The organism is Streptomyces sp. MUM 2J (assembly GCF_022414535.1).
Lineage (GTDB): Bacteria > Actinomycetota > Actinomycetes > Streptomycetales > Streptomycetaceae > Streptomyces.
Map to the genome: position 1 here is coordinate 1 of NZ_JADWYM010000048.1, position 48,914 is coordinate 48,914.

Here is a 48,914-nt window from a genome sequence, read left to right on the forward strand (position 1 = left end):
GGCGTGGGCCCGGCGCCTGGCGGGCGGGCGCGGTGCCGTGGAGGCGTCCGCGCCACAGCCGCCCGGCGCCGGACCGACCGACCCCGTGGCGCTCCGGCCGGCCGCGCCGGGCGTACCGGAGGTGTGGCCGGACCCGGCGGCCCTGCTGCTCACGGCCCTGGGGCCGGGCCCGCGGCTGTGGGAACGCGGGCCGGGACACCCGGAGGCCCTGACGGTGCGGCTCGGCACCACCGACCGCACGGCGCCCGACGGCTCGGGCCTGCTGCCCGCCGTGCCGGTGACCGCCGGGCTGCGCGAGGCGGGTGCCCTGGGCCTGGCCGGGCCGCGTCCACGACTGTCCGGGCTGGCCCGCGCGGTGGTGGCCCAGCTGGCCGCGCTGCACTCGCCGGACGTCCTGGAGATCGTCCTGATCAGCGTGGACCGGTCCCGGTCCCTGCAGGAGCGCACCGCCGAGTGGTCGTGGCTCGGCTGGCTTCCCCATCTCCGGCCCGGACACGGCCAGGACTGCCGTCTGCTGCTCGCCCACGACCGCGAACAGGCCGCCGCCCGGACCGACGAACTGCTGCACCGCCTCGCCGAGGTCACCGAGCGGGGCATGACAGGAGCGGTACCCTCCGTCCCCCGGCAGGCGGACGCCCCCGGCCCGGCCACCGGGGCCTCCCCCGAGTCGTCAGCGGCCGCACGTCGCCCGTCCTGGGCCCACGCCGGCTACGGCGCCGACCCGGCGGCCGCCGCCTTCCCCGGCCCGTACACCGTGGTCGTCGTGGACGGCGATCCCGGTGGCCCGGGGCTGCACGAGGCCGTGGCGCGGCTGGCGGCCGACGGCCCGCGCGCCGGGATCCACGTGGTGTGCCTGGCGGAGACGGACCCGGCGTCCCCCACGTTCCCCGTGGCCGAGACGTACCGGGCGGCGTGCGAGGCGTCCCCGACCTTCGGCGAGTGCGGTGCCGTCGCACTGCTCAGCGGCGACGTGGCCACGACGCTGCGGCTGCTGCGCGTCGCCCGCGGTGCGCCGGCCCCGGCCGGCAACGGCACCCTCGCCACCGTCGACGCGGTCTCACCGGCCTGGGCGGAGCGCTTCGCCCGCGCCCTGGCACCCCTGAGGCCCGACGGCCCCACCGAGCGGCACGCGCGGGTGGCGGCGCCGCTGCCGCAGTCGGCGCGGCTGCTGGACGAGCTCGGGCTGGCCCGGGCAACACCGTCGTCCCTGATGGCCCGGTGGGCGGACGCGGCCGACGACACCGACGCGCTCGGCGGCCGGGCCCGCGCCGTGCTGGGCGCCGGCCCGCGCGGCCCGGTCGGTGCCGACCTGGCCGCCGACGGCCCGCACCTGCTGGTCGAGGGGCCGCAGGGCAGCGGGCGGACGGAGCTGCTGCGGTCCGTGGTCGCGTCGCTGGCCGCCGCCGAGCGGCCGGACCGACTCGCCGTCGTGCTGCTGGACGGCCGGGACCGGGTCGGCGACCCGGGCGAGGGGCTGCGGGTGTGCACGGACGTACCGCACGTGACCACCCACCTCATCGCCAGCGACCCCGTGCGGATGCGGGAGTTCGCCCAGGCTCTGAGCGCCGAGCTGAAGCGCCGGGCGGAGCTGCTGGGCCGCTCTGGGTTCACCGAGTGGCACCGGCACCGCGAGGTGTCCGGGCGGATCGTCGCCCAACGCGCTCCGGAGACCTCGCGCACGGCGTCCCCCGCCCGGACCGCCGGCACCACGACCGCCACGGCCGCCCCCTCCGGTGGCACGCCCGTCACCCCGGCCGCCGCCTCCGGCGACATAGAGACCCCGCCCACCTCCACACTCCGCCTGCGCCCCTCCGCCGCGCGGCGACAGCCGGAGACGGCACCGCCGCTGCCGCGGCTGGTGGTGGTCGTGGACGATCTGGACGCCCTGGCCGCGCCCGCCCTGGGCTCGCCCGGACGGCCCGCCGCCGGTTCGGTGATGCGGGCGCTGGAGGCGGTGGCCCGGGAGGGCGAGCGGCTCGGCGTGCACCTGGTGGCCGCCACCGGCCCGGGCGGCCGTACGGCGGAGACGGAACCGGCCCGGCGGGCCACCCTGCGGGTCGTCCTCGACGCCCCCGGCTCCGGCCCCGACGACCCCGCACCAGGGCGCGGGCGGCTGACCGGCGCGGACGGCCGGGCCACCCCGTTCCAGGCCGGGCGCGTGACGGGCCGTATCCCGCGTACGGCGACGCTGCGCCCGACGGTCGTCGCGCTGGAGTGGCACCGGATGGGCGATCCGCCCGCCCGCCGCCCCGTCCGGGAACTCGGCAACGGCCCCACCGACCTCGCCCTGCTCGCCAGCGCTCTGGAGCGGGCGGCACGCGAGGTGTCCGCGGCACGGGTGCCGTCACTGCTGTAGGGCGCGGCCAGGGTCCGGCCACCCGGCAGTCCGAGCCAGGACGTGGGGACTTCGGCCACCGCAGCTCACCCTGCCCCGGTCCCACCGCACCCGCCCACTGGTGTGCCGGCGCACCGGGCACGACGGCGGCGCACCAGCGCAACGGACCTCCACGGCGGTCCCCGCCCCTCCCCCGGCCCCGGCGACCGCGGGGAGGGGCCGTTCCCGTGCGCCCGACGCCTCGTCACGAGGCGGTCACGATCGCCCACTTGACACCGTATGCGCTCTTGCCGACCCCCGTGCCCGGGCGTAGACCGGAGCGCACGGGACAGCGCTCGACGTTCGACGAGATCGAAGAACGGGGCAGTCATGCGCAGCACGAGCAGCACATACCGGACAAGCAGGGCAGGGCGCAGGGTCGCGAGGACCGCCGCAGCCGTGGCGGCGGGCGCCCTGGCCCTCTCGCTCACCGCCTGCGGGGGCGGCGACGACAAGAGCGACGGCAGCGGCGGCAAGGGCACGCAGGGCGGCGGCTCCCTCACCCTCCCCCGGCTCGACGGCACGACCCTGGAGGTCGCCGCCGTCTGGACGGGCGACGAGCAGAAGAACTTCAAGAAGGTCCTGGCGGAGTTCACCGCCCGCACCGGCGCGAAGGTGACCTTCGTGCCCGCGCAGGACCCGATCGTCAACTTCCTCGGTTCGAAGATCGCGGGCGGTCAACCGCCGGACGTGGCCCTGCTCCCACAGCCCGGGGCCATCAAGCAGGCCGTGGACAAGGGCTGGGCCCAGCCGCTCGGCCCCGACGTCCGCTCCGAGCTGGCCAAGAACTACTCGCAGGGCTGGCAGGACATCGGCAAGGTCGGCGGCAAGCAGTACGGCGCCTACTACAAGGCCGCGAACAAGTCCCTGATCTGGTACAACGCCAAGGTCTTCGAGAACGCGGGCGCGAGCGAGCCGACGACGTGGCAGGAACTGCTGACGACCGCGCAGACGGTGTACGACTCCGGTGTCACCCCGTTCTCCGTGGCGGGCGCCGACGGCTGGCCGCTGACGGACTGGTTCGAGAACGTCTACCTCTCCCAGGCGGGCCCGGAGAAGTACGACCAGTTGGCCCGGCACGAGATCAAGTGGACGGACCCCTCCGTGCGGGACGCGCTGACCGCGCTCGCCCAGGTCTGGGGGAAGAAGGGCTGGGTGGCGGGCGGCAGCACGGGCGCCCTGCAGACGTCGTTCACCGACTCCGTGGAGCAGACCTTCACCGGCGGCGACCAGCCGAAGTCGGCGATGGTGTACGAGGGCGACTTCGTGCAGGTGAACATCGGGCAGACCAAGGCCCGGGTGGGCACGGACGCCAAGGTGTTCCCGTTCCCGGCCGCCGGGGACACCGCGCCCGTGGTGACCGGTGGCGACGCGGCGGTGATCCTGAAGGACTCACCGGGCGCGCAGGCGCTGGTGAAGTTCCTGGCCTCGCCCGACGCGGCGACGATCCAGGCGAAGCTCGGCGGCTATCTCTCCCCCAACAGGAACGTGCCGAACTCCGCCTACCCGAACGAGGTACAGCGGCGGATCGCCAAGGCCCTGATCGACTCGGGCGACGACTTCCGCTTCGACATGTCCGACCAGGCGCCGCAGTCCTTCGGCGGCACACCGGGCAAGGGCGAGTGGAAGGACCTGCAGGACTTCCTGGCGAACCCGTCCGATGTCGCGGGCGCGCAGCGCAAGCTGGAGGCCGACGCGGCCGCCGCCTACGGGAGCTGACGCCGTGGCGCAGGCAGCGGCGGGTGGGGCCGCGGACACCGCGGCCCCACCCCCTGCACCCCGTACGCGCAAGAGCGTGACCGGCACCCGCAGAACCGCGGCGGCGCTCTTCCTGCTGCCCGCGCTCGTGCTGCTGGGAGCGCTCGTGGTGTACCCGATCGGGTACTCGGTCGTGCGCAGCCTCTACGACCGGTCCGGCGACTCCTTCGCCGGTGTCGACAACTACCGGGCGCTCTTCACCGACGACGGCATCCGCACGGCGCTGCGGAACAACGTCGTCTGGGTGGTGTTCGCCCCGACGATCGCCACCGCGCTCGGGCTGGTCTTCGCGGTACTGACCGAACGGGTGCGCTGGGGCACCGCGTTCAAGCTGATCGTCTTCATGCCGATGGCGATCTCCATGCTCGCCGCCGGCATCATCTTCCGGCTGGTGTACGACCAGGATCCCGACAAGGGCGTCGCGAACGCGGTGTGGGTCGGCGTGCACGACACGTTCGCCGAGTCGTCCGCCTTCCCCAGGGCGCACCCGGGCCGCGATTCACCGCTGCAGCCCGCCGGCGGCGGGGCCTTCGTCACCCGGGCGGCCGTGCACACCGGGGAGACGGTCGTGCTGCCGCTGGTGGGCGTCGCACCCGACCGAATGCCAAGCAGCGCGAAGAACGCGGTCCCGCCGGCTCCACAGCCGGGGAAGATCACCGGTACCACCTGGCAGGACTTCACCCGCGGCAGGGGTGTCGGCACGCTCGCCGGGGTCGACCCCGGCGAGCTGGGCTATGCCGGCATGCGGATCGAGGCGGTCCGGGACGGCACGGTGGTCGCCTCGGCGACGGCGGCCCCGGACGGCACGTTCACGCTGCCGTCCGCCGCGGACGGGGCGCACCTGCGCCTGCCGGCGAGCAACTTCAAGGAGCCGTACAACGGGCTGGACTGGCTCGGGCCGTCCCTGGTGACGCCGGCGATCATCGGGTCGTACATCTGGATGTGGGCGGGCTTCGCGATGGTGCTGATCGCGGCGGGGCTCGCGGGCATCCCGCGCGACCTGCTGGAGGCGGCGCGGGTCGACGGGGCCAACGAGTGGCAGGTGTTCCGCCGGATCACGGTGCCGCTGCTGGCTCCGGTCCTGGGGGTCGTGACCGTCACCCTGATGATCAACGTGCTGAAGATCTTCGACCTGGTCTTCATCATCGCCCCCGGTTCCTCCCAGGACGACGCCGACGTGCTCGCCCTGGAGCTGTACCGCAAGGGCTTCTCAGAGGACGAACCGGGCATCGCGAGCGCCATCGCGGTGTTCCTGCTCCTCCTCGTGATCCCGGTGATGTGGTTCAACATCCGGCGGCTCAGGCGGGAGGTGCGGCGATGACCGCGGAAGCCGGACGTCTCGGCAGGGCGGCACCCGAGCCGGCACCCGCAGCCGGGGCGCGGCGGTCCCTCGCCGCGCGGCTGACCGCGGCGGCCGGCGGCGGGGCGGTGCGGGCCGTCCTGATCGTCGTCGCGCTGTTCTGGCTGGTGCCGACCGTCGGCCTGCTGGTCTCCTCGCTGCGCGCGCCCGCGGACATGAGCGCGAGCGGCTGGTGGACGGTGCTCGGCGAACCGTCCCGGCTCACCTTCGGCAGCTACCGTCACCTGCTGGAGAACCCCGACATCACCGACGCGCTCCTCAACACGGTGCTGATCACGGTCCCGGCGACGGTCCTGGTGGTGGCCATCGGCTCCCTCGCCGGCTACGCGTTCGCGTGGATGGAGTTCCCCGGCCGCGACTGGTGGTTCCTGATCGTGGTGGGTCTGCTGGTGGTGCCCGTGCAGGTGGCCCTGATCCCGATCGCCGAACTCTTCGGCACGCTGGGCCTGTTCGGCACGGTGTCCGGGGTCGTGCTGTTCCATGTCGGCTTCGGCCTGCCGTTCGCGGTGTTCCTGCTGCGGAACTTCTTCGCGGAGATCCCGCGCGAGCTGCTGGAGGCGGCCCGCCTGGACGGCGCGGGCGAACTGCGTTTGTTCGCACGGGTCGTGATGCCGCTGGCCGGTCCCGCGGTCGCCTCGCTCGGCATCTTCCAGTTCCTGTGGGTGTGGAACGACATGCTGGTCGCGCTGGTGTTCACCAAGGCGGGTACGCAGCCGATCACGGTCGCCCTGCAGACGCAGGTACGGCAGTTCGGCAACAACGTCGACGTCCTCGCGCCCGGCGCGTTCATCTCGATGGTGATCCCGCTGGTCGTGTTCTTCGCGTTCCAGCGGCAGTTCGTGTCCGGCGTGATGGCTGGCGCCGTCAAGTAGCCGCGCACATACGGGAGATCGAGTGCGGGGGCGGCCGGACACCGGTCCGCCCCCGCACCGCTGCGGCGCGGTCCCCCGGATGCCGCAGGGCCCGTAACCAAGTCGTTCCGGCCGCCGTTGCCGGGCACGGCCGCGCCGTGACGGCGGGGCCGACCGCCCGCGCCGACCCATGGATGTCCCGTTGCCCAGGTTCAGTGTCATCGTCCCCGCCCACCAGGCCCAGGCGTACCTTCCCGGGTGCCTGGAATCGGTGCTGTCGCAGTCGTACGACGACATCGAGGTGATCGCGGTCGACGACGGCTCGCCGGACGCGTGCGGCGCGCTCATCGACGAGTGCGCGGCCCGGGACCCGCGGGTGAAGGCCGTGCACCTGCCGGAGCGTGCCGGCCCGGGCGGGGCCCGCACCGCGGGGGCGGCCCGGGCGGGCGGCGACTACCTGCTCTTCCTGGACGCGGACGACACGCTCACCCCACACGCGCTGCGCGCGATCGCGGACCGCCTGAAGGAGACCGGCGACCCCGACGTGCTCGTCCACGGCTCGGAGTGGGTGCGCCGGGACGGCCGGGTGGAGTCCGGGACGGCCCCGCTCCGGCTGACCGAGCAGGGCCCGGCCCCGTTCCGGCTGGAGGACCGGCCGGGGCTGCTGCGCGGGCCGGGGGCCGCCCGGGACACGGTCTGCCGACGGGAGTTCGCCGAGCGGGAGGGGCTCTCCTTCCCGGCCGGCCGCCACGCGGAGACCGCCTGGACCTGTCCGCTGCTGATGGCAGCCGAGTCGATCGCCACCCTGGACCGGGTGTGCGTGCACCACCGCCGGCACCGGCCGGGCAGCGCCCCCGGTCCGCTCGGCCGGGGCGACTTCGACGTCTTCGCGCAGTACGACCGGGTCTTCGCGTTCATCGGGCAGCGCCCGGAACTGGCGGTGTGGCGGCCGGTGCTGTTCCGCCGCATGGTGGACCACGTCTCGGCCCTCTTCACCGGGCCCGGCCGCCTGCCGCGCGGCACCCATGCCGAGTTCCTGCTCCTGGCCCGCGCCCACTACCGCCGCCACCGCACCCCGGGCACCCCGGTCCCGCTCGCGTCCCGGCTGCGCCACACCCTGGTCCGGTTCGGGCTGCACCGCACCTTCCGGCTGCTGCGCCTGGGCACGGCCGTGCACGCCCGCCTCGGCAAGGCCGCCACCAGGACCGCCCGCACCGTGCGGGCCGGACTGCTCCGCCTGCACTACCGCGTCCAGCTGCGCCTGCCGCTCCGCGCCGACCTGGCCGTCTTCGCCGCGCACGGGGGCCGCGGGTACGGCTGCAACCCGGGCGCGCTGGAACGGGCGTTCCGCACGTTCGCCCCGCACATCCGCACGGCGGTGGTCGCGGACCCCGCGCACCACCACACCGTGCCGCCGGGTCCGCGCCGCCTCACCCCCGGTACCGCCGCCTACTGGACGGCGCTGGCCCGCTCCGCCTATCTGGTCCACAACGCGGACCCGGCCGACAACACGGGCCCGGACCGCCGGCTGGTCAAGCGGCGCGGCCAGGTGGTGGTGCAGACCCAGCAGGGCACCCCGCTCAAGCACATGGGGCTCGACCTGCTGGAGCGTCCGGCCGCGGCCGGCGGCACCGGCGTCGACGAGTTGCTCGCCCGCGTCGGCACCTGGGACTACGTGCTGTCCGCCAACCGGCACGCCACGCTCACCTGGGAACGCGTCCATCCGGGCCGGTACACCACGCTGGAGTACGGCCAGCCGCGCAACGACGCCTTCCAGACGGCCACCGCCCAGGACGTGGCCCGCCTGCGGGCCTGCCTCGGCGTCCCCGAGGGCTCGGTGGCGATCCTTTACGCGCCCACGTACCGCGACTACCGCCGCACCCAGCGCCCGCACCTGGACCTGGAGCGCCTCGTGCACAGCCTCGGGCCCCGCTTCGTGGTACTGGCCCGCGCCCACCACCGGCAGGGCGGCCCGCTCGCCCCGGCGGCCGAACGGATCATCGACGTCTCCGGCCACCCGGGCGTGGAGGAGCTGTGCCTCGCCTCGGACGCCCTGGTCACCGACTACTCGTCGATCATGTTCGACTACGCCAACCTGGACCGCCCGATCGTCGTGTACGCCGACGACTGGGAGGTGTACCGGGAGACCCGGGGCGTCTACTTCGGCCTCCGGTCGTTCCCGCCCGGCGCGGTGGCGCGCAGCGAGGACGAACTGATCGACATCTTCGCCACCGGCCACTGGCGCGGCTCACGCTCGGCGCAGCTGCGAGCCCGGTTCCGGGAGCGGTTCTGCCCGTGGGACGACGGGCGGGCCGCCGAGCGGGTCGTACGCCGCGTGGTGCTGGGCCAGACGGAGCCGCTGCCCGTCGTCCCGCCCGGGGAGCGGCGTCCGGTGCCGTCGGCGGCGTCCTCGCTCGTACGTTCCCCGCTGGCCACCGTCCCGCAACCCGCCGGCTCCCCGACCGTCACCGAGAGCCACTGACAGCCGTTTCCCCTACGGGAGTTCCCAGTCCCCCAGTCCGTCGCGGCCCAGGCCGAGCGGGCCGCCCACCGGGCGACCCGCCGGACGACCGGGCCGTCCTCGCGCGGTCCGGGAACCGCGCGCCACGGCCTGAGCACCAGGACGACAACAGGAAGAGAAGCATGCAACCCCGCTTCAGCATCATCGTCCCGTCCCATGGGGTGGCGGGCCGGCTGTCCCAGGCGCTGGACTCCGTCCTCGCCCAGTCCTTCGGCGACTTCGAGCTGATCCCGGTCTGCGACGCCCCCGACGCACCGGCCGCCGACGTGGCCGCCGGCTACGTCGAGCGGGACTCGCGCGTGGCACCGGTGCACTCGCCGCCGTCGGCCTCGCTGGCCGGGGCGCGCACCACCGGGATGCGGGCGGCGACCGGCGCGTACGTGCTGTTCCTCGACGGTGACGACGTGCTGGCGCCGGGCGCGCTGGACGCGCTGGACGCCCGCCTCGCCGCGACCGGCGACGTCGACGTGCTGTACTTCGAGCACGAGCGGATGCCCTGGTGGGAGGGTGAGCCGGTCAACCCGGCCGCACCGCTGCTGGCCAGGGCCCCGGACGGCGCCTTCGCCCCGGAGCGGGCACCGCGGCTGACCGGGGTGGAGCTCCCGGCGTGGAGCGCGGCCTACCGCCGGACCTTCCTGACCGAGCGGCGGCTCGCCTTCCCCGCCGGCCACTTCACCGACGTCGGGTTCGGTGGCCTGGTCGCCCTGCACGCGACGCGGATGGCGGTGGCGCGCACGGTCGTCGTACGGCATATGCGGCGGCGGCAGGGCAGCCGGCTCAACCTGCCCGGCGAGCACCACTTCGACCTTCTCGACCAGGTCGGGCTCGTCCTCGGCACGGCGGCGGAACTCGGCCTGCCCCCCGAGCGGACGGCTCCCCTGTTCGAGCAGCTCTTCGCGGCCGTGCTGCGGACGGCGGCGCAGCCGGGCCGGCTGCCCGGGCGGCGCCGCGCCTTCTTCCGCCGGGCGAGCCGGCTCTACCGCCGCCACCGCCCCGCCGGGTTCCGCAGGCCGGGCGGCAGCCTCGGCGTCCAGCACCGGCTGCTGGCGGCGGGCACCTGCACGGCGTTCCGGGCGCTGCGCGCCGCCAACCGGTGGGCCGCGCAGGCCGCGGGCCGCCTGCCGCGCCCCCGGGGGCTGCGCACCCGCCTGCGCTACCGGTGGTTCCTGCGCCGCCGTATCGATCCCGGCCTCGCGGTGTACTGCGCCTACTGGGGCCGGGGGTACGCCTGCAATCCGGCCGCGATCCACGCCAAGGCCCGCGAACTGGCCCCGCACATCCGGTCGGTGTTCCTCGTCGAGCCCGACCAGGCGCACACCGTGCCGGAGGGCGTCGACCACGCGCTGCTCGGCAGCCACCGCTCCTGGGAGGTGCTGGCCCGCGCCAAGTACCTGATCAACAACGCCAACTTCGCCGAGGGCGTCGTCAAACGGCCGGGCAGCGTGCACCTGCAGACGCAGCACGGCACGCCGCTGAAGAAGATGGGCGTCGACCAGTCGACGTACCCGGTGGTGGCGGCGGCCGGCGGCAGCTTCACCAGGCTGCTGGGCCGGGTCGACCGCTGGGACTTCAACCTCTCCGCCAACCGGCACTCCACGCAGATGTGGGAGCGCGCCTTCCCCGGCTCCTACGAGCATCTGGAGTACGGCTATCCGCGCAACGACGTGTACTACACGGCGACCGCGGACGACGTGGCCCGCGTGCGCCGGGAGCTCGGCGTGCCGGAGGGCAGCACGGCGGTGCTGTACGCGCCCACGCACCGGGACTGGCGGACCGGCTTCGACGCCGGCCTGGACCTGGAGGCGTTCTGCGCCGCGGCCGGCGAGGACGTGGTCGTACTGCTGCGCGCCCACTACTTCTACGACCGGGGCCGGGCCGCCGCCTCGGGCCGGGTCGTCGACGTGACCGCGCACCGCTCCTCGGAGGACGTGTGCCTGGCCGCGGACGCCCTGGTCACCGACTACTCGTCGATCATGTTCGACTACGCCAACCTGGACCGCCCGATCGTCGTGTACGCCGACGACTGGGAGGTGTACCGGGAGACCCGGGGCGTCTACTTCGACCTGCTGCGGACCCCGCCGGGGCCGGTGGCGCGCACCCCGCAGGAGCTGGCGCGGATCTTCCGGGAGGGCGAGCACTGCGGGGCCCGCTCGGCACGGCAGCGGGCCGCCTTCCGGGAGCGGTTCTGCGAGTTCGACGACGGGCGCGCCGCCGAGCGGGTCGTACGCCGGGTCCTGCTCGGCGAGCCGGCGGAGTCGATCCCGCCGGTCCGGCCGCTCGCCGAGCGCGTTCCCGCCCCCGCCGCGACGACCCTGGTCAGGAGTTGACATGCCCCGCTTCAGCATCATCGTGCCCTGTTTCAAGGTCCAGGGCTTCCTGCGTGAGTGCCTCGACTCGGTCCTGGAGCAGTCCTACCGCGACCTGGAGGTGATCGCGGTCGACGACTGCTCGCCCGACGGCTGCGGCGCGATCCTCGACGAGTACGCCGCGCGCGACACGCGGGTCAGGGCGCTGCACCTGCCGGAGAACGTGGGCCTGGGTCGCGCCCGCAACGCGGGCATGCCGTACGCCACCGGCGACTACGTGTTCTTCCTCGACAGCGACGACACCCTGACGCCGGGGGCGCTGCGCGCGATGGCCGACCGGCTGGCCGAGGCCGACGACCCGGACGTACTGGTCTTCGACTACGCCCGCACCTACTGGTGGGGCGGCACCCGCCGCAACGCCCTGGCCCGGGTGCTCGCGGAGGCAGGGGACGCGGCCTTCACCGCGGCCGAGCGGCCGGAGATCCTCGACCTGCTGATGGTGGTGTGGAACAAGGTCTACCGCCGCGACTTCGTCGACGCGAACGGCTTCGAGTTCCCGCCGGGCTACTACGAGGACACCCCGTGGACGTTCCCGGTGATGCTCAGCGCCGAACGGATCGTCACGCTGGACCGGATCTGCCTGCACTACCGGCAGCGCCGCCAGGGCAACATCCTGTCCACCACCAGCCGCAAGCACTTCGACGTCCACGACCAGTACGAGCGGGTGTTCGCGTTCGTCGGCTCCCGCCCCGGCCTGGCGTCCTGGCGGCCGTACCTGCACCGCAAGATGGGCGAGCACTGCCTGGACATCCTCGCCAAGCCGGACCGGCTGCCGCCCGCGGACAGGGCCGAGTTCTTCCGGCGCACGGCGCGGATGTTCCGCGCGCACCGGCCCGAGGGGGCCGAGATCCCGGCGGGACTGAAGGTACTTCAGGGCGGGTATGCCGCGTACCTGGTGCAGCGGCAGGCGGAGCGGGCCGGGCGGGGGCTGGGGCGGCGTGCGCTGGCCGTCAGGCGTGTGGCGGCCCGCCGGGTCAAACGGGGCTGGACGTCGCTGCACGCCCGCCGCCCGCTGGACCCGTGCCTCGCCGTGTACTCGGCGTTCTCGCACCGCGGCATGCTCGGCGATCCCGCGGCCGTCTACCGCAAGGCCCGGGAGATCGCCCCGCATCTGCGGGGGGTGTGGGTGGTGCGCGACGCGGAGACGGCCGCGCAGTTGCCCGACGACGTGGAGTACGTGCTGCTCGACTCGCTGCGGTACCGGGAGATCACCGCCCGCGCCACGTTCTTCGTCAACAACGTGAACTGGCCCGGGGGCCTGGACAAGCGGCCCGGCAGCGTCCACGTCCACACCCACCAGGGCACGCCGCTGAAGTACATGGCGGCCGATCTGCTCGACAGACCCGGCGCCCGGCTCGGCGTGGACGTGCCGCAGATGTTGCGCCGCGCCGACCGGTGGGACCACAGCCTGGTCGCCAACCGCCACTCCGAGCTGGTGTGGGAGCGGGCCTACCCCTGCCACTTCGCCTCCGCCCGCACCGGCAGCCCGCGCAACGACGTGCTGGTCGGCGCCGGGCGGGACGCGGGCCGGGAGATCCGTGAGCGGCTGGGCGTCCCGGACGGGCACACGGTCGTGCTGTACGCCCCGACCCGCCGCGAGTACCGGCGCGGGGGGCACGTCGACCGGATCGACCTGGCCCGGTTCGCCCAGGACCTCGGGGAGGGCCACACCCTGGTCGTGCGGCTGCACCCGTCCCTGGCCACCGGGCCGGCGCGGGGAGCGGGGCTGGCCGAGCTGCACCGGCGCGGGGTGCTGGTGGACGCGACGGACGAGCCGCACGCCGAGGAGGTGATGCTCGCCGCCGACGTCCTGGTCACCGACTACTCGGCCCTGATGTTCGACTACGCCAACCTCGACCGGCCGATCGTCGTGCACGCCGACGACTGGGAGACGTACACGGCCAGCCGTGGCGCCTACCTCGACATCACCGCCGAGCCGCCGGGCCATGTCTCGCGGTCCTACCGGGAACTGGCGTGGCTGTTCGCCTCGGGGGCCTGGCGGGACGAGGAGTCGGCGCGGCTTCGGGCCGCCTTCCGGGAACGGTTCTGCGAGTTCGACGACGGGCGCGCCGCCGAGCGGGTGGTGCGGACCCTGATGCTGGGCGAGTCGATGCCCGCCCGCGAGCCGCAGGTCAGGCTGCCGGGTCAGGCCGCCGGCAGGGATCTGCTCGCCTCCTCGTGAGGCGCCGCGCCCTGGTGCCGTGCCCGGGGCGGATGCCGCGCCGGGGCGCCGGCCCGGTCACGGCACCGGGCCGGCGCGGCGTACGGAGCGGATGGCCGCGTCCGGGCTCACCCGATGAGGTGAGGTGCGGCAGGACCGCCGACCGGTCAGGGCATATAGGGCAGATGCCCATTTCTGTGGTGGATGTGCGATGAGTATCGGTCTCCTCGCCCGACGGTCACCGAGCGGCGCCACGGCGCTGCGCGGCGGCCGTTTCCGGCGCCCTACGCCGTACCAGGTCTTCGGCCTGCTGTTCTGGCTGGTGATGTCGCTGGCGTCCTGGCGGGTGCCGCTGTGCTGCGACGCCGGGCAGCACGCCGCGGTCGTCGAGCGCCTGTCGGCGCACCTGCTCGCACCGCGCCATCCGATGGCGGACCTGCCCGGCGCCGGCAGCCCCTACTACTCTCCGTACGCCGTCGCGGAGGGCGTGCTCGCGCGGCTGACGGGGCTGGGTGGCTGGGAGATGGTGCGGCTCGCCGGGCCGCTGAACCTGCTGGTGCTGCTGACCGGCATCGGCCGCTTCGTGCGGGTCCTGACGCCGCGGCCCTGGGCGCCGGTCCTCGCGCTCACCGCGATGACCCTGCTGTGGGGCACCGAGCGGGCGTGGTGGAGCGGGTACCTGGGCCTGATGTCGATGACCGGCAACCTCGGCTATCCGTCCACCTTCGCGATCGGGCTCACCTTCTGGGCCTGGGCGCTGACCGGCGCGCGGGCGCGGGACGCGGGCGGGGTGCGCTACGTCGGCCCGACCGGGCTGCGCGGCTTCGCCGGGTACGCGGCGCTCGGCGCGCTGTACGGCACGATCCTGCTGGTCCACCCGATCACGTCGGTCGCGGCGGTGACGGGCGGGGCCGCGTTCGTCGCCGGGTGGCAGCGGAACTGGTCGCGCGCGGTGGTGGCGCGCTGGGCGGCGTCGGGAGCGGCGGCGGCGCTGGCGGCGTGGCTGTGGCCGTACTTCGACGCGTTCGCACTGGCCGGGAACACCACCGTCGACGGGATCCACCGGCGGCTGTACGACGACCTGCCGGCCCACTTCTGGCTGGCGCTGCTGGTGGGTCTGCCGGCCCTGTGGCTGCGCGCGCGGCGGTCGTGGCGGGATCCGCTGGTGCTGATGTTCGGCGCGGACTGCCTGGTGGTGGCGTACGGCTGGATCAGCGGCCACTACACCTACGGCCGCATCCTCGGCCTGGCTCTGGTCCCGCTGCAGTTCGCGCTCGCCGTGGAACTGGCGGCGCCCCGGCCCTGGCGTCCGTGGCGGCGGCTGCTGGGCGCGGTCGCGGCGGCCGGGGCCCTGACCGGGTTCCTGACCGTGCAGGCCGGGGCGGTGGTGCCGCGCTCACTGGACCCGGTGGGCCTTCCGCAGCCGCCGCGCTGGCCGTCGTACACGTGGGCCGCGCGGTACATCCGGCCCGGCGAGGTCGTGCTGACGGACGGCTACCACGCCGTCCGCATGATCGCCGGCTACGGCCCCGATCTGGTGGCGCCCGCCTGGCCCGACCCGGCGCTGCCGGAGGCGGAGCGGCAGCGCCGGGTCGCCGACGTGCGCGCCTACCTCTCCGCCGGCTCGACCCGCGCGGAGCGGGCCGCCGTCGTCCGCCGCGACCACGTGCGCTGGCTGCTGCTGACACGCCGGCAGCGGGTGCCCGAGGAGGCGGTGGTGGTGGCGTGGAGCCGGCGGACGGGGGAGGTGCTGGCGCGGGTCGGGCGGTGACGCGGGATCCTCGTCACTCGATGACGAGGTCGACCGGGATGTTGCCGCGGGTGGCGTTGGAGTACGGGCAGACCTGGTGGGCGTTCTCCACCAGCTTGCGGCCGGTGGCCTCGTCCACGGTCGCGGGCAGTTCGACGCGGAGGGTGACGGCGAGTCCGAAGCCCTGTCCCTCCTTGCCGATGGAGACCTCGGCGGTCACCGCCGCGTCACTGACGTCCACCTTGGCCTGGCGGCCGACCAGCCCGAGCGCGCTGCCGAAGCAGGCGGCGTAGCCGGCGGCGAAGAGCTGCTCGGGGTTGGTGCCCTGACCGTTGCCGCCCAGCGCGACCGGCATGGCCAGCGCGAGGTCGATCGCCCCGTCGGAGCTGACGGTGCGGCCCTCGCGGCCGTGGGTGGCGGTGGCGACGGCGGTGTAGAGCGCGTCCATGCGTGGACCATCCCTTACGAAGTCGGGTTCCGGCGGGTCCGGTCGGACCCGCCGCCCCAAAGTAGAGCACACAATTAAGTTGTGCACAATCCAATGGCGAGCAAGGGCTACCCTGGAGACATGACCCCGCCCCCACCCGCTCCCGCCGCAGAGGACGACTGGCTCCGCCTGGACCACCAGATCTGCTTCTCCCTGCACGCCGCGTCCCGCGCCTTCAACGGCGTGTACCGCGTGATCCTCAAGGACCTCGGCCTCACCTACCCCCAGTACCTGGTGCTGCTGGTCCTGTGGGAACGGGGCGAGCTGCCCGTCAAGAAGCTGGGCGAGCACCTGCGGCTCGACTCCGGCACACTCTCCCCGCTGCTGAAGCGGCTGGAGGCGGCCGGGCTCGTCCGTCGCGAGCGCAGCGCCCGCGACGAGCGCTCGGTGCAGGTCGGGCTCACCGAGGAGGGCAGCGCGCTGCGCGAACGCGCCCGCCAGGTGCCGCGCCGGATCGCGGCGGCCACCGGCTGCGACGTCGACGAGATCCGCGCCCTGCGCGAACGCCTCGACGAGCTCACCGCGGCACTCGACGCGGCAGCCCTGCAGGAGGCCCCTGGTTGCTCCTGACCGCACCGCGCCGGACGCCCCCGCCCACGGCCACGACGGACGCCTCTACGGGACCGTCCGTCAGCCCGGGTGCGGCGGCACCGCCCTCTCCCCGGGCGGCGCGACCGCGCAGGCGACGCCGACCGCGGGCGCCCGCCTCCACATCGCCGCCGGGCTCCCCGCACCACGGGGCGCGCCGGACACACCCGCCCCCGGCGTCCTCCTGCGGCGCCGGCTCCCTTCGCCGCCCCGGCCGCCCGCCCCGAGCCCCCGCCGCTCCCCCCGACCTGCACGACGTCCGGTGCGGCCCACACGGCCCGGCCCGACGCCGCCCCGCATCCCCCGCACCGGCGACCGCACCCGGACCGTCGTGGACCGCACGTGGACCGCACCGGATCCTGGAGGAGGTCCAGCGGTCGGGCGGCGAGTACGACCGCACGGCCGTGGCCACGGGCTTCTTCGAGGCACTGCTCAACGCCTGGGACAACGGGTTCACCCTCCAGGCGGTCTGGGAGTACGTGGGCCCCGAGTCCCGGGCCCACTGCCCGGCCTGGAACAGGTTCGCCGGCATCGAATCACCGGACTGGATGCGCTGACCGGCGCACCGGACCGGCGAACGGCCCCGGAGGAGGAACCCTCCGGGGCCGTTCGCGCGCACCTGGCAGCCTTTGTCGAGGACCCCGAGAGCTACGACTTCGCCGTTCACGATGCCGGAGTCGCTACGGAGCACCTGCTCAAGGCACACCTCGCCGTCGAGCAGCACGGGCCGGTGGACGGCCCGGTCACAGAGCCCTGAGCGCCTCGGTCGTCGCCCGGGTCAGGGCGTCCAGGTACCCCTTGGGCAGCTTGGGGCTGCGGATCACCACCGAGCGCCAGTACAGCGGCCCCGAGATGATGTCCAGCGCCAGCTGCTCGTCCCGCTCGCCGAGGCTCTCGCGGATCTCGCCCCGCCGCTGCGCCGCCGCCACGATCCCGCTGGCCACGCTGTCCTGCCCCTCCCGCAGCGCCTTCTGCATCGCCTCGGCGATGTCCGGGTTGCGCGCCGCCTCCGCCTGGAGGTCGGGGATGACCTGGGAGGCCACGGGGTGGCGCAGCGCGCGTGAGGTGACCTCGTACAGCAGGCGCAGGTCGCCCTGGAGGGTGCCCGTGTCCGGGGCCGGCAGGCCCATCACGGCGAGCGCGGACACCACGTCCAGCACCAGGTGCAGCTTCGAGCGCCAGCGCCGGTACACCGCCGTCTTGCCCACGCCGGCGCGCCGCGCGATGCCCTCGATGGACATGCGGGCGTAGCCGACCGCCGCGAGCTCCTCGAAGACGGCCGCGCGGATCGCCTCGGTCACGTCCTCCCGGAGCACGGCGGCCCCGGCGGGTTGCCTGCGGCGCGGTCGGGGCTGGGACCCGTCGGCGTTCGTGGTCATGCCGACAGCATAGGGCGTTACGACGAAACGGTTGCGTTCCAACGTCAGATCGGCCTACGCTCGCGTTGCGACGATACGGTCCCGTCCCGACGTAAGAAAACGGTGAGGAGACGGGTGCGGTCGCCCGGGCGACGTCCCGGCGCCCGCGCCCGCGCCCTCCGACCCACCGCCACCCCCTCCACCGAACGAAAGCAGCGGATGTGAGTCAGGTCCTCCACACACCGCCCCGGCAGGCCCCCGTGGCCGACGACCTCGACCTGGCGGCGCTGGCCGCCCGCCACGGCCTCACCGTCAGCGGCGTCCGCCCGTCCCTGCCCGAGTACGTGCGCCAGCTGTGGGCCCGCCGCCACTTCATCACCGCCTTCGCCACCGCCAAGCTCACCGCCCAGTACAGCCAGGCCAAGCTGGGCCAGGTCTGGCAGGTGATGACCCCGCTGCTCAACGCGGCCGTGTACTTCTTCATCTTCGGCGTGCTGATCGGCACCAGGAAAGGCGTGGACGACTTCGTGCCGTTCCTGGTCACGGGTGTGTTCATGTGGACCTTCACACAGAACTCGATCATGGCGGGCACGCGCGCCGTCTCGGGGAACATCGGCCTGGTGCGCGCCCTGCACTTCCCGCGGGCCGCGCTGCCGATCTCCTTCTGCCTCCAGCAACTCCAGCAACTGCTGTTCTCGATGATCGCGCTGATCGGCATCCTGCTCTGCTTCGGCGTGCCGGTCGCGGCGTCCTGGGTGCTGGCCGTGCCGGTCCTGGTGCTGCAGTCCGGGTTCAACGTCGGCGTCACCATGATCATGGCCCGGCTGGGCGCGAACACCCCGGACATCGCGCAGCTGATGCCGTTCATCCTGCGCACCTGGATGTACACCTCGGGCGTCATGTGGAGCATCGACGCGACACTGCGCAACAGCCACATGCCCGAGTGGGCGGTCACGGCGATGCGGTGCCAGCCGGGCGCCGTCTACATCGACCTGATGCGCTTCGCGCTGATCGACAGTTTCCACGCCGACCAGCTGCCCCCGCACGTGTGGACGGTCGCGGCAGGCTGGGCGGTGGTCGTCGGCATCGGCGGCTTCATCTACTTCTGGAAGGCTGAGGAGACCTACGGCCGTGGCTGAGCAGACCCTCGCACGCACCCCCGAGCAGACCCCCGCCCCCGCCGCCCCGGCCGGGGGACCGATTCCGACCGTCGTCGTCGACGGCGTCGACATCGTCTACAAGGTCAACGGCACCGGCTCCGGCCGCGGCTCCGCCACCGCCGCCCTCAACCGCATCATGCGCCGCAGGGAGACCGAGAAGTCCTCCGGCATGCGCCGGGTGCACGCCGTGAAGAACGTGTCGTTCGTCGCCTACAAGGGCGAGGCGGTCGGTCTCATCGGCACCAACGGCTCCGGCAAGTCCACCCTGCTCAAGGCCGTCGCCGGCCTGCTCCCGGTGGAGAACGGCAGGATCTTCACCGACGGCCAGCCCTCCCTCCTCGGCGTCAACGCGGCACTGATGAGCGACCTGACCGGTGAGCGCAACGTGTACCTCGGCGGTCTCGCCATGGGCATGACCCGCACCGAGATCAAGGAGCGGTACGAGGACATCGTCGACTTCTCCGGCATCAACGACAAGGGTGACTTCATCACCCTGCCGATGCGCACCTACTCCTCCGGCATGTCCGCCCGCCTGCGCTTCTCCATCGCCGCCGCCAAGAACCACGACGTCCTCCTCATCGACGAGGCCCTGGCCACCGGCGACGCCAAGTTCCAGAAGCGCTCCGAGGAACGCATCCGCGAGCTGCGCAAGGAGGCCGGCACCGTCTTCCTGGTCAGCCACAGCAACGCGTCGATCCGCGACACCTGCGAGCGGGTGCTGTGGCTGGAGCGCGGCGAGCTGCGCATGGACGGCCCGACCGACGAGGTGCTCCGGCAGTACGAGAAGTTCACCCGGCGCTGACGCCGCCCGGCACGCGACGAGGGGCGCCCCGTTCACGGGGCGCCCCTCGTCGCACGAGCACCGCAGGATCCGTACCGCTCCCGCCTGCTCCTCCACGGCCCGGCTCGCGCTCGGGGGCTCGTGCGGCACGGGCACGCCGCACGAGCCCGGCACGGCTCAGGAGTGCTGCCGCAGCAGCGTCCGCATCGTCCGCATCGCCACCGACAGGTTGGCCAGGTCGAACGCGTCCGAGCCCTGGATCTCCTCCAGCGTCGTGCGGGCTCGGGAGAGGATCGGCGCGTTCTTCTGCTCCCACAGCTTGAACCGCTGTTCCGGCGTCGAGGTGCCGTTGCCCGCCGCCAGGATGTCGGCCGTCAGGGCCGCGTGGCAGGCGTACAGGTCCTCACGGATCGCGGCACGTGCCATGGACTGCCAGCGGTCGGTACGCGGGAGCTCGATGATGCGGTCCATCAGCTTGGTGATGGAGAGCCGGTCGGCGAGGTCGTAGTACACCTCGGCGACGTCCAGCGGCTCCCGGCCCATGCGGTCGGCCACCGAGACGATGTCCAGCGACGGGAAGGCCGAGGAGAAGCCGGCCACCCGGGTCGCGAGCTCGTCGGGCACACCGACGCCGGTCAGCTCCTCGAAGATCTGCTCGTACCACTCCAGGTCCGCGCCCTTGAGCAGCTTCGGCATCTGCTGCCACACCTGCTCGACGCGGTCGGCGAAGAAGTCCACCGTCTCCTGCAGCTGGATCGGCTGCGGCCGGTTGTTGAGGAGCCAGCGGGTGCCGCGCTCCACCAGACGGCGCGAGTGCAGCCGGATCCGCGTCTGCACCTCGGCCTCGACCCGGTTGTCCAGGGCTTCCACCCCGTCCCACACCACGGCCGAACGGAAGATCGTGCGGGCCGCGGTCTGCGCCCGGACGATCTCCTCCAGCGACGCGCCGGTCTCCTCGCGCAGGCGGTGCAGGTAGGTCGTACCGCCCGTGTTGACCGTGTCGTTGACCAGCACGGTCGTGGTGATCTCGCGGCGCAGCGGGTGGCTGTCGATTCCGTCGGCGAACTGCTCGCGCAGCGCGGTCGGGAAGTAGCAGTTCAGCAGGCCCCGCAGGTAGGGGTCGTCGGGCAGCGAGGTGTGCAGCAGCTCCTCGGCGACCGTGATCTTCGTGTAGGCCAGCAGCACGGCCGTCTCCGGTCCGGTCAGGCCGTGGCCGGTGTTCAGGCGCTCGCGGATCTGGCGGTCGGTCGGCAGGAACTCCAGCGCCCGGTCCAGGTGGCCCTCGCGCACCAGGTGCTTCAGGAAGCGCTGCTGGGCGTGGAGCATGTCCTTGGACTGGGCCAGCGCGTTGGCGATCGCCGTGTTCTGCGCGTAGTTGTTGCGCAGGACGAGACTGCCGACCTCGTCGGTCATCTCGGCGAGCAGCTTGTTGCGCTGCTTGAGGGTCATGTCGCCTTCCGCCACCAGGCGGTTGAGCAGGATCTTGATGTTCACCTCGTGGTCGGAGGTGTCCACACCGGCGCTGTTGTCGATGGCGTCGGTGTTGATCTTCCCGCCGTGCGTCGCGAACTCGATGCGGCCGAGCTGGGTCAGGCCCAGGTTGCCGCCCTCACCGACGACCTTGACGCGCAGGTCCCGGCCGTCGACGCGGATCGGGTCGTTGGCCTTGTCCCCGACGGCGGCGTCCGACTCGGCGGAGGACTTGACGTACGTGCCGATGCCGCCGTTCCACAGCAGGTCCACCGGGGCGTGCAGGATCGCCTTCATCAGCTCGGCCGGGGTCACCTTGGTGACCTTGGTCTCGATGCCGAGGGCCGCACGGATGTGCGCGTTGACCGGGATCGCCTTGGCCGAGCGCGGGAACACCCCGCCGCCCGCGGAGATCAGGTCGGTGTTGTAGTCGGCCCAGCTGGAGCGGGGCAGCTCGAACAGGCGGCGCCGCTCGGCGTAGGAGGTGGCCGCGTCCGGTTCGGGATCGATGAAGATGTGCCGGTGGTCGAAGGCGGCGACCAGGCGGATGTGCTCGGAGAGCAGCATGCCGTTGCCGAACACGTCACCGGACATGTCGCCGATGCCGACGACCGTGAAGTCCTCGGTCTGGGTGTCCACGCCCAGCTCGCGGAAGTGCCGCTTGACCGACTCCCAGGCGCCGCGGGCGGTGATGCCCATGCCCTTGTGGTCGTAGCCGGCGGAGCCGCCGGAGGCGAAGGCGTCGCCGAGCCAGAAGTTGTAGGCCTCCGCGACCTCGTTGGCGATGTCCGAGAACGTCGCCGTGCCCTTGTCGGCCGCGACCACCAGGTAGGTGTCGTCCTCGTCGTGCCGGACGACGTCCGCCGGGGGCACGACCTCGCCGGCCACCATGTTGTCGGTGATGTCGAGCAGCGCCGAGATGAAGGTCTTGTAGCTGGCGATGCCCTCGGCCAGCCACGCGTCCCGGTCCACGCTGGGGTCCGGCAGGTGCTTGGCGACGAAGCCGCCCTTCGCGCCGACCGGCACGATGACGGTGTTCTTCACCATCTGCGCCTTGACCAGGCCGAGGATCTCGGTGCGGAAGTCCTCGCGCCGGTCGGACCAGCGCAGACCACCGCGGGCGACCTTCCCGAACCGCAGGTGGACGCCCTCGACCCGCGGCGAGTAGACCCAGATCTCGTACGCCGGGCGCGGTGCCGGCAGGTCCGGGATGGCCTGCGGGTCGAACTTCATGGAGACGTAGTCGTGCGGCCTGCCGGCCTCGGCCTCCTGGAAGAAGTTGGTGCGCAGGGTCGCCTTGATGACGGTCAGGAACGACCGCAGGATCCGGTCCTCGTCGAGGGAGGCGACCTGGTCGAGCGCGGCGTCGAGCTCCTCCAGCAGGGCGTCGATCAGTTCGAGCCCGGCACGCTGCCGGTCGGGCGACATGCGTGCCTCGAACAGCGAGACGAGCAGCCGGGTGGTGTGGACGTTGTTGCGGAGGGTGTCCTCCATGTAGTCCTGCGAGAAGGTGGACCCGGCCTGCCGCAGGTACTTCGCGTACGCCCGCAGCACCATGGCCTGCCGCCAGTCCAGCCCGGCGCTGAGGACCAGCTGGTTGAACCCGTCGTTCTCGGCCTTGCCCGTCCAGGTCGCGGCGAAGGCGTCCTGGAAGCGCTCGCGGGCGTCGTCGCCGACGTACGCGCCGTCGGCGGCACCCTTCTGCGTCTTCGGCATGCGCAGCCCGAAGTCGTAGATCCAGGCGTTCTTCTTCCGGTCGGTGCAGCGCAGCTCGTAGGGACGCTCGTCCATCACCTCCACGCCCAGCCGGTTCAGCACCGGCAGCACGCGGGACAGGGAGATGGCCTCGCCCCGGCGGTAGATCTTGAAGCGGCGCTCGTCGGGCGCGGCGCCCACCGGCTCGTACAGGCTGAGCGCGAAGTCCGGGCCGGTCGTGCCGTCGCCGAGCGCCTCCAGGTGGGCCAGGTCGGCGACCGCGGAGCGCGGGGTGTGGTCGGCCTTGTAGCCCTCGGGGAAGGCGGTGCCGTACCCGCGCAGCAGCTCGGCGGCCCGCTCCTCGCCGAACTCGGCGCCCAGCGCCTCGGCGAACCCGTCGGCCCAGGACCGGGCGGCCTCGACCAGGCGCGCCTCGATGCGCTCCTTGTCGCTGTCGCTGAGCTCCGGCAGCTCGGTGCCCTGCGGGACGCGGACGACGAAGTGCAGCCGGGAGAGGATCGACTCGGTGTTCCAGGCGGTGAAGTCGACGCTGATGCCGCCGAGCTCCTCCTTGAGGATGTCGATGATCCTCAGCCGCACCCCGGTGGTGTACCGGTCACGCGGCAGGTAGACGAGTGCGGAGTAGTAGCGCCCGTACTCGTCCTGCCGCAGGTAGAGCCGGAGCCTGCGGCGTTCCTGGAGGTAGAGGACGGAGGTGACGATGGCCTGGAGTTCGTCGACGGGCGTCTGGAACAGCTCGTCGCGCGGGTACGTCTCCATGATCTGGAGCAGATCGCGCCCGTCGTGGCTGTTCGGTGAGAAGCCCGCGCCCCTGAGCACGGCGTCGACCTTGCGCCGGATCACGGGGACGCGCAGCACCGACTCGGTGTAGGCGGCGGAGGAGAAGAGTCCCAGGAAGCGCCGCTCTCCGACGACGTTCCCCTCGGCGTCGAACTTCTTGACCCCGACGTAGTCGAGGTACGACGGCCGGTGCACGGTGGCCCGGCTGTTCGCCTTGGTCAGCACCAGCAGGTTGTGCTCGCGTGCCTTGGCCCGGGCGTCCGCGGGCAGCCGCTCGAAGGACGGGCTGACCGGGTGGCTGTCGTCGCCGGCGTGGTGGGGGTCGGCGCGCAGGATGCCGAGGCCGGTGCCCGGGACGGCGGCGAGGGAATCGTCCCCGCGGAGCTCGTACTCGCGGTACCCGAGGAAGGTGAAGTGGTTCGCGGAGAGCCAGCGCAGCAGCTCCCGCGCCTCCTCGACCTGCTGCTCGGGCAGGTCGCCGGGGGTGGGTTCGTCGGGCAGCCCCTCGGCCAGGCGGGCCGCCGCGTCCCGCATCTTCTCCCAGTCCTCGACAGCCTCGCGGACGTCGGAGAGCACCCGCAGCAGATCGGCGGTGATCTGCTTCAGGTCGGCGCGGTCGGTCTCGCGGTCGATCTCGACGTGGATCCAGGACTCGACGTGCGCGTCGTGCGGCAGCTCGCCCGCCGGGGGTGAGGCCAGCAGCTCGATGAGCTTGCCGGTCACGTCGCGGCGCACCACGACCTGCGGGTGGATGACGACGTGGATGCCGCGGCCCTGGCGCGTCAGTTCGTTGGTGACGGAGTCGACGAGGAACGGCATGTCATCGGTGACGACCTCGACGACGGAGTGGCTGCAGGTCCACCCGTTCTCCTCGACCGTCGGGGTGTGGACCCGCACGTTGGCGGTGCCCTGCGGCCGGTTCTCGGCGAGCCGGTAGTGCGAGTAGGCGGCTCCGAAGACATCGACCGGGTCACGGTCACCGAGGTCCTCGGGGGCGGTGTGCAGGTAGTAGCGCTGGAGGAACGCGAGCACGGACTTACGGTCCGAGGCGCCCTGGGTGTCCGGGATGTCCGGAGAGCCCTCGCCCGTCGTCCCGGTCGGTAGGCGCCCCCCGACCGGGCTGTTCTCAGCGACCCGGGCCGCCCGTTCGAGCAGCTCGGCCTTTGCTTCGTCCAGCTTGGTCTGCATTGTCCTCTGGCTCCTGTCGCGCGCCGTTGCGTGACGTTGATGGAAGTACGGTCTCTTCCCTTACGACGTAACGCCGAGACGCGGGGTGTCCGGTCTGGTCCGACGCTATGCCGCAAGACGAGATGGGCGGGGGGTTGTCGGCCATTTTCAACACGCCCGTAGCATGTGACGTTGCTCGCGGCACCGCCCGACTGCGGATCCGACGAGGTGTCCGGGGAGCCCGGAAGGCCCCCTCCCACCCGCGAAGACCAGCGACCACCGCCCGGACACGGATGTTCTCCACGTCTTCCGGGCGCAGGGCAGGGGCAACAGCGCCCCCGCGAGATATCGCGCTGATCACGCCACCAAGGCTATCGCTCCCTACCCGGGGCCCGTCATGAGCCGTATGTGTACAAAACCGGGGGGTGAAGTTTGACGTTCTGCACAGGGGCGGCCGGGCGTGGAAGGTGCCACGGGGCACCGGCTCCGGGCACGGCGGGAGGCCGGACGCCGGCGGCCGGGGCGCCCGGCCACCGCGGAGTGCCCCGGCACCGCCGTCCGGTCACGGGCACCCGCCGCGCGACCGGGAGCCCGGCGGCCGCCGGAGCACCGCACCGGGGGCGCCCCGTCCCGCCGTACCGGGAGCCGGTGCCCTCGCGCTGCACTGGACGCCGTCCTCCGCACCGGGCACGCTGAGAGCACCGCAGGTGCACGCACCCCGAGGGGAGCCGTCCCATGCCCGCGAAAGTCCTCGTCGTCACCGGCGACGCAGCAGAGTCCCTGGAAGTCCTGTACCCCTACCAACGCCTCCGCGAGGAGGGCTACGAAGTCCACGTCGCGGCCCCCTCCCGCAAGAAACTCCAGTTCGTCGTGCACGACTTCGAACCCGGTTTCGACACCTACACGGAGAAGCCCGGCTACACCTGGCCCGCCGACCTCGCGTTCGCCGACGTGGACCCCGGCGAGTACGTCGCCGTGGTGATCCCCGGCGGCCGGGCCCCGGAGTACCTCCGCAACGACCCCGAACTCCGCAAGATCCTCAAGTCCTTCTTCGACGCGGACAAGCCCGTCGCCCAGATCTGCCACGGCCCCTTGCTGACCGCCGCGATCGACGGCCTGTCCGGACGCCGCGTCACCGCGTACCCCGCGCTGGAGCTGGACATGCAGGCCGCGGGCGCCACGTTCCAGGACGCCGAGGCGGTGGTGGACGGCACCCTGGTCTCTTCCCGTGCCTGGCCCGACCACCCGCTGTGGATGCGTGAGTTCCTCAAGATCCTGCGCGCCAAGGCTCCGGTGACCTGACCGGCCGGTCCGCGGCGAGGTACGGCGGCCACGCGCCCCTCCGGACCGCCTCCCCTCCGGACCGCTCCGCCGCCGCGCCACCCCGGCGAGCGCCTGCGTGATGGGGCGCGGCGAGGAGCCGGTGCCTGCGTCGGGCGGCTCGGCGGCTTGGGCCGCGCGGATCCGGCGCCCGCCACGGGGCGGGTCGGGGTGGCGGTCGTCACGGCCGCACCGGGGCGTGTGGCTGCGCGGGGTGCCGCGGCGGGTGCCGACCCGGCGCCGTGCCCTCACACCGGGGCGCGACGTTCTGGCGCGGGGGCGCCGCCCGGTGGGCTCACGCCCGCAGGTCCTCCGCCAGGGCCACTGCCTCCGCCAGCGTGTCCACCACCGGGGCTCCCGCGCCCTCCAGACTGGCCCGGCCGTGCGAACCCCCGGTGTACAGCACGGCCCACGCGCCCGCGTGCCGTGCGGCGAGGGCGTCGTCGGCGGCGTCCCCGATCACCACCGTGCGGGCCGGCTCCACTCCGTGGAGCGCGAGCTCCCGCAGGTGCCGCACCATGTGCTCGGCCTTGCTGCCCCCGCTCGGACCGGTCCGCCCGTCCACGCGTACGAAGTGCTCCTCGATGCCGAACCGGCGCACGAGCGGCACCAGTTCGTCGTGGCCGTACATGCTGAGCAGGGACTGGCTGCGGCCCGCGGCCCGCCACCCGGCGAGGAGCAGGTCCGCCCCCTCGGTGAGCGAGCACCGCACCCGGTGCTCGGTGTAGTACCGGTGGAAGGTGTCGTCCATGACCTGCCACTCGGCCTCGGTCGGCATCCGCCCCAGCAGCCGCTCGTAGAACTTCGGCACGGGGACGCAGTACAGGGCCCGGTAGCGCTCCAGCGTGATCGGCTCCAGCCCGAGGTCGGCGAACGCCGCGTTGGTCGCCCCGATGATCGCGTCATTGTCGTGGAACAGCGTCCCGTTCCAGTCCCAGACGATGTGCGAAGTGCCGTGCCTGCCCATACCTAGAACGTACCCGGACCCACCGGCCGCCGGGACACCGGTTCTGCCGGGGTGGAGCCGGTGGACCGCTCAGGCGACGAGGTGGGGGATCTCCTGGGTGGCGTACCACAGCAGTTCGTGGTCCTCGGCCCCGTCGACCCTGAGCCGGGCGCCCTCGTCCCCGGCGTCCGCCGCCGCCAGTGCTCCGGCCGCCGCGGCGACGTCGTCGTCCGCGTCCCCGGCGTCGACGTGCACCGAGGCGGCCTTCGCCAGCGGGACCGGTCCGGCCACCCGCACCTCACCGAGGGCCGCCGGGTCCGACGCCCGGCCGGGATCGGTGCCCGTCGCGCCGTCGGGCACGTCCACGGCCACCACGACCCGCCGGCGCGGCGCGCCCGGGTCGGCGGCGAGCAGCCGCAGCGAGGCCAGCGCGGCCCGGCCCAGCGCGGCGTACTCCAGTTCCTCGGTGTCGTCGGAGAGGCACCACTCGCGCAGGGCGGGCGTGACGGCGTAGGCGACGATCGCCCCGGACGCCCCGGCCCCCAGCTCACCCGCCCTGTGGGCCTCGGCGAGACCGGAGAGGGTCAGGGGGACGTATACGCGCATGGCTGGCCGCTTTCGTGTCGGAGCTCCCGGGGTTCCGGAAGGAGCGGCAGCGCGCCTCCGGAGGGCCTTCAGGATACGTGCGGGGGTCCCCCTTCGAGTTCGCGCCCGCACCGCGGAGGGCGTCCACTCCGGGCCCGCGATTCACCCGGTACTCCCCGGCCGGCGCCGGCCCGCCGCCTCCCCCGTCACCCTGATGAGTGAACCTTCCGGCACCGCCGGAGTCCGGCGTCCTCCGCTTGCCGCCCCCGTCACGATGCGTACAGGATCCTCACGGACAGTTATCAACGGGTACGGGCCCGACCGCCCGGCCCGGGCCCATCGACACGGGGATTCGCCATGAACAAGGTCATGACCAGGACGCCACTCCGCCCCGGCACCCGGCCGGCGGGCCGCCGCGACCAGCGCCGCCCCGGCGGCACCCCGCCGCGCACCCCCGGCGGGGCCCGGACCCTCGCCCCGGCCGGGGACGGCCGCCCGCCGGGATCCCCCGCAGCGGCGCCCTCACGCTCCCGCACCAGGCCGGCGGACACCCGCCCTCCCACACCGAACGCCACCGCCGTGCCCCGCGTCCCGGCCGCGCGAGGCTCCCGCACCCTGCCCACCGACCTCTTCGCCGAACGGCTCCTCTCCGTCCTCAGCGGCGCACGCCCGGTCCACTCGCTGCTCGGCCACACGGCGGGCCGGGCCTACGACGACCTCGCCCGGCTCGCCGAACGCGGCCCCCTGCGCACCACCCGCGGCATCCGCCCCGTCGTCCGCGACATCGGGTACTACGTGGTCGGTCCCGACACCGTGGAGGCCTTCGCCCGCATCGGCGCCGGCGACCAGCTCCGCGCCATGGCCTTCCGTCTGGAACGCGGCCAGGACCTCCGCTGGCGCTGCACCGCGGTCGAACCGGGCCCCACCTGCGCACCCCGGCGCCACGGCGCCTGAGTACCCCTGTGGGGCCCGCGCGGCCAGGCGGTCAGGGCGGCGCGGGCCGGCCCCGGACCGGCCACGCCAGCGTGCAGTGCCCGGGGGTCCGGCCCCGGTCGGCGAGGCAGCCGGCACGCACACGAGGGGCCGGGCACCACCCGGCGCCCGGCCCCTCGCTCCTCCCCGCTCACCGACGGAGCGGGGAGCACGCGTCACTTCTTGCGGCGCCGCCCGGCCCGCGCCTGCTTGCGGCGCTCGGCTCGGGTGAGACCGTCGGCCTCGGAGCGGACGGGCTCGTCGTCGCTGGCGAAGTCGCCCTCGATGACGCCGCCCTCGCCGTCCACGGTCGGCGCGGAGAAGTGGAGGTTGCGCTGCTGCGGGGCGTCGAGCCCCTTGGCGCGGATCTCCGGGCGCGCGCCCGCCTGAGCGGGCACCGTGTCCTGCACGCCCTCCGCGACCGGCACGGCCTCCTCGACCGGGACCTCCTCGACCTGCTGCTCCACCTGGACCTCCAGGTTGAACAGGTAGCCGACGGACTCCTCCTTGATGCCGTCCATCATGGCGGCGAACATGTCGAAGCCCTCGCGCTGGTACTCCACCAGCGGATCCTTCTGCGCCATCGCGCGCAGGCCGATGCCCTCCTGGAGGTAGTCCATCTCGTAGAGGTGCTCGCGCCACTTGCGGTCCAGGACCGAGAGCACGACCCGGCGCTCCAGCTCCCGCATGATCTCGGAGCCGAGCTGGGTCTCACGCGCCTCGTACTGCTCGTGGATGTCGTCCTTGATGGACTCGGCGATGAACTCGGCGGTCAGCCCGGCGCGGTCGCCGGCCGCCTCCTCCAGCTCCTCGATGGTCACCTTGCACGGGTAGAGCTGCTTGAAGGCGCCCCACAGCCGGTCCAGGTCCCAGTCCTCGGGGAAGCCCTCGGCGGTCTCCGCACCGATGTAGGCGTCGATGGTGTCGTCCATGAAGTGCTGGACCTGCTCGTGCAGGTCCTCACCCTCCAGGACGCGGCGCCGCTCGCCGTAGATGACCTCGCGCTGCCGGTTGAGCACCTCGTCGTACTTCAGGACGTTCTTGCGGGCCTCGAAGTTCTGCTGCTCGACCTGCGACTGCGCGGACGCGATCGCGCGCGTGACCATCTTGTTCTCGATCGGCACGTCGTCCGGCACGTTGGCCATGGACATCACGCGCTCGACCATCTGGGCCTTGAACAGGCGCATCAGGTCGTCGCCCAGCGAGAGGTAGAAGCGCGACTCGCCGGGGTCGCCCTGACGGCCCGAACGGCCGCGCAGCTGGTTGTCGATACGGCGCGACTCGTGCCGCTCGGTGCCCAGCACGTACAGGCCGCCGAGGGACTCGACCTCGTCCTTCTCGGCCTGGACGGCCTCCTCGGCCTTCTCCAGGGCCGCCGGCAGCGCCGCCGCCCACTCCTCGATGTGCTCCTCGGGGTCGAGGCCGCGCTGACGCAGCTCCGCCTCGGCGAGGTCCTCCGGGTTGCCGCCGAGCTTGATGTCCGTACCACGGCCGGCCATGTTGGTGGCCACCGTCACGGCGCCCCTGCGGCCGGCCTGCGCGACGATCGACGCCTCGCGCTCGTGGTGCTTGGCGTTGAGCACCTCGTGCTGGATGCCGCGCTTGCTCAGCTGCTGCGACAGGTACTCCGACTTCTCGACGGACGTCGTGCCGACGAGGATCGGCTGGCCCTTCTCGTGCTTCTCGGCGATGTCGTCGACGACCGCCTCGAACTTGGCGACCTCGGTGCGGTAGATGAGGTCCGACTGGTCCATGCGGACCATCGGGCGGTTGGTCGGGATCGGGACGACGCCGAGCTTGTAGATCTGGTGGAACTCGGCGGCCTCGGTCATCGCCGTACCGGTCATGCCGGAGAGCACGTTGTAGAGGCGGAAGAAGTTCTGCAGCGTGATCGTGGCGAGAGTCTGGTTCTCGTCCTTGATCGGCACGACCTCCTTCGCCTCGATGGCCTGGTGCATGCCCTCGTTGTACCGGCGGCCGGCGAGGATACGGCCCGTGTGCTCGTCGACGATCATGACCTCGTCGTCGATGACGACGTAGTCCTTGTCGCGCTTGAAGAGCTCCTTGGCCTTGATGGCGTTGTTCAGGTAGCCCACGAGCGGGGTGTTCACCGACTCGTAGAGGTTGTCGATGCCGAGCCAGTCCTCGACCTTGCTGACACCGGACTCGTGGATCGCGACGGTGCGCTTCTTCTCGTCGACGTCGTAGTCGCCGGTCTCCTCGATGCCCTTGAGCGGGTTGCCGGGCTCGCCCCGCTTCAGGCGCTTGACCAGCTTGGCGAAGTCGCCGTACCACTTGGTCGCCTGGTCGGCCGGGCCGGAGATGATCAGCGGCGTACGGGCCTCGTCGATGAGGATGGAGTCGACCTCGTCGACGATGGCGAAGTTGTGCCCGCGCTGCACCAGCTCGTCCTTCGACCACGCCATGTTGTCGCGCAGGTAGTCGAAGCCGAACTCGTTGTTCGTGCCGTAGGTGATGTCGCACGCGTACTGCTCGCGGCGCTGGGCCGGCGTCATGTTCGCGAGGATGCAGCCGACCTCGAGACCGAGGAAGCGGTGGACGCGGCCCATCATCTCGGAGTCGCGCTCGGCCAGGTAGTCGTTGACCGTGACGATGTGGACGCCCTCGCCGGAGAGGGCGTTCAGGTACGCCGGCAGCGTGCCCACGAGGGTCTTGCCCTCACCGGTCTTCATCTCGGCGACGTATCCCCTGTGCAGGGCGGCGCCGCCCATCATCTGGACGTCGTAGTGCCGCTGGCCGAGGACGCGCTTGGCGGCCTCGCGGACGGTGGCGAACGCCTCGGGCAGCAGGTCGTCGAGGCTCTCCCCGTCCGCGTACCGCTGCTTGTACTCATCGGTGAGGGCCCGCAGCTCGGCGTCGGAGAGGGCGGCGAAGTCCTCTTCGATGGAGTTGACCTGGTCCGCGATGCGGTGCAGCTTGCGCAGGATCTTGCCTTCGCCTGCACGCATGATCTTCGAGAGGACGGACACGGGGGTTGGTCTCCTTGCCGGTCGGGCCTGGGACGGTCGATTTCGATGTGACTTGCTGAGCAACGGCCATCGTATGCGAGGACCCCGCTGCGCCGGGAGGCCTGCCGCCAGGAGGCGTGACCGCTGCTGTTTCTGCCCTCCTGAGGGGACAACGTCCGAGGCCCGCGGATGGTGCCGGAACACGCCGGGGAATTGCGCGGATCGTGACGGCACGTTCACGCACGGCAATGAGATGGCGGGCGCGCCCCGCCCGCGAGCAGAATCGGCCGATGGAACCCGTCACGCTCACCACCGACCGTCTGCTGCTGCGCGCGGTGGGGCCCGAGGACACCGACGCCGTGTACGAGGCCGTCCAGGACCCCGGCATCCAGCGCTGGACCACGATCCCGTCGCCCTACCTCCGCGAGCACGCCCACAGCTTCACGGAACAGCTCGTCCCGGACGGCTGGGCCGACGCGTCCATGTTCACCTTCGGGGTCTTCCTCGCGGACGGGGAGGACCTGGCGGGCATGATCGGCCTGACGATGCGTTCCCTGGGTGTGGCCGAGGTCGGCTTCTGGGCCGCCGAGAAGCACCGGGGCCACGGCTACGTCACCGAGGCCACCCTCGCCGCCTCCCGCTGGTGCTTCACCGCCGTCTGCGTCGACCGCGTCGAGTGGCGCGCCGAGGTCGGCAACCACGCCTCGCGGGCCGTGGCGGAGCGCGCCGGCTTCACCATGGAGGGCACCCTGCGCTCCGCGGTCAACAACAAGGGCGTCCGCCGGGACTGCTGGGTGGGCTCCCTGCTCCCCTCGGACCTGGGCCTGCCGTCGACGGCGCCGTACCTGCCGCCTCCGCCGCGGACGACGGCGTAGGGCGGACGGCGCAGCGGGGCGTTCCTGTTCCGCAGTCCCGGAGGGCCTCCGCCCGGGGCCTGCCCGGGGGCGGCCGCCGCCGGGGTCGTCACGGAAGCCGGTCCACGGCGCTCCGGCCCTTCCGGCCCGTGCCGGAAGAACCGGACCCGACGCACCCTGCGCAGCCCCCGAAGTTCCCGGGAAGCCACCGTCAACGCCGAATGTCAGTGCCCCCGCCTATCGTGCCGTCCATGCCCACCCCGCGCCCCACCACCGAACTGTCGGCCGACGAGGCCCGCCGCATCGTGCTCCGCGCCCAGGGGCTCCTCGGCGCTCCCCTCCGCCGGGCCGGCGTCCGCGGCGTCCTCCGCCACCTGGGCGCGGTCCAGCTCGACACCATCTCCGTCCTGGCCCGCTCCCACGAGCTGATCCCCTACGCCCGCCTCGGCGCCGTGGGCCGCAGGACGGTCGAGGACGCCTACTGGACGGACACGCACGCCTTCGAGTACTGGTCCCACGCGGCCTGCATCCTCCCCGTCGAGGAGTGGCCACACTTCGCTTTCCGCCGCCGCGCCTACCGCAACCGGCCGCACTGGCACCACGAGCTTCCGGACGGCGCCTACGAGCAGGTCGTCAAGCTGCTGCGCGCCGAGGGCCCGCTGACGGCCACCGAGCTGGGCGGCGCGAAGCGGACCAGTGAGTGGTGGGACTGGTCCGGCACCAAGGTCGCCGCGGAACGCGCCCTGATGTACGGCGAGGTGGTCTGCGTCGAACGCCGCGGCTGGAAGCGGGTCTACGACCTCGCCGAACGGGCCGTGCCCGCCGCCCTGCTGCACGACGATCTGGACGACGCCGAATGCCTGCGCCGCCTGGTCCGCCTGGCCGGTCAGTCCCTCGGGGTCGGCACCCGCGCGGACATCGCGGACTACCACCGCCTCAAGGGCGAGCAGGTCGACGCGGTGATCGCCGATTCGGGCCTGGTCCCGGTCACCGTGGCGGGGTGGGGCAAGCCGGCCTGGGCCGACCCGGCGGCTCTGCAGACCGTTCCGCGCGGCCGGCACCGCACCACGCTGCTCTCGCCCTTCGACTCCCTGATCTGGGAGCGGGCGCGCACGGAGCGGATCTTCGGCTTCACCCACCGCCTGGAGGCGTACGTACCCAAGCCCAAGCGGGTGCACGGCTACTTCGCGATGCCGGTCCTGGCCGGCGGCCGGCTCGTCGGCCGGGTGGACCCGGCGCGCGAGGGGCGCACCCTGGTCGCCAGGCAGGTCTCCCTGGACGGCCCGAGGGCGGTCGGGGCGGTGGCCGAGGCACTGGTCGAAGCGGCGAGCTGGGTGGACTGCACGAACGTCCGCGTCGAGCGTGTCGACGATCCGGCGCTGCGCGAGCCGCTCACCGCGGCGCTCGCCCGAGCCCTGACCTGACCGGTGGCCCGTCGCGGCGGGCTACCGGATCTCCAGGATCTTCTCCCGCATCGCGTACACCACGGCCTCCATCCTGGAGTGCAGCTGCAGCTTCTCCAGGATGTTGCGGACGTGGTTCTTCACGGTGTTCTCGGAGATGAACAGCTCCTTGGCGATGTCGCGGTTGTTCATCCCGGTGGCGACGAGCTTGAGGACCTCCAGCTCGCGATCGGTCAGCCGCGGCGCGGGGACCAGGCGCCGCTCGTCGGTGCGCTGGATCATCGACTTGAACTCGGTGAGCAGCTTCGAGGCCATGGAGGGGCTGATCTGCGACTGGCCGTCGGCGACCGCGCGGATGGCGGTGGCCACCTCGTCGGTGGAGATCTCCTTCAGCAGGTAGCCGGTGGCGCCGGCCTTGATCGCGTCGTAGAGGTCGGCTTCCTCGTCGCTGATCGTCAGCATGATGATCTTGGCGCTGGGTGCGACCTCCTTGATGGAGGTGCAGGCCTCGATCCCACCCCGCTTCGGCATGCGGACGTCCATCAGCACGATGTCGGGCAGCAGGTCGGCGGCCTTGTCGACGGCCTCGGCACCGTCCCCCGCCTCCCCGACGACCTGGATGTCCTCCTCGGCCGCGAGCACGATCTCCAGGCCACGGCGGAACAGGGCGTGGTCGTCCACGACCAGGACTCTGATCGGCTCCGCGCGTGGAGATCCCGCTTCCGGGCCCGTGACGGCGACGCCGTCGGCACCCTCGTCCCGCATCGGTCCGAAGCTGTCCGCCATCGTTCCTCCCCCTGAGGCTGTGGCCTGTGGTGCTGAGCCATCGCCAACCCAAGGCGCCGGCCCACCGGTTGGGCCGTCACCGCCATGATTCCATGCCCGGACGACCACACGGTGATCCCACGGTGGGCGAAGGGGCGCGCACCGGTGTCCAGAGCGGTTCGAGGGGCGCACGCCGGTGCCCCTGGAGCGCACGCCGCGCTCCAGGGGCACCAGCCCAGCTTGCCGTCCGGAAGTCAGCCGCCCAGCGTCCCGCCCGCGTCGGGCGTGGGCGCCTGGGTGACCATCGTGTCCGTGCTGAGGTGGATCACGCCGTAGTCGTAGGCGTGGCGTCGGTAGACGACACTGGGCTCCTTGGTCTCGGAGTCGACGAACAGATAGAAGTCGTGGCCGACCAGTTCCATCTCGTAGAGGGCCTGATCGAGCGTCATCGGGGAGGCGACGTGCGTCTTCTCGCGGACGATGAGAGGGCCTTCGCCCTGCACTTCCAGCGAGCCGATCTTCTTGGTGGGCACGCTGTCCGGCTCCTCCGCCGGTACGGGCTGGCCGTTCCCGTTGAGCGTGGCGACACCCGGGACGTGGTTGGGGACCTCTGCCGCCGTGAGCCGTCGGGCTCCGCGGCGGGTGTAACGCTTGTCGTGCTGCTTGCGCAGCCGGGCATCCAGCTTCTCTGCAGCCAGGTCGAGTGCCGCGTACGGGTCGCTGGCCGCTGCCTCCGCCCGGATCACCGGACCGCGGGAGCGGAGCGTGATCTCCACCCGGTCGCAGCGGTCGGCCTGTCGGGGGTTGGGCTCCTTGGACACCTCGACGTCGAGGCTGATCACCTTGCCGTCGAGCTTCTGGATCTTGTCCAGCTTCAGCTTCTCGGCCACGTGCTTGCGGAACCGCTCGGGCACCTCGGTCTTGCGGCCCTTGACGACGATGTCCACGCAGAACTCCGTTCCCGGATCGCTCCGCTTCAATGACGGAGCATCTCCCTTTTGCACCAGGCTCCGGTGAGCGCCGGAACCTCGGACTCGGTGACTTTCACCTCCTCCTCCCCCACGGGCAAGATCTCCACCCCAGCGCTGCGCGACGATTGCCGAAACGCGCAGCACGGCATTCACATATGAGGGGTATGGCCTGCGCCTTTCCCTCACAACCGAACATATCTCGCCCGCCCGGATGTCGTCACCCTCTACCGCTACGTACCTCCGTTCAGGTGAATTACCCCTCTCATTACCTGCAACGATGCAACTTTGCTGTCAGTTCCGGCACTTCTCGAAAGCATCGGGGGAAGCAGCGACCACCGCTGCGCCCAGCACACCGCCGGCGCCCCCGGCTGCCGCCCCGCCCGTCGGGACGGACGACAGCAGCGCGTCCCCCTCCGCGGCCCCGTCCCGGCGTCCCCGTGCTCCCTCCCGGCCGGTCCGCTCGGGCACACCGGACACGGCGCCCTCACCCGCCCCACCCGCTCCCGCGCCGCTCGGCCCCCGTCCCGGTCCGCCACCGCCCGCCGCCCGCACGGCACGCGCGGCCTCAGCGAGCGAGGCGCCCGTCGTCATCACGTCGTCGACGAGCACGACCGAGCCCACGGCCAGCAGCCTGCCCGCACCGCGCACCACCGCCAGCGCGCCCGCGAGGTTCCGTTGCCGCTGCTGGAAGTCCAGCCCGGCCTGGTCGGCGACGGGACGCCGTTGCCGCAGCACGCCGAGTACCCGAGCGGACACCCCGCGACGGCGCAGCTCGCCCGAGGCGGCGAGCGCGATCCGCCGTACCGGATCATGGCCACGCGCCCGCACCGCCCCGCGCGCGGACGGCACGGGAACCAGCAGCACCGGCGTGTCGCCCGACGCGGCAGGGGCACCCGGTCCGGCGAGCACCGCTCCCGCCAGCGCCGCGCCCAGCGGCGCCCCCAGTGCCAGGGCTCCCCGTTCCTTGTGCGCCAGCAGCATGGCCCGCACCTGGTCCTCGTACCGGGCCACCGCGTGGACCACCGGCAGTCCCGGCGGCTCCGGCACCGGCTCCACGCGGCGCGGCACGGCCCCGCTCAGGGCGGCACGGCATTCGGGGCAGAGCGCCGTGCGAGGCCTTCCACAGCCTCCGCACTCGGCCGGCAACACAAGATCGGTGAGGTCCTTCCACCACCCCCGCATGGCGTCCACTGTGCCGCTGCCCGCACGTCCCGGCCACCCCTGTGGAAAACTCGCTGTGGAAAACTCAGCGCTTTCTCCGTGCACGCTCACCCACACGGGTAAGCGGCGGTGAAACAGCACCCCCTCAGACCCTTGAAGGGCCTGAAAGGCTGCCGCCGTCCTCTCCCGCCAGTGGCACGGCGGGAAATGCGCGCCACGGCGGCTCGGCGGGAAACGGCGTCCGAAGGCACACCAAGAGGGGACTCACCCCGGATAAACGGGCGCCGACCCCACCTTCACGACCTTCTCCCACTGCCCCGTGGCAGGCAGGCGCACGATGCCGTCCACCGAGTGGGCCACCAGCGAGACCCGGTCGTCCTCGGAGGCGGCGATCTCCTGCACCCCGGTCAGTGCGGCCGGCGCCGGCCCCTCCGGCGTGGATCCGTCGACCTGGACGTACCGCATCTGCTGCACGCCTTCCGTCTCGCGCCCGACCACCACGAGGCGGCTGTCACCGGCCCACGACATGGTCGTGACCTCCTCCAGCTCGGGCGCCGCAGGCCGCAGTTCGAGGACGGAGACCTGCGGCTTGCCGCCGCCGTCGCCGTCGTCCCGCTCGATCCGGCCGATGACGAGCGACTGCTTGCCGCCCTTCTCGACGACCAGCGCGATCCGTACTCCGTCGGCGGCCACCCGCACGTCCCGGATGGTCCCGTCGAGCCCCGGGGTAGCCACGTCCATCGGTTTGCCCGCGCCGTTCACCAGCAGGAACAGCCCGCCGTGGGCGGGGTCGCGGTCGGCCACCCACAGGTCACCGTGCGGATCCCAGCTGGGTGTCGACAGCCGGTCCTGCTGCTTCGCTCCCCTGCTGGTCAGCAGGCTGCCGCCGAGGGAGCTGGCCGACACCATGGACGCGACGTACAGCTGCCGGCCGTCGGCGCTGACACCCGCTGCCACGTGCTCGTCGTGCGACACCGCCACCGCGCTCAGGCCGACCCCGCCCTCGCCCAGCGGGCCGGGAACGGGGTCGGGCCGGGTGGCGCCGTTGGCCAGTCGGACCAGCCGGTGGTCGCCGTTGACGAAGTACAGGTACTGGGGGTGGCTCTGCGAGCCGCGGGCGGCGACCGTGTCGGCCCGGTCCTTGCCGAGCGAGCACAGGTGCCGTCCGCCCGACCTCAGCTCGACCTCGTCCACCACGGGCGTGAGGTTCTGCAACGTGAACAGCAGCTGGGCCGCCATCTCGTCGCACTTGCCCCGGCCGACCCGCGCGGCCTTGCCGTTGAGGGGCACGGTCAGCCGGTTCTGGTCGTCCGGCGTCAGCGTGACGCCCTTCTCCAACGCCGTGCCGGTGGGGAAGCTCGACCTGGCCACGGGCCGCAGCCACCGGGTGGGCCCGGCCAGCACCGACCGCACGACCTGCGTCATGGGCTCGACACGCTCGCGTACGTACACGGGGTCGGCGACCGTCACGGGCTCCCCGGAGGGCTCCTGCGTGCTCGAGGCGAAGTAGTACTTGTTGACGGACATGTAGTTGCGCTGGAAGTCGGACTTGCCCATGACGACACCCGGCGGCGGCCCGTCGATGCGCCACTGGCCCGTCTTCCCGTCCCGGGTGAGGTGCACCGGCTGCCGGTACATCCCCGGAGCGGGCGTGTAGGACTGCTGCTCGTCCACCGTGGCGACCCTGGTGCCGGTCAGCGTGAACAGGAAGTCGTTGCCGTACTCCCGGCCCCCGGAGCGATCGGCCTCGGCACCGGGCCCGTCGGCGAGCACGGTGGTGGACCGGAACGGGTGCCAGTTCTTCGACGCCTCCGGCGTCAGGTACTGGCGCGCCGTCGCGAACGTTGGATCGTCGCTGGTCAGCGCCTCCAGGAAGCCCTGCACGATCTCCGAGGGCAACGCACCTTCCCTGGGCGGCATCGCGAAGACCCGCACCTGCGAGTCCTGCCGCGGCGTCGACTCCACGCCGCGCAGGTCGCCGCTGTCGGGCATCGTCGCGCACCCGGCCAGCAGGACCGCGCCACAGGCGGCGTACGCCGCCGCGCGCACCGCCGTACGCCGGGCGCTCCCGTTGAGGTCAGCGCCCACGGAAGGCCTCCCCTTGCTGATCGGACGGTCCCGACCGGGTCGACCGGGCGGACTGCACGGACTCTGCGGGCCGGGACTGCTGGGGCCGCCGGGACTCGTCGGGCCGAGCGGCGTGCCCGGCCGGGGCGGACCGGTCGACGGACCCGGCGTGCCCGGAGCCGTCCGGGTGACCGGAACCGGGGGAACCATCGTGCCCGGCGGCACGGTCCGCAGGCTCGGGGCGGTCCGTGCGCCCGGGGTTCTCGCGCGGTTCGGGACGGTCCGGTTGCCCGGGACCGCCGGAGGGACCGGGCCGTTCCGATCCCGCCGATCCCTCCGGTGCGGCGGTTCGGGACGATCCCGCTGCGGCCCCCGTGCCGGCCGGCCTCGTCACGCCGCCCGGCGCCGTCTCGGGCCGCAGCGGCCCACCGCCCGGCCTCGGGACCACGCGGGCACCGTTCCCGGGCAGCGCCGTCGGGTCGGCCGTCGGCGTCGATCCGGTCACCAGGGGCGGCATCGAGGCGTGGGGGCCCAGAGGCTGTGCCTGGTCCCCGTTCGGCTGGGCGGGCACGGTGACCGCCTTCTCCCCGCCGCGGGGCAGTCCGGCGTCGCCCGGCCCGCGGTTGCGCCGCGAGTCCTTCGGCTCCAGCGGTATCGGAGAGCCCCGCAACGGCTCGTCCGCGGTCCTGGGCAGCGTCAGACGGAACTGCGAACCGCCGCCCGGTTCACCCCAGGCCTGCAGCCAGCCGCCGTGCAGCCGCGCGTCCTCCAGGGCGATGGACAGCCCCAGGCCCGTACCGCCCGTCGTACGCGCGCGTGCCGGGTCGGCCCGCCAGAAGCGGCTGAAGACCCGGGTCGCCTCGCCGGGCTTGAGCCCGACGCCGTAGTCGCGCACCGCGACGGCGACGGCCCCGCCCGCCGCGGCGAGCTTGACGACGACGTCCTTGCCCTCGCCGTGCTCCACGGCGTTGACCACGAGGTTGCGCAGGACACGCTCCACGCGGCGGGCGTCGGCCTCGGCGACGACGGGCTGCTGGTCGCCGACGACACGTATCCGGGTGCCCTTGCGCTCGGCCAGCGGCGCGGCGCCGCTGACCACGCTGCGCACGACCTCCCTGAGGTCGATCGGCTCGGCCTCCAGCGCCGCCGCGCCCGCGTCGAACCGGCTGATCTCCAGCAGGTCGGCGAGCAGCGACTCGAACCGGTCCAGCTGGTCGGCGAGCAGCTCGGCGGACCGGGCCGTCACCGGGTCGAAGTCCTCGCGTGCCTCGTGGATGACATCGGCCGCCATCCGCACGGTCGTCAGCGGCGTCCGCAGCTCGTGCGACACGTCGGACACGAACCGCCGCTGCATCCGGGACAGGTCCTCCAGCTGGTTGATCTTCAGCTGAAGGCTCTGCGCCATCTTGTTGAAGGCCTCGCCGAGCCGGGCGATGTCGTCCTCGCCGGTGACCTTCATCCGCTCCTGGAGCCGTCCGGCCGACAACCGCTCCGCGATCCCCGCGGCCATCCGCACGGGCGTGACGACCTGCCGCACCACCAGCCACGCGATGGCGCCGAGGAGGACGACGACGAACAGCCCCGCGGTGGCCAGTGTGCCCTTGACCAGGCTCAGGGACTTCTCCTCCTGCGTGAGCGGGAAGAGGTAGTACAGCTGGTAGGGGTTGCCGTTGGGGTCGTTGACCTGCTTGCCGATGACGAGGCCGGGCTGGGACTGCTTGCCGTCGTAGTAGACGATCCGGGTGTAACTCTGCGCCGCGGCCGTGCTGGAGTCGATCCGCTGCCGCAGTGCCTCGGGCACGCTGACGGAGGGGTCGACGAACCCGGAGGCGCGCGGACCGCGCCCGCCGGCGCCGTCTCCGCCCACCGGCAGGGTGACCACGTCGAAGGCGCCCTGGCCGCCGCTCGACAGCGACGAGACCAGGTTGCTCATCCACTCGATGACGTTCGGCGCGGGACTGCCGTCCACCCCGGAGCCTTCGTCGGCTCCGGACGCCGCCTCGTCGGCCTTCTGCTTGGCCACCGCGAAACCGCCCGTGGCCTGGCTCTGCGACGCCTTGACCTTGGCGTCCAGCAGGCCGTTGCGCACCTGCCCGATCACGACGAAGCCCAGCAGCAGCACGACACCCAGCGACATCAGCAGGGTCGTGGCGACGACCCGGAGCTGGATGTTGCGCCGCCACAGGCGTATGACGGGCAGCAGCGGGCGGCGCACCCACCGCATGAGCAGGCGGATGACCGGGCTGCCCTGGACGCCGCCCTGGAGAAGTCCGCCCTCCAGGAAGCGTGCCCGGCGTGAGCCTGGCGCCTTGGAGCCGACAGGCCGCCCGGCACCGGCGCCGGACCGGCGGGGCGCCGCAGCGGCACTGTCCCTGGACATGTCAGCTCGGCCCGGCCTTGTAACCGACGCCGCGGACGGTCACCACGATCTCCGGCCGCTCCGGGTCCTTCTCGACCTTGGAGCGCAGCCGCTGGACGTGCACGTTGACCAGGCGCGTGTCGGCCGCGTGCCGATAGCCCCACACCTGCTCCAGGAGCACCTCGCGGGTGAACACCTGCCACGGCTTGCGGGCCAGCGCCACCAGCAGATCGAACTCCAGCGGCGTCAGCGCGATGGACTGCCCGTCCCGCTTTACGGAGTGCCCGGCCACGTCGATGACGAGGTCACCGATGGCAAGCTGCTCCGGCGCAGGCTCCTCCGACCTCCTGAGTCGCGCCCTGATCCGGGCGACGAGCTCCTTCGGCTTGAACGGCTTGACGATGTAGTCGTCGGCACCCGACTCGAGGCCCACGACCACGTCGACGGTGTCGCTCTTGGCCGTGAGCATCACGATCGGCACCCCGGACTCCGCCCTGATCAGGCGGCACACCTCGATTCCGTCCCGGCCCGGCAGCATCAGATCGAGCAGCACCAGGTCGGGCTTGGTCTCACGGAATGCAGCCAGCGCCCTGTCGCCGTCGGCTACGAAAGACGGCTCAAAACCTTCACCACGCAGCACGATGCCGAGCATCTCGGCCAGTGCGGTGTCGTCGTCGACGACAAGGACTCGTCCCTTCATAAACGACATCATCCCATTCTCGTAACAGTGACCGGGACGCTGGTGAGAGAGGTCACTGGCCCGTGACGATAGTCGTATGCACCGGTCACTGTCTGCCCTCACCTCCGCCGCCCCCGGCGACGGCCCGCGCGGGGCCCTATCCGAGGGTCTCCTGCCGCGCCCGGGTGCACAGCTCGGCCAGGGAATCGGCGGTCACCGGTGAGATCACGCCACTCTCGGTGACGATCGCCGTGACCAGCTCCGGCGGTGTCACGTCGAAGGCCGGGTTGTAGGCCTGGGCCCCCAGCGGCGCCACCGGGACACCACCCCCGGCACCCAGCGACGGCGCCTGCGGCGCGCTGATCTCGGTCACCTCGTACCCGGGCCGCTGCTCGACCTCGATGCCCGTCCCGTCCGGGGTGTCCGGGTCCACCGTGGTCACCGGCGCCACCACGATGAACGGCACATGGTGGTACCGGGCGAGCACCGCCAGCGGGTAGCTGCCCACCTTGTTCGCCACCGACCCGTCGGCCGCGACGCGGTCCGCCCCGACCAGCACCGCGTCCACCTCACCGGCCGCGAACAGCGAGCCGGCCGCGTTGTCGGTGAGCAGAGTGAACGCCATTGCGTGCCGGGCCGCCTCCCAGCCCGTCAGCCGGGCACCCTGCAGCAGCGGGCGGGTCTCGTCCACCCACAGCCGCCGCAGCCGGCCCGCCCGGTGCGCGGCCAGCGCCACCGCGAACGCGGTTCCCTCACCGCCGGACACCAGCATCCCGGTGTTGCAGTGCGTGAGGATGCGGTGCCCGCCTCCGGGGAGCAGTTCGTCGAGCAGCGCCAGCCCGTGTCCGGCCATCCGGGCACTGGCCTCGGCGTCCTCGCGGTGCAGGGCCCGCGCCGCGACGAGCGCCGCCTGCGCGGCCTGTCCCGAGGTGCCGCCCCGGGCCAGCACGGCCTGGTGCGCCTCCCGGGCCCTGCGCACGCCGACGGACAGATTCACCGCGGTGGGGCGGGCACCGGCCAGCGAGGCCGCCGCGTCGGCGACGTCGAACCCACGCGCGGCCGCCAGCGCGACGCCGTAGGCCCCCGCGATGCCCAGCAGGGGCGCCCCGCGCACGGCGAGCGACCGGATCGCCTCCACCAGCGCCGGAGCGTCCGTACAGACCAGCTCGACCTCCTCGGCCGGCAGCCTCGTCTGGTCGAGAAGGACCACCACGGGCCCCTCGGGCGGCTCCTCCCACCGGATCGCAGGTGTCCCGGTGGGCTGCTTGTCCTCGCCGGATTGCGCGTACTGATCAGCCATGCGCTCAGTCTGCCCGTTGTCCGGCCGACAATTGAAGCTGCGCGGCCCCGACCTCGACCGGTACCCCGATGACCACCCCATGGCACGATGGCTGCCAACCTGCCGCCGCGACCGCGGACAGGCACCGTGAAGGAGCGACGATGAAAGACACTCCGGGCTGGGCCTCGCCCGGATCCGCCCCGTCCGACGGGCAGGAGCCCGGTGCGCAGCCCTCCGCCGGTTCCGCGGAGCCGGCCGGCCGGCCGGAGCAGAGTCCGTCCGGGGCCGACGCCCGGTGGTCCCCGGCACAGCCGCCGCCCGGCCAGTGGTCCGCGCCGGCTCCCTCGCAGCAGCCGGGCCAGGCACCGCCGCCCCCGCCGCCCGGCCCGGGCTGGGGTGCGCCCGCGCCCACCGGAGGCCCCGGTCCCGCCGGTCACCGCGCCTGGGGCGCGGGCTGGGGCGGCCCGCCGCCCGCGGTCAAGCCCGGTGTGATCCCGCTGCGCCCTCTGGGCGTGGGCGAGATCCTCGACGGGGCGGTGTCCACGATGCGCACCTACTGGCGCACGGTCCTGGGCATCTCCCTGACCGTCGCGGTGGTCACGGAGGTCGCCGTGGTCCTGCTCCGGGGCCTGGTCCTGAACGACACGGTGAGCAGCGACGCCCTCAACAACCCCGACGCCACCGTCGACGAGCTCGCCCGCGCCATGGGCAGCGCCGTGATCGACTCCGGCGTCGTCTTCCTCGTCTCGCTGGTCGGCACGGTCGTGGCGACCGCGCTGCTGACCACGGTCACCAGCCGTGCCGTGCTCGGCCGGTCGGTCACCGTCCGGGAGGCCTGGCAGGACGCGCGACCGCAGCTGCCCCGGCTGTTCGGGCTGATCTTCCTGCTGCTGCTCATCGCCGCGGCCACCGGCGCCGTGGGCATGGGCCCCGGCCTCGTCATGGCCGCCACCGGGAACGCCGAGGCGGGTGCCGCACTCGCCGCCCTGGGCGGGGTCGCCGCCGTCCCCGTCGTCCTGTGGCTGATGATCCGCTTCTCCCTGGCCTCGCCCGCGCTGATGCTGGAGAAGCAGAGCATCCGCAGGGCGATGAGCCGCTCCGCGAAACTGGTCCGCGGCTCCTGGTGGCGCGTCTTCGGTATCCAGTTGCTCGCCATGATCATCGCGAACATCGTCGCGGCGATCGTCGTCGTACCCTTCTCCCTGCTGGGCGCCGCGTTCAACGACGACGGCGTCTCCGGCCTCGTCGACGGCACCGGCGGCGTCGGCTGGCTGTTCCTGGTCGTCAGCGGCATCGGATCGGTCATCGGCTCCATGATCACGTTCCCGATCAGCGCGGGCGTGACCGTGCTCCTCTACATCGACCAGCGCATCCGCCGCGAAGCCCTGGATCTCGAACTGGCCCGCGCCGCCGGCCTCCCGGGGCACGGCCCCGGCAACGCCACTCCCGGGAGCTGATGGGGTGAGTCCGACGGGGGGAGTTCTCACAGCGGCACGGGCGGCCCTGGAACGCGCCGCCGACGCGGCCGTACCCGCCCTGCTGCGCGCCGGCGACACCTCGCTGCTGTCGTCGGCGCGCTCGGGCGACGTACCACCGGTCACGATCGACCGCGGCCCCGCACGCGAGGCGGCCCGGCGCGAGCTGTCCAAGAGCGTGTACCACGAGAACGACCCCAGCCTGTTCGAGCGCGTCCTGAACACGCTGTGGGACTGGCTCGACCGCCTCTTCGGCGCCGCGTCCACCGCGGCCCCGGGTGGAACCGTCGGCCTCGTCGTCATCATCGTCGCCGTCCTGGCCGTCCTGGCCGCGCTGTGGTGGCGCCTGGGCACACCGCGCCGCAGGCCGGCCCCCTCCGCGCTCCTCTTCGACGACCGCCCCCGCAGCGCCGCCGAACACCGCACCGCCGCTGAGGCACACGCCGCCCGGGCCCACTGGAACCAGGCCGTCCAGGAACGCATGCGCGCGATCGTCCGCTCCCTGGAGGAACGTGCCCTGCTCGACATACGCCCGGGCCGCACCGCCGACGAGGCGGCCGCCGAAGCGGGCCGCGTCCTGCCCTCCCACGCGGACGGGCTGCGCGCTGCGGCCCGGACCTTCGACGACGTGACGTACGGCGGGCGCCGGGCGACCGAGCAGGCGTACCGCCTCCTCGCCGCACTCGACGGCGACCTGGAGGGCAGCAGGCCCCTGCTCGCCGGCACAGCGACCGGCACCGCCGGCACCGGCCACCCGGGAGCCGCCGGATGACGACCGAGGCCTCCGGCCCGGCCACCTCGGCCTCGCCCACCGCACGCCAGGTGTTCACCCGTTCCCGCGGCCTGCTCCTGGCGCTGGTGCTGCTCCTGGCCGCGGCCGTCGCCATCGCCGTCGTCCGCTCCGGCGACCGGCACGGCAGCCTGGACCCCCGCTCCACCGACCCCTCCGGCAGCCGTGCCGTCGCCGCGCTCCTCGCCGAACGAGGCGTCCACACGCGCGTGGTGACCACGCTCGACGCGGCTCGCTCCGCGGCCGGCCCGGACACCACCCTCCTGGTCGCCGTCCCCGACCTGCTGACGCCCCTTCAGCAGTCCCGACTCCGCTCGGCGACCGCCGAGTCCGGCGGCCGCACCGTCCTCGTCGCCCCCGGCGGCACGTCCGTGGAGAACCTCGTCCCCCAGGTCACCGCGGACCCGGCCACCAGCGCCCGCTCGACCCTCACCCCCCAGTGCGACCTGCCGGCCGCCCACCGCGCAGGCACCGCCGACACCGGCGGCATCCGCTACACCACCACCCGCCTCGACGCCGACAAGTGCTACCCCAGCCGACGCCTGGCCACACTGCTGCGCGTCCCGGCCTCCGGGAACGGCGACACGATCGTCCTCGGCGCGCCCGACATCCTCTTCAACAAGGGCCTCGACCAGCAGGGCAACGCCTCGCTGGCCCTCCAGCTCCTCGGCTCCCGCCCCCATCTCGTGTGGTACCTCCCCTCCCTGTCCGACACCACCGCCACCGAGACGGACGACGAGGCGGACTTCCTGGACCTGCTCCCCTCGGGCTGGCTGTGGGGCACCCTGCAGCTCTTCGTCGCCGCAGCCCTGGCCGCCCTCTGGCGCGCACGCCGGCTCGGACGCCTCGTGCCCGAGAACCTCCCCGTGGCGATCCGCGCCTCCGAGACCGTCGAGGGCCGCGCCCGCCTCTACCGCAGGGCCGATGCCCGCGACCGGGCCGCCACAGCTCTCCGCTCCACGACACGCGCCCGCCTGGCCCCGCTCGTGGGAGTCTCCGTCTCCCAGGCCCACGCACCCGAGGCCCTGCTCCCCGCCCTCTCCGCCCACCTGCACAGCAGCGGACAGGACCTGGACACCCTCCTCTTCGGCCCACCGCCGCGCGACGACGCGGCGCTCGTCTCCCTCGCCGACCGACTCGACGCCCTCGAAAGTGAGGTACGCCGTCCATGATGGACCCGACCACTGACAACGCCGGGCAGACCGGGCATCCGGGCAACTCCCGGGCCGCCCTCGAAGCCCTGCGCGCCGAGATCGCCAAGGCCGTGGTCGGCCAGGACCCCGCTGTGACCGGCCTCGTCGTCGCCCTGCTCTGCCGTGGACACGTCCTCCTCGAAGGAGTTCCCGGCGTCGCCAAGACGTTGCTCGTCCGGGCGCTCGCCTCCGCCCTCGAACTCGACACCAAGCGCGTGCAGTTCACGCCCGATCTGATGCCCAGTGACGTCACCGGCTCCCTGGTCTACGACGCCCGCACCGCGGAGTTCTCCTTCCAGCCGGGCCCCGTCTTCACCCACCTCCTCCTCGCGGACGAGATCAACCGCACGCCGCCGAAGACCCAGTCGTCCCTCCTCGAAGCCATGGAGGAGCGCCAGGTCACGGTCGACGGCACCCCCCGTCCTCTCCCGGATCCGTTCCTGGTCGCCGCCACGCAGAACCCCGTGGAGTACGAGGGCACCTACCCCCTGCCCGAGGCCCAGCTGGACCGCTTCCTCCTGAAACTGACGATCCCGCTGCCCTCCCGCCAGGACGAGATCGACGTCCTCACCCGGCACGCCGCCGGCTTCAACCCGCGAGACCTGCACACCGCGGGCGTCCGCCCGGTGGCCGGCCCCGCCGACCTCCAGGCCGCCCGCGCCGCAGTCGCCAAGACCGCGGTCTCCCCCGAGATCACCGCCTACGTCGTGGACATCTGCCGCGCGACCCGCGAGTCCCCCTCTCTCACGCTCGGGGTGTCCCCCCGCGGCGCCACCGCGCTGCTCGCCACGTCGCGCGCGTGGGCCTGGCTGACGGGCCGCGACTACGTGATCCCCGACGATGTGAAGGCACTCGCACTGCCCACCCTCCGCCATCGTGTGCAGCTCCGCCCGGAGGCCGAGATGGAGGGCGTCACCGCGGACTCCGTCATCACCGCCGTCCTCGCCCACGTCCCCGTCCCCCGCTGATGGCGTTCACCGGACGCGCCGCGCTCCTCGCGGCACTGGGCTCCGTCCCCGTCGGGATCTGGGGAGCCGACTGGACCGGCATCCTCGCCGTGAACACCCCCCTCGCGGTGGCGTGCGCCTGCGACTTCGCCCTGGCCGCGCCGGTACGGCGCCTGGGCCTGACCCGCTCCGGCGACACATCGGTCCGCCTGGGCGGCACGGCCGACGTCACCCTCACCGTGGCCAACCCCTCCCGCCGTCCGCTCCGCGCGCACCTGCGCGACGCGTGGCCCCCCAGCAGCTGGCTGCCCGGCACGGAGGTCACGGCCTCCCGCCACCGCGTCGCCGTTCCTGCGGGCGAACAGCGTCGCCTCACCACCCGGCTGCGCCCGACCCGGCGAGGCGACCGCAAGGCCGACCGGGTGACGATCCGCTCGTACGGCCCCCTGGGCCTCTTCTCCCGCCAGGGCACCCACGAGGTCCCCTGGACGATGCGTGTCCTGCCACCGTTCACCAGCCGCCGGCACCTGCCCTCGAAGCTGGCCCGCCTCCGGGAACTCGACGGACGCACCAGCTCGCTCCAGCGTGGCGAAGGCACGGAGTTCGACAGCCTGCGCGCCTACGTCCCGGGGGACGACACCCGCTCCATCGACTGGCGGGCCACAGCCCGCCAGAACGCGGTCGCCGTCCGCACCTGGCGCCCGGAACGGGACCGCCACATCCTGCTGGTCCTGGACACCGGCCGCACCTCCGCGGGCCGTGTGGGCGATGCCCCGCGCCTCGACGCAGCCATGGACGCGGCTCTTCTCCTGGCCGCACTGGCCGCCCGAGCGGGCGACCGGGTCGACCTGCTCGCCTACGACCGCCGCGTACGGGCCCTCGTCCAGGGCCGCACCGCGGGCGACGTCCTGCCGTCCCTGGTCAACGCCATGGCCACGATCGAGCCCGAGCTGGTGGAGACGGATGCTCGCGGCCTGTCGGCGGCGGCCCTGCGGACGGCGCCCCGCCGCTCACTGATCGTCCTCTTCACGACGCTCGACGCCGCCCCGGTCGAGGAGGGCCTGCTTCCCGTCCTCCCGCGGCTGACGCAGCGCCACACGGTCCTGGTGGCCTCCGTGGCCGATCCGCACATCGCGGCCATGGCGCGGGCCCGCGGTACGACGGACGCGGTGTACGAGGCGGCAGCGGCGGCCCAGTCCCGGACAGAACGCCACCGGACCGCCGAGCAGCTCCGCCGGCACGGCGTCACGGTCGTCGACGCGACCCCGGACGACCTCGCGCCGGTGCTCGCCGACACGTATCTGGCCCTGAAGTCGGGCGGACGCCTGTGAGCTGACTCCGAGCCGATCGGGGGAGATCCGGGGATCAGGGACCAAGGGATTCCCCGGCGACTCCCCCGGGCAGCAGGGCACCATGAACGCAGAAAACCCCGCACCGAACCGGTGCGGGGTTTCCTCAAGAATTGTTCGGCGGCGTCCTACTCTCCCACAGGGTCCCCCCTGCAGTACCATCGGCGCTGTAAGGCTTAGCT

General features: G+C 73.0%; 34 protein-coding genes. 21 read left to right on the plus strand and 13 right to left on the minus strand.

Translation table 11 applies throughout. From position 1 onward, the window contains the following. From I3F54_RS27745 to I3F54_RS27780, 8 genes are all read left to right on the plus strand, one after another. Window positions 1–2,356, plus strand: a 2,356-nt coding sequence (locus I3F54_RS27745; RefSeq protein WP_275676930.1) for an FtsK/SpoIIIE domain-containing protein, incomplete at its 5' end; no start/stop codon positions are given. Between the two features lie 348 nt (window positions 2,357–2,704). Beyond that, window positions 2,705–4,093, plus strand: a complete 1,389-nt coding sequence (locus tag I3F54_RS27750) for an ABC transporter substrate-binding protein (RefSeq protein WP_240121663.1) — start codon at window positions 2,705–2,707, stop codon at window positions 4,091–4,093. Window positions 4,094–4,169: 76 nt separating this feature from the next. Further along, complete coding sequence (locus I3F54_RS27755) at window positions 4,170–5,453, plus strand: carbohydrate ABC transporter permease (protein WP_240121664.1); 1,284 nt, start codon at window positions 4,170–4,172, stop codon at window positions 5,451–5,453. Continuing rightward, window positions 5,450–6,364: a carbohydrate ABC transporter permease gene (locus I3F54_RS27760; protein ID WP_240121665.1), complete on the plus strand. Its 915-nt coding sequence runs from the start codon at window positions 5,450–5,452 to the stop codon at window positions 6,362–6,364. The genes I3F54_RS27755 and I3F54_RS27760 overlap by 4 nt, the downstream gene beginning before the upstream one ends. 181 nt (window positions 6,365–6,545) lie before the next feature. After that, a complete protein-coding gene (locus I3F54_RS27765) occupies window positions 6,546–8,825 on the plus strand; it encodes a bifunctional glycosyltransferase family 2 protein/CDP-glycerol:glycerophosphate glycerophosphotransferase (protein ID WP_240121666.1) in 2,280 nt (759 codons plus the stop codon). Between the two features lie 161 nt (window positions 8,826–8,986). Continuing rightward, the gene (locus I3F54_RS27770; protein WP_240121667.1) at window positions 8,987–11,191 is read left to right on the plus strand and encodes a bifunctional glycosyltransferase family 2 protein/CDP-glycerol:glycerophosphate glycerophosphotransferase; all 2,205 of its coding nucleotides are present in this window, start codon (window positions 8,987–8,989) and stop codon (window positions 11,189–11,191) included. A gap of 1 nt (window position 11,192) precedes the next feature. Continuing rightward, the gene (locus tag I3F54_RS27775) at window positions 11,193–13,412 is read left to right on the plus strand and encodes a bifunctional glycosyltransferase/CDP-glycerol:glycerophosphate glycerophosphotransferase (RefSeq protein WP_240121668.1); all 2,220 of its coding nucleotides are present in this window, start codon (window positions 11,193–11,195) and stop codon (window positions 13,410–13,412) included. A 190-nt stretch (window positions 13,413–13,602) separates the two neighbouring features. Then, window positions 13,603–15,162 (plus strand): hypothetical protein, encoded by a 1,560-nt coding sequence (locus I3F54_RS27780; RefSeq protein ID WP_240121669.1) that lies wholly within the window; start codon window positions 13,603–13,605, stop codon window positions 15,160–15,162. 13 nt (window positions 15,163–15,175) lie between these two features. Here I3F54_RS27780 and I3F54_RS27785 read toward each other — a convergent pair whose 3' ends face one another. Beyond that, complete coding sequence (locus tag I3F54_RS27785) at window positions 15,176–15,589, minus strand: organic hydroperoxide resistance protein (RefSeq protein ID WP_240121670.1); 414 nt, start codon at window positions 15,587–15,589, stop codon at window positions 15,176–15,178. 120 nt (window positions 15,590–15,709) lie between these two features. On the opposite strand from I3F54_RS27785, the gene I3F54_RS27790 reads away from it, so the two are divergent. After that, entirely contained in the window at window positions 15,710–16,198 is a 489-nt protein-coding gene (locus I3F54_RS27790; RefSeq protein WP_240121671.1) for a MarR family winged helix-turn-helix transcriptional regulator, read from the plus strand. 422 nt (window positions 16,199–16,620) lie between these two features. Next, window positions 16,621–16,773 (plus strand): hypothetical protein, encoded by a 153-nt coding sequence (locus tag I3F54_RS27795; protein WP_240121672.1) that lies wholly within the window; start codon window positions 16,621–16,623, stop codon window positions 16,771–16,773. Window positions 16,774–16,959: 186 nt separating this feature from the next. Here I3F54_RS27795 and I3F54_RS27800 read toward each other — a convergent pair whose 3' ends face one another. Beyond that, window positions 16,960–17,595 (minus strand): TetR/AcrR family transcriptional regulator, encoded by a 636-nt coding sequence (locus I3F54_RS27800; protein WP_240121673.1) that lies wholly within the window; start codon window positions 17,593–17,595, stop codon window positions 16,960–16,962. A 200-nt stretch (window positions 17,596–17,795) separates the two neighbouring features. Between I3F54_RS27800 and I3F54_RS27805 the strand changes: the two genes are divergently transcribed. Further along, the gene (locus I3F54_RS27805; RefSeq protein ID WP_240121674.1) at window positions 17,796–18,713 is read left to right on the plus strand and encodes an ABC transporter permease; all 918 of its coding nucleotides are present in this window, start codon (window positions 17,796–17,798) and stop codon (window positions 18,711–18,713) included. A gap of 61 nt (window positions 18,714–18,774) precedes the next feature. Next, window positions 18,775–19,536, plus strand: a complete 762-nt coding sequence (locus I3F54_RS27810) for an ABC transporter ATP-binding protein (protein ID WP_240121692.1) — start codon at window positions 18,775–18,777, stop codon at window positions 19,534–19,536. Between the two features lie 156 nt (window positions 19,537–19,692). Here I3F54_RS27810 and I3F54_RS27815 read toward each other — a convergent pair whose 3' ends face one another. Next, window positions 19,693–24,669 carry an NAD-glutamate dehydrogenase gene (locus tag I3F54_RS27815; protein ID WP_240121675.1) on the minus strand — a complete coding sequence of 1,659 codons (4,977 nt, stop codon included), beginning with the start codon at window positions 24,667–24,669 and terminating at the stop codon, window positions 19,693–19,695. Between the two features lie 714 nt (window positions 24,670–25,383). On the opposite strand from I3F54_RS27815, the gene I3F54_RS27820 reads away from it, so the two are divergent. Further along, entirely contained in the window at window positions 25,384–25,950 is a 567-nt protein-coding gene (locus I3F54_RS27820) for a DJ-1/PfpI family protein (protein WP_240121676.1), read from the plus strand. A 313-nt stretch (window positions 25,951–26,263) separates the two neighbouring features. On the opposite strand, the gene I3F54_RS27825 is transcribed toward I3F54_RS27820, so the two are convergent. Both I3F54_RS27825 and I3F54_RS27830 read right to left on the minus strand, forming a co-directional pair. Beyond that, window positions 26,264–26,935, minus strand: coding sequence for an HAD family hydrolase (locus tag I3F54_RS27825; RefSeq protein ID WP_240121677.1), 672 nt, complete (start codon window positions 26,933–26,935; stop codon window positions 26,264–26,266). A 69-nt stretch (window positions 26,936–27,004) separates the two neighbouring features. Further along, window positions 27,005–27,520: a hypothetical protein gene (locus I3F54_RS27830; RefSeq protein WP_240121678.1), complete on the minus strand. Its 516-nt coding sequence runs from the start codon at window positions 27,518–27,520 to the stop codon at window positions 27,005–27,007. A gap of 336 nt (window positions 27,521–27,856) precedes the next feature. On the opposite strand from I3F54_RS27830, the gene I3F54_RS27835 reads away from it, so the two are divergent. Beyond that, window positions 27,857–28,453, plus strand: a complete 597-nt coding sequence (locus I3F54_RS27835) for an Rv3235 family protein (protein WP_240121679.1) — start codon at window positions 27,857–27,859, stop codon at window positions 28,451–28,453. 194 nt (window positions 28,454–28,647) lie between these two features. Here the strand turns inward: I3F54_RS27835 and secA are convergent, their stop codons facing one another. Beyond that, the gene (gene secA / locus I3F54_RS27840) at window positions 28,648–31,461 is read right to left on the minus strand and encodes a preprotein translocase subunit SecA (RefSeq protein WP_240121680.1); all 2,814 of its coding nucleotides are present in this window, start codon (window positions 31,459–31,461) and stop codon (window positions 28,648–28,650) included. A gap of 269 nt (window positions 31,462–31,730) precedes the next feature. On the opposite strand from secA, the gene I3F54_RS27845 reads away from it, so the two are divergent. Further along, window positions 31,731–32,315: a GNAT family N-acetyltransferase gene (locus tag I3F54_RS27845; RefSeq protein WP_240121681.1), complete on the plus strand. Its 585-nt coding sequence runs from the start codon at window positions 31,731–31,733 to the stop codon at window positions 32,313–32,315. Window positions 32,316–32,545: 230 nt separating this feature from the next. Then, window positions 32,546–33,718: a winged helix-turn-helix domain-containing protein gene (locus I3F54_RS27850; protein ID WP_240121682.1), complete on the plus strand. Its 1,173-nt coding sequence runs from the start codon at window positions 32,546–32,548 to the stop codon at window positions 33,716–33,718. Between the two features lie 21 nt (window positions 33,719–33,739). Here I3F54_RS27850 and I3F54_RS27855 read toward each other — a convergent pair whose 3' ends face one another. The 7 genes from I3F54_RS27855 to mtnA form a co-directional block, all read right to left on the minus strand. Further along, window positions 33,740–34,483, minus strand: coding sequence for a response regulator transcription factor (locus I3F54_RS27855; RefSeq protein WP_240121683.1), 744 nt, complete (start codon window positions 34,481–34,483; stop codon window positions 33,740–33,742). Between the two features lie 233 nt (window positions 34,484–34,716). Further along, window positions 34,717–35,409 (minus strand): ribosome hibernation-promoting factor, HPF/YfiA family, encoded by a 693-nt coding sequence (gene hpf, locus I3F54_RS27860; protein WP_374205973.1) that lies wholly within the window; start codon window positions 35,407–35,409, stop codon window positions 34,717–34,719. Between the two features lie 315 nt (window positions 35,410–35,724). Beyond that, window positions 35,725–36,615, minus strand: a complete 891-nt coding sequence (locus I3F54_RS27865; RefSeq protein WP_240121685.1) for a ComF family protein — start codon at window positions 36,613–36,615, stop codon at window positions 35,725–35,727. A gap of 243 nt (window positions 36,616–36,858) precedes the next feature. Next, window positions 36,859–38,682 (minus strand): LpqB family beta-propeller domain-containing protein, encoded by a 1,824-nt coding sequence (locus I3F54_RS27870; RefSeq protein WP_240121686.1) that lies wholly within the window; start codon window positions 38,680–38,682, stop codon window positions 36,859–36,861. After that, on the minus strand, window positions 38,672–41,041 hold the full coding sequence (gene mtrB / locus I3F54_RS27875) for an MtrAB system histidine kinase MtrB (protein WP_374205974.1): 2,370 nt from the start codon (window positions 41,039–41,041) through the stop codon (window positions 38,672–38,674). Before mtrB ends, I3F54_RS27870 begins: the two co-directional genes overlap by 11 nt. A 1-nt stretch (window position 41,042) precedes the next feature. Further along, complete coding sequence (gene mtrA, locus I3F54_RS27880) at window positions 41,043–41,732, minus strand: two-component system response regulator MtrA (RefSeq protein WP_275676933.1); 690 nt, start codon at window positions 41,730–41,732, stop codon at window positions 41,043–41,045. A gap of 124 nt (window positions 41,733–41,856) precedes the next feature. Next, window positions 41,857–42,999 (minus strand): S-methyl-5-thioribose-1-phosphate isomerase, encoded by a 1,143-nt coding sequence (gene mtnA, locus I3F54_RS27885; protein WP_240121688.1) that lies wholly within the window; start codon window positions 42,997–42,999, stop codon window positions 41,857–41,859. Window positions 43,000–43,139: 140 nt separating this feature from the next. Here mtnA and I3F54_RS27890 point away from each other — a divergent pair, with 140 nt between their 5' ends. From I3F54_RS27890 to I3F54_RS27910, 5 genes are read left to right on the plus strand one after another with little or no spacing between them, the layout of a single operon-like run. Then, window positions 43,140–44,435, plus strand: coding sequence for a glycerophosphoryl diester phosphodiesterase membrane domain-containing protein (locus I3F54_RS27890; protein ID WP_240121689.1), 1,296 nt, complete (start codon window positions 43,140–43,142; stop codon window positions 44,433–44,435). A 4-nt stretch (window positions 44,436–44,439) separates the two neighbouring features. Continuing rightward, window positions 44,440–45,225: a DUF4129 domain-containing protein gene (locus tag I3F54_RS27895; RefSeq protein ID WP_374205975.1), complete on the plus strand. Its 786-nt coding sequence runs from the start codon at window positions 44,440–44,442 to the stop codon at window positions 45,223–45,225. Continuing rightward, a complete protein-coding gene (locus tag I3F54_RS27900; protein WP_240121690.1) occupies window positions 45,222–46,415 on the plus strand; it encodes a DUF4350 domain-containing protein in 1,194 nt (397 codons plus the stop codon). Before I3F54_RS27895 ends, I3F54_RS27900 begins: the two co-directional genes overlap by 4 nt. Further along, entirely contained in the window at window positions 46,415–47,404 is a 990-nt protein-coding gene (locus I3F54_RS27905; RefSeq protein WP_240121694.1) for a MoxR family ATPase, read from the plus strand. Before I3F54_RS27900 ends, I3F54_RS27905 begins: the two co-directional genes overlap by 1 nt. Further along, window positions 47,404–48,714, plus strand: coding sequence for a DUF58 domain-containing protein (locus I3F54_RS27910; protein WP_240121691.1), 1,311 nt, complete (start codon window positions 47,404–47,406; stop codon window positions 48,712–48,714). The genes I3F54_RS27905 and I3F54_RS27910 overlap by 1 nt, the downstream gene beginning before the upstream one ends. Window positions 48,715–48,914 lie beyond the last annotated feature (200 nt).

Coding starts and splice junctions, on each gene's coding strand:
- I3F54_RS27865 (WP_240121685.1), bottom strand. CDS start 36,615: ATGCGGGGGTGGTGGAAGGACCTCACCGATCTTGTGTTGCCGGCCGAG.
- I3F54_RS27910 (WP_240121691.1), top strand. CDS start 47,404: ATGGCGTTCACCGGACGCGCCGCGCTCCTCGCGGCACTGGGCTCCGTC.
- I3F54_RS27845 (WP_240121681.1), top strand. CDS start 31,731: ATGGAACCCGTCACGCTCACCACCGACCGTCTGCTGCTGCGCGCGGTG.
- I3F54_RS27900 (WP_240121690.1), top strand. CDS start 45,222: ATGACGACCGAGGCCTCCGGCCCGGCCACCTCGGCCTCGCCCACCGCA.
- I3F54_RS27905 (WP_240121694.1), top strand. CDS start 46,415: ATGGACCCGACCACTGACAACGCCGGGCAGACCGGGCATCCGGGCAAC.
- I3F54_RS27775 (WP_240121668.1), top strand. CDS start 11,193: ATGCCCCGCTTCAGCATCATCGTGCCCTGTTTCAAGGTCCAGGGCTTC.
- I3F54_RS27850 (WP_240121682.1), top strand. CDS start 32,546: ATGCCCACCCCGCGCCCCACCACCGAACTGTCGGCCGACGAGGCCCGC.
- I3F54_RS27825 (WP_240121677.1), bottom strand. CDS start 26,935: ATGGGCAGGCACGGCACTTCGCACATCGTCTGGGACTGGAACGGGACG.
- I3F54_RS27830 (WP_240121678.1), bottom strand. CDS start 27,520: ATGCGCGTATACGTCCCCCTGACCCTCTCCGGTCTCGCCGAGGCCCAC.
- mtnA (WP_240121688.1), bottom strand. CDS start 42,999: ATGGCTGATCAGTACGCGCAATCCGGCGAGGACAAGCAGCCCACCGGG.
- mtrA (WP_275676933.1), bottom strand. CDS start 41,732: ATGATGTCGTTTATGAAGGGACGAGTCCTTGTCGTCGACGACGACACC.
- I3F54_RS27890 (WP_240121689.1), top strand. CDS start 43,140: ATGAAAGACACTCCGGGCTGGGCCTCGCCCGGATCCGCCCCGTCCGAC.
- I3F54_RS27820 (WP_240121676.1), top strand. CDS start 25,384: ATGCCCGCGAAAGTCCTCGTCGTCACCGGCGACGCAGCAGAGTCCCTG.
- I3F54_RS27800 (WP_240121673.1), bottom strand. CDS start 17,595: ATGACCACGAACGCCGACGGGTCCCAGCCCCGACCGCGCCGCAGGCAA.
- I3F54_RS27855 (WP_240121683.1), bottom strand. CDS start 34,483: ATGGCGGACAGCTTCGGACCGATGCGGGACGAGGGTGCCGACGGCGTC.
- I3F54_RS27780 (WP_240121669.1), top strand. CDS start 13,603: ATGAGTATCGGTCTCCTCGCCCGACGGTCACCGAGCGGCGCCACGGCG.
- I3F54_RS27790 (WP_240121671.1), top strand. CDS start 15,710: ATGACCCCGCCCCCACCCGCTCCCGCCGCAGAGGACGACTGGCTCCGC.
- I3F54_RS27770 (WP_240121667.1), top strand. CDS start 8,987: ATGCAACCCCGCTTCAGCATCATCGTCCCGTCCCATGGGGTGGCGGGC.
- I3F54_RS27760 (WP_240121665.1), top strand. CDS start 5,450: ATGACCGCGGAAGCCGGACGTCTCGGCAGGGCGGCACCCGAGCCGGCA.
- I3F54_RS27815 (WP_240121675.1), bottom strand. CDS start 24,669: ATGCAGACCAAGCTGGACGAAGCAAAGGCCGAGCTGCTCGAACGGGCG.
- I3F54_RS27750 (WP_240121663.1), top strand. CDS start 2,705: ATGCGCAGCACGAGCAGCACATACCGGACAAGCAGGGCAGGGCGCAGG.
- I3F54_RS27835 (WP_240121679.1), top strand. CDS start 27,857: ATGAACAAGGTCATGACCAGGACGCCACTCCGCCCCGGCACCCGGCCG.
- mtrB (WP_374205974.1), bottom strand. CDS start 41,041: ATGTCCAGGGACAGTGCCGCTGCGGCGCCCCGCCGGTCCGGCGCCGGT.
- I3F54_RS27785 (WP_240121670.1), bottom strand. CDS start 15,589: ATGGACGCGCTCTACACCGCCGTCGCCACCGCCACCCACGGCCGCGAG.